The sequence below is a fragment of the Streptomyces sp. NPDC048479 genome, assembly GCF_040651435.1.
In the GTDB taxonomy this organism is placed as follows: Bacteria; Actinomycetota; Actinomycetes; order Streptomycetales; family Streptomycetaceae; genus Streptomyces.
In genome coordinates this window covers 562,236-607,694 of record NZ_JBEZKA010000001.1, presented here as the reverse complement: position 1 = coordinate 607,694, position 45,459 = coordinate 562,236, and the positions used below count along the sequence as shown (strand labels likewise).

Here is a 45,459-nt window from a genome sequence, read left to right as displayed (position 1 = left end):
CTACACCATGGGCCGGGCCGCCGAGATGCTCGGCACCACCCAGGGCTTCCTCCGCGCCATCGGCGAAGCCCGCCTCATCACCCCACTGCGCTCCGAGGGCGGCCACCGCCGCTACTCCCGCTACCAACTGCGCATCGCCGCCCGCGCCCGCGAGCTCGTCGACCAGGGCACCCCCATCGAGGCCGCCTGCCGCATCGTCATCCTCGAAGACCAGCTCGAAGAAGCCCAGCGCATCAACGCCCAATACCGCCGCGCCGACGAATCAGCGAACCCAACGGCCGCAGCCTGAGACGGCTCAGACCTGCAACTCCCCCAGGAGCTTCGCGGCCGCCCACGCATGCTGCCCGGGACGCAAAGCGTTCCGGGCAACTTCGTCTTCCACGGCCCTGGGGCCGAGAGCGACGCACGGAGAGCCACTCTCATAAATGGGATCGCCGGCATGACGCTGAGCGCCCTGACCGGCCAGGAAGCCCCCGCCGACCAGCGGTAAACCTGCCCGGCGGCCGGCCTGTCCGCATGGATGTCGACATCGGGTGGTGGGGGTCAGTAGCGGTCGCTAGGCCGCATCGCGCGCGCTGACCTGCGAAGTGGTCATCAGGCTCCACCCTCGGGTGAAGAGGGCGGAGCCCTTTTCACCGGTAGGGCACTCCGCTGCTCGCCTCTTCGGAACCCTCGGTCCTCTGGGCCGCAGCCTGCATTGATGTCCTCGGCAAGTCCCCATGGGGTTCGAGGAAGGGCGCGAGTGGACCCGTAGTGGACACGCAGTGGACAGAAGAATCAGGAAGGACCGGGAAGCCCACGGACCGGGCCGATGGCGTGTAGCCGTCTGACCTGTGAAAACGGGAAGATCGAGGCAGGATCGGGAAGATCGCGGACGATCATGAAAGGACTCATAATCCGTCGGCCGTGGGTTCGAGTCCCACCCGCCCCACCATGAACGGCTCTGACCTGCGGAAACGATCCCTTGCTGGTCAGGGTCGAGAACTTTGCCTCAACGGAGAAAATCCGCTGCTCGGGGTTGGTGCCAGGGGGCTGTAGTGACTCGTGAGGCCTGTGACCTGCGGCAAAGGCGCGGGCCCCGCTGATTCGGAAGCCCCTCGGCTTCCAGCTGCCTTGATGTGTGGACGCTGTGTGGACGCGAGGAATCGCTGGCCGTCCAAGATCGCCGTGAGCAGGAGCGGGCTCCCTTGCCTGGGATGGAGCCGGTCCCAGGAGCGGGCGGTCGCGGTCCCATAGAGGCGCGTGTCTGTGACGGTCTCGGTGTCCGGGGTACCCCAGGTGTCGGGCTGGCCGAAGACGAACTCGCCTCCGTGCCGGGGCGGGCGGCGTCCCGGTTGAACAGGTGCGCGGCCACCACCGCTCCGAAGCTGCCGCCGCCGACCACGATCACATCGAAGGGACGGGCACCGGGGTGTGCCGGGTTGGGCATCGCGACCGCAATGGGCGTGCTGAAGCGTCACGTAACGGCCCGAACTGAAAATAGCCCTGGGTGCTGGAGATGGCGCTGGAACGCACCGCTTGCCCGGAGCGGCACGAGGCTACCGAGGGCTGTCGGCTGACAAAGGCCGTGCCGGTCACCGGCACGGCCTTCGTCGGTTGCCCCGTGCCGAGGTTCACTGGCGGCTCTTCAGATGCTTGTTGAGGTGCTGGAGGTGGTGCCAGGCGGTGGGGCTGGTGCCGTTGCCGAGGGTGTAGTGGAGGGCTGGTCGTGTCGCGGGGCCGAGACGCGTGGGGAGCAGGTGCGGGGCAGATTCGGCGCGGGTGCGGCCGATGGTGCGTACAGCGTCGGGGCCGAGGGTGAAGGAGACCGGCACTGGTGGTGGCTCGTGGTGGGGCGGGGTGGTGAGGTCGGCGCGAGCGGGGCGCAGATGGGTCAGCATCGAGGTGAGGCCGTACCCGGTGGCGAGGGTCTCGGCCAACTCAGGAAGAGCGTCGAGGGGCGGGGGCTGGTCCGGGGTACGGCCGACTGCGAGGGTGATGTACTCCTCGACACCGGCCGGGGTGCGGATGATGCGGCAGGTGGCGATCGTCGGCCTGTCGGGGGCGCCGACGGCGACCAGCCAGGTGGGGGCGGATCGCCGGGCTCGGGTGCGGGCCAGTTCGGTGAGCTGTCTCGGGGACCAGGGCAGATTGACGGGTTCGGCGGTGGACCAGCCGGCGGGTGGGGTGCCGGTGAGGGTCTGCCAGGCGGCTTCCAGAGCGCCGCCGAGGACGAGGTCGCCGACGGCGGGGTGGGTGGTCCGGATGGAGAGGTGGAGTTGCTGTTCGTCTGGAGCGGCGGGCCGGGGGCGGAAGGCGTCGGCGATCGGGATGCCGCCCTCTGTTCCGGTGACCGGCGTGAAGCAGCCTTCTTGCCAGTGGAGTACGTCGCCGGTGAGACCGTCGTAGTAGCCGCAGTCGGGGTCGTGGACGACCCAGCGGGCCGGGACGTTGGTCAGCAGAGTGCGGACGGGAAAGGTCAGCCGGGTGCGGGGCGGGGTGACGATCTGCAGTTCGCGTCCCGACGGGATGGTGGTCTGTATCAGGTCGGTGAGCCAGGTGGTCGCGGCGACTACGGGTCGGTCCTGCATGATCACGGCGGCTTGGTGGGTGAGCACGTCGACGCCGAACGGTTCGATGCCGGTGCTGTCCCCCTCCGCGGAAGGGATAGCTACCACGCTGGTGTGCGCGGCGTCGGCCGGCCAAGTGGACCCGCTCAACAACGTAGTCAGCCGCCCGGCCACCGAGCCGGCCAGCCGTCCGGCCTCCGCGACCGCCGTGGTCGCCCGCACCTCGGTCCACCACACAGGCGCCTCGGGCGCCACCGCCGCGTCGCCGAGCAACCGGCGCACCTCGCCCGGCACTTGCACGAACAGCGGAACCTCGACCGTCACGACGTGCCGTCCGTCCTGCGCATGCAGATGGACGACAGCCCCCTCGGCGCTGCTGCTCACCCGCAGACCAGGCCCACTGGCGTACAGCCCGGCAAGCACACTGCGGGCATCCGGCATCTCCGAAGTCAGGGCGATGACGTCCTGTGTCACACAATTCCTTTGGCGTGGCGGGCGGCGATCAGAGGCGGGGGCGGGGCGGCTTCGGCCAACTGTCTAGGCGAGTAAGCATGGCCAGGAGATCAGGTTTCGAACTCGTTGAGCCAGTTCCCGCACCCGTGTAGTGCTGCACAATCCCGATGCCCTCGGTCCGGCTTGCCACGGCGTACATCGCCGAGCCCACCTGCATCGCCGTCACAACGGCCTCCCACGTCCGGAGGTCGGACGCATCGGGATTCACCGCCAGCCGCGCCTGGACGTGGAGCATTGTCGTGTCCAGTGCTCCATCGAACATCTCGGGCGCTTCCTCCAAGAACGAGATCGTCCTCAAGAGTCCCATGCCCAGGGACTGCGCATACGCCTGATCGTTAGACCCCGGCCCGCCGTGCCGAGCCACCCTCACCGTCACAGCAGATTCCCGTTCTCGTCGCGTAGACGTCAGCGCGTCATAGCGGTCGTCCTCGGACGCCTCGATCCCCTCGATGGCCTCCTGGGCGGCCGCGACGACCGGCTCCATGACCTCCGTCGCGTTGTCCGTACGGAAGTCATGGCGCGGAATGCGCGTTGCCATCAGCTCTCCTCAGCTGGGGACTTGAAATGCTCAAGCACTGCAGCACTGTCTGAAACGGGCTGTGTCGTGAGCGTCCGCGTGGCCACCGGCGCCGGGGATTGTGTTGTCGACCGTGTCGCCGCCCAGGAGATCATGGCCGCCGATGATGAACTGCCTGCTTACGTGGAGAATTCGCCGCACCAGTTGCCGCCCAGGAGGGTGGCGGGCAGGTACTCGGACTCGACCTCGATCGGAATGCCCGCCTCGCGTGCGAAGCAGGCCACGGCGAGGGGAGCAAGCGCGACCAGGCCCGAGACGCGGCTGCCCCGGCCTTCCTCGCTCCAGTACTCCTTGTGCCACTGGAGGGCGGCGGCGAGGGCACGGTTGAAGCCCGCGTGGTCGTCGCGGATGATCCGGTGGAACATCTCCATCGGCGGGTACAGCACCTTGGCCACTGCCTCCTGGTCGGTGCTCACGGCTGCCGGGTCGGTGCCGTCGACCGCGGCCACCAGCTTCCGGCCAAGGTCGGGGCCGCCGAGCCAGTAGGTCTGGAGGGTGTCGATCCAGGCGTACTCGAACTCGTCGAAGTGCGCACCGTTCTCGCGCAGTAGGGACAGCGGCACCCGGCACAGGGCCGTGATCCGGTCCCGCTCCCGGCACACCACGGCCAGGTAGAAGGCGGTGAGCCAGGTGCCCGGGGTCACGTACTGCTGCGGACCGGTGGCTTCGAGCGTGCGGTCCTTGTGCGCAATGCGGCACTGGACGTGGGCCTCGGTCGTGGTCGCGGCGGCGAACGCGGCGGAGCCGACCTGCATCGCGATCACCCAGGCATCCCACGTGGGGAAGATCGATCCCCTCGGGTCCATCAGGCAGTGCGCCTTGGCCAGCATGAGCGTGGTGTCCAGGGCTTCGCCCAGACCGGTGGAGTCGCCCTCCAGACCGTCAATCCACCCTTCCGCACTCTCCTGTAGAACGGCGAGGCCCGCTTCCGCGTTACCCGTGGGAACGGGGTGGCGGGGGATGATCGCGACCAACGCATTTCTCCTTAGAAGAGTTTGAAGTGCTTGAGGACGGAACCAGCATACGTACCGGTGTTCTCGGTGGCCTGGACGAGGACGTAGCGCAAGGTCTTGGCCTTGATGGCGTCCTCGATCTCCTTGATGTAGTTGGCCTCGCCCGGTGATTCGAAGACGCGGTCCTTCATATCGGCCACGATGGTGCGGACGTATTCGAGGCTCCCCTGCTTCACCATGACCTTGCCGCCGGGATGACCGTTGCTCTGGCGCCACTCCAGCACCCCGTTGGGGCTCTTGGCCTCGACGATGATGAGGTTGCCGTCCTTGTCACGCCAGAGCTGGTCGAACCTCTTCGAACCGTTGGCCGTCTCCGGCAGGTCGGCGATCTCGTGGGCCCCTTCGAACTCCTTCTGCAGGAGCATGTGCCGACGTGCGGCCTCCTCACCGAGGGCCTCACCGAGCTTAGTGTTGTTCGAGACACCCTCGCCAACCGTCAGGTCGTAGTGCTCCTGTGCGTGGGCCAGCTCGTACGCGTTGTCGAAGCTCGGATTCTCGTCGAAGGCCTTTTCCCGCTTGGTCAGGTCCATGCCTGCCATCCGCTTGGCCGCAACCTCGTCCAGGTGCGTGAGGTCATCGGGGGCAACCGTCTCCGGGCCCCTCTCCAGGGGGGTGAGGTGGAACCCGCCCGGGTCCGCGTACGGGATCGAGGATGCGGCTATCCAGCTGCCGTCCGGCTGCTCGATCAGCTTCGGCAGGAGCTGGCCGTCGACCAGTTCGTCGGCACTGTTGCGCTTGCCCGGCCCCCACTTGTCGTAGTGCTCCGCGCGCCAGAGGGGGTCGTTGTTGGCCAGCCATACATGCTCTCGGGTGGTGGCCGCCCGTTCCGCAGAGGTCCGCTCCTTGGGCGGAACCTCGCGGGAAGCCTCGTACTCCGCGCGGTGGGCCGCGCGGGTCGCCTCGTCGGGAGTGGCCGAGGCCGGGGGCTCGTGGTGGGCGTCGCCACCCGTGCCCGGAGTCTCCGGGTGGCCGGAGCTCGGGATGCCGTTGTCGGCCGTCGAGCCGCCCGGCATGTCGCGGCCGCCCGTGGACGGGGTGTCCGTGCGGCCCGCGCCGCTCGTGGGGGTGTTATCGCCGGCCCGACCCGCGCCGCCGACGCCGTTGTCCAGGTTGTTCGTCGGGAGGTTGTCGCCCGCGCGGCCCGTGAGCATGTTGTCGCCCAGGCCTCCGCCCGACGTGTTGTCCGCGGCGCCGCCGGGCACCTTGTTGGCCGCATTGGCGCCCGGCGCGTTGTCCGCCGCCCGGCCTACATCGCCCAAGTCGTCGCCGATGCTGCCGCCGACGCGGATGGCACCGCCCGCGTGGTCTCCGGCATGGGCCGCGCCTGCGCCGACCAGAGCCGGTTCGCGGACCGGGTTCGGCACGTGGGGGTTGTCCGCGCCCCAGGGTGTCCGGTCGGTGGCTGCCGGTTCGTGGGGGGCCGAGGTGGTGTCGGGGACGCCCTTGCTGCCGGGTATGAAGTGGCCGTCCTCCACGCGGAGCTGGGAGCCGTCGGGGAACTCGATGAAGCTGTGCGTGGCGTCCGCGGCCGCGGTGACGTCGGTTGCGGCGCGGACCCCCGCGGTGAGGTCGGCGACCCGGGGCAGGACGCGAGCGGCGACACCGACCGTCTTGGCCGCCGCGCCGATCGGGTCCAGGACCTCGCCGACCTTGGCCAGGACGCCAGCCACGCGGGCAGCCGCACCCGCCTTGCCGGCCGCCGAGCCAGCCTTCGAAACTGCGCCCAACGGCCCGGCGCCCAAAGTGAGGCCGTTGAAGATGACCGTGCCCATCGCCTTGCCCGGGTTGGTGGACCAGTCGTCCCACCCGACGAACGACTTGCCGAACTCCTTGGCATACGGCTTGCTGTCGCCCATGAACTTCTTCATGAACGGCGAGAGGTCCTTCCGGTCGCCGTGCGGGTCGAGGAGGTAGCCCTCAGCGCCGACAACCACTCGGAGCAGTCCCTCGCGGGCGGCGCCTCCCTCCTCGCCGGGACTGAAGAGATCGATCAGCCCCTCGACCGAGCCGGAAGCGTTGTCCCACACACTGATCCCCAGCTGCTCCAGGTGGTAGTCGATCCCGAACGGCAGTACCTCGTCATGCTCCGGGCTGCCCCACGGCAGAGAATCGGCCTGGGCCAGCTGCTCGGCGCTGAAACCGTACGGGTTCTCCTGCTTGGGGCTGCCGTCGTTGATGTGCCACCGAGTGCCGTCCACCAGCGCGGTGATCTTGTCAGCACAGGTCACCTCGGCCTGCTGGAACGCAGCGATCGCCGCGTTCACCCCGTCCCAGATCGCCTCGTGCTCGGCGACCTTGTCCTCGTCCTTCCGCCAGTTCTCAAGCGGGCCGTCGTGGTCCTTGACCGACTCCTCGAACACCGTGGCCTGCCAGCGCAGCATGTCCAGCTGCTTGATGATCTCGACGACCTCGACCGCGTACGTCTCGAGCGCCCCGGCCACCGTCTCCAAACGGTCGGCGAAGGTACCGGAGGTGTCCTGCACGGCTTGAGTCGTGGCGAACAACTGCCCTGCCTCGGGAGCCTTGTACGAGGCGCCCAGGTGCTGGAAGCGCGTGTGGACGTCGCCGCCGTGCTCTCGAATCGCCTTCGCCGCCTGCCGCAGCGCGATGATCTCCCGCCCCAGCTCGACCAGGTCTCCGCTGAAGACGGGTATCTTCTCCGGGCTGATCACCTCTCGCCCGCCCTGCTGCGGGCTGCCTCCAGAAACGCCGTCACGTCAGGCGCCAGCATCGCCTGCCGCTGCGCGTTCCACGCCTGCTCCAGATTCCCGGCGATGTACGCATTGGTCGCCTCGATAGCGCCGTTCGCCGAATTGCTTGCGCGCAGGGGAAGGAACGCCACGTCTGTCTCAGTCCCTTCGGCGAACTGCCCCAGCGCAACCGCCACCAGCCCGGCCGCCGGTCCGCCGCCTCCGGCGCTCTCGCCACCGAACGTCAGCGTGCCCGCCGACCCCATCGCCCCCTGAACACCTCCCCCGTACAGCTTGATCCCGGCGTTCAACCCAGCGGCGGCCTCTCTCACCTGAGAGATCACTGACTGCACCCCCGCGGGCGTGATGTCCCACCCCGTCACACCAACCCCCATGCATCCCCTGGTCGATACGTCCCGTCGACCGTGTCCAGCATTGCCTACGTCACTGACAATGAGATCTTCATCTTTATCAGCGAGTCGATTGCAATAGTGACGCGCTTCCAGCCAAAACGCCCACCGGCCTGTCTCATTGGGGAGCTGCGGGCTGTGTGGCCCCCTACCTTCGCCCCATGAGCCGGCGATCGGCCGGTGCGGCCGCATGTCCGGAACCCTCCCCGAGCAGAGGGTCCGTCAGTTCCCATACGCAGGAGTCGAGAAGGTCGGGGCCCTGCTCCTCCTCGGTGCCGACGTGTGTGGTCATCTGCTCCTCCGGCTGGGCGTACGAGCGCGGGGGAGCGTGCTGTCGAGGCGAAGGCGGGGGGCAGGTTGGGAACATGGTGAGGCTGTGGGCCAAAGCCGAACGCTGCCGGGCCGCCGCGGTGCACTCGTCAGGTTGCCGCCTCGCGGCTCGATGAGGCTTGAGACCCGCCGCGACGTCCGGGTTACGCGAGGCGGCTGACCTGTGAAGAGGCAGTGCGGCTCCACCCTCGCGCGATGAGGTCGGGGCCCTTTTCATCGGTAAGTCACTCCGTTGCGCGCAGGTGTGGCCATGCCCAACTGCTTGGGACGACCTGCCAACGGGGCGTGCGGACCGACCCAGGCCATTCCGGACCCGTCTTACCCTTCTGCGCCTCAACGGGCGGGAGGTCTGTGCCACAGGGAGTGGACCGCCTCTTGCACCCGGGCGATCGGGCCCTCCCGCTCGCCGTCGCCCTGGCCTCGCGCTTTCATGAAGCGGGATGTCCGACGGGTGGTCAGGAAAGCAGAAAGTGCCTCTGACCAGCAAAAATGAGGATTGTCGAGGTCCTTCCTGCCACTGTCGGAGGCACCCTCCAGGTGAACGAGCGTAGCGGGTCGTACCCGCGTGTCCGGGTCTCGGGTGGCGGTGCAAGCCCCGGGCAGTGCACGATCCCGGCAAGATCCTGCTGGATGTCGCGCTGGCCGTGGCCCTGGGCGGTGGCTGCCTCGCCGATGTAGCGACGCTGCGGCCGAACCGGCGGTGTTCGGGCCGGTCGCCTCCGGCCCGACCGTCTCCCGCCTCATCGACACGCTGGCCACAGCCGGTCCCCGCGCCCTCGCGGCCATCCCGGCGAGCCCGCGCTGATGTCCGCGATCGCGGTGGCAGCTGGCCGGACAGGCGGCACCGGACGCGGACGGGCAGGTGGTCGTGGACATCGACGGGGTGCTCGTCCTCGCGCACTCCGAAAAGGAAGCCGCCGCCGCGACCTGGAAGAAGACCTACGGACATCACTCGCTCATGGCGTTCGTCGACCACGGGGCAGCGGGGTCCGGGGAGCCGGTGGCGGGCCTGCTGCGGCCGGGGAACGCGGGCAGCAACACCGCCGCCGACCACGTCACCACTGCCCGCCTCGCGCTGGCCCAGCTGCCGAAGAAGTACCAGCGCGGACGGCGGACCCTCATCCGCACGGACTCCGGCGGCGGCACCCACGAGTTCGTCAACTGGCTCACCGTGCGCGGCCGCTGGCTGTCCTACTCGGTGGGAATGACCATCACCGACTCCGCCCACCAGGCCGTACTGCTGGTGCCGGCCGCGGCCTGGACCCCGGCGGTCGAGCCCGACGGCCAGATCCGCGACGGCGCCTGGGTCGCCGAACTCGTCGGCGACGTCCTGAAGGGATGGCCGAGGGGGATGCGGCTGATCGTGCGCAAGGAACGTCCCCACCCGGGTGCGCAGTTGCGGTTCACCGATGCCAACGGGATGCGGCTGACCTGCTTCGCCACCGACACCACCGGCACCCCAATCGCCCGGCTGGAGCTGCGGTACCGCCAGCGGGCCCGGGCCGAGGACCGGATCAGCGCTGCCAGGGCTACCGGCCTGCGCAACCTCCCCCTCCACGACGCCGCCCAGAACCGGGTCTGGCTGGAGATCGTCCAGTTCGCGCTCGACCTGCCGGCCTGGATGCCGATGCTCGCCCTGCCCGGCGACGCACGGCGGTGGGAACCCAGACGCCTGCGCCGGCTGCGACTGTTCTCCGCCGCCGCCCGGCTCGCCACCACCGGCCGCCGTCGCTACCTCCGCCTCGCCCGCCACTGGCCGTGGACCGACGTGATCACCACCGCGTTCGAGCGACTGCAAGCCCTGCCGAACCCCGGCTCACGAGCAACAACGCCATACCCCAACGACCAGCCCCGCCACTTTCGGAGCCGTGGAACCCGGCGCCCACCCGACGCGACAGCCGGGCTACCGGCCTGCCCACCACCAGCCCGACAAACCGAAACGGCCCGCCGGACAAACCGACGGACCGTCATGAAAGATCGAGGCTAGGGAGTGTCCTGTGTTGTGATCAGCGTTGGGTTCTGGGACCCGGTCGGCGCACGCTCCGTCCGGCGGCGTTCGCCTGCCACTCCCGGCCGATGGAGCGCATCAGCGCCGGGTACACCCCGATGTACCGGAAGGGCTTGATGGCGACCATGTAGAGGGTGCCGAACAGCCCGTTCGGCTTCACCAGGACGGCCATCTGGCCGCGGTAGCCGCCGGACCCGTCCGGGACCCAGCCGATGTGCATCACCGCGTGCACGGTCTTGTTGCCCATCTCGGCGGCCCACTCGTCGTCCCTCTGATAGAGGGAGGTGAACGAGGACGAACCAAGGTCGGGCCCCTGGGGACCCTCGCGAAGGTCCGCAGGCAACCGGTCGCGCAGGGAAGGCAGCCGGGTGCCGACGCCGCCACTGGACTTGTCCCAGCCGAGCAGTGCTCCGAGCTTCCAGCGGATGGCGAAGAGCGCGCGGCCGACGGGACCTTCTCCCGTCACCCCGCCCTTCATCCCTTCGGCGAACTGGCGCACCAGCCACACAAGGTCGTCGGGTCCGCCGGGGGTGGGCAGTGCCCACACGTCCTCGACCGTGAAGCCGTCGGCGATTTCGTGGATTCGCCAGGGGCGGTCGGTGTGGGCGGTTCGGGGAAGTCGCATGAGCAGGCCCCTGTCTATACGGTGGCGTACACATCGAGCGTAGACCCATCTATACGACCCCGTATACTCGGCAGGGACGTGAGGAGCCACACATCATGGGCGCGACCCGCACGCCACGCGGCAAGTGGATCGAGGAAGGCTTGCGGGCACTGGTCACAGGCGGCCCCGAAGCCGTCCGGATCGAGGTGCTGGCGCAGGCACTCGGTGTCAGCAAGGGTGGCTTCTACGGGTACTTCCGCAACCGGGGCGCGCTGCTCGCCGAAATGCTCGACACCTGGGAGTACGAGGTCACCGAGTGCGTGATCGAGCAGGTTGAAAGCGGTGGGGGAGATGCCAGGGCCAGACTGGAGCGGCTGTTCGCCATCGTCGCCGCCACCACCGACGGGCCGGTGCGGGGCACCACCGCCGATATAGCGATCCGCGACTGGGCCCGCCGGGACGCGGCCGTCGCCGAGCGCCTGCGCCGCGTCGACAACCGCCGTATGGACTACCTGCGTTCCCTGTTCTCCTCCTTCTGTCCCGACGAGGACGAGGTCGAGGTCCGCTGCCTGCTCGCCGTCTCGGTGCGCATCGGCAACCACTTCAATGCGGCCGACAACGGCAAGCGCAGCCGCGCGGAAGTGATGGAGATGATCAGGCAACGGCTGCTGGAGTAGCCGCCCCCGCCATCGTCACCCGCACGTGGCTCACCCACACCAGGCCTTCAAACTTGTGCTCGAGAAGGGTGAGGTGCGCGGCAGTGCCGCCCTGCCCTTCAAGCCCCGATCCCCCGGCCGAGCGGACCCGGTTATGGTCCGCGCGGCACCGACTGCACGTCAGCCTGCCGGAGTTCGGCCTTCGACCTCGAACTCCTGCAGGGCAATGGGCCTGACGGGGGTCGGAGACCGGCGCTCGGCCATGGCCGCGGCGGAGCACTCAGTAAGCGGGCGTTGGTGGCGCGACCTCGCCTGCTGACAGGTCTTCCGGTGACCAGGACAGGCGGCCTGAGCGTAGGTCTTCGATCACCGCGCAGAGCCAGCGGGCCTCTGCTTCGGTCACGGCGCGCAGGTATTCGATCTCAAGGAGGCCGACCCGGGCCAGACCCGCTGCGGCCTCGCCGCCCAGTGTCGCCTCCAGCCCGTCCAGCTTTTCGGTCGTGGCGCGGAGCCGCTCCTCAAGGATGGCGGGGATCTCGTCCGGGGTGAGCATGAGCAGGTGGGACAGTGCCGCGGGGAACTGCGGGAACTCCTGCCTCGGTACGGCGAGCATGTCGATCAGCCACTCGCGGGCGACCTCGCGTCCGGCGTCGGTGATCTCGTAGACGGTCCGCTCGGGGTAGGCCTGGTCCCGCTCGGTCTCCCGGATGCCGACCAGGCCCGCCTCCTGCAGTCGGTCGATCGTCCGGTACAGGCTCGCGCGCTGACTCACGTTGACGACCAGGTCTTTGCCCCACTCCTTGATCAGCCGCTGCAGACCGTACGGATGCAGCGGCTTGTAGTGGAGCAGAGCAAGGACTGTCAGGGCCAGCGGGGAGCTGCGGTGGGTGCTCATGCCACGATTCTAACCACGAACGAACTAGTTGACCTGTAACTAGTTTCACTGCAACTATTGGCTCCCGGATCCGCTCACTCTGACGAAGGCAGGAATCATGACCGCGCAGACCCGTACCGCCCTTGTCATCGGCGGCGGCATCGCCGGCCCGATCGCAGCCATGGCCCTGGAGAAGGCCGGGATCGAGGCCACCGTCTACGAGGCCCACCGCCCCACGGCCGACGGGGTTGGCGGCGGGATGAGCATCGCTCCCAATGGCTTGGACGCCCTGGACGTGATTGGTGTCGGCGACCTGGTGCGGCCTCAGGGCCTTCCGGTGACGAGCATCGTCATGCAGGACTGGGCCGGCAAGCGGCTCGGCGAGTTCGGCAATCCGCCGGGGGTGCCGCCGATGCAGTTCATCTGGCGGGCCGACCTCTACCGGGCGCTGCACGACGAGGCGGCCCGTCGTGGAATCCGCACCGAGCACGGTAAGCGGCTGGTCGGTGCGGAGGAGACCGCGGACGCTGTGATCGCGCACTTCGACGACGGAACGCAGGCGCGCGCCGACATCCTGATCGGGGCGGACGGCATCCGCTCCACCGTTCGCATGCTGATCGACCCGGCCGCGCCCGGCCCCGACTACGCCGGTCTGATCAGCTTCGGCGCCAGGGTGCGCGACCCTGGCGTGCCTTCCACCCGGGGCAAGATGAACATGAGTTTCGGCAAGTGCGCCTTCTTCGGCTATCAGGTCTTCGACGAGTCCTCCGCCGTATGGTTCGTGAACCTGCCGCACCGCGAGCCGATGACGGCAGCCGAGGCCCGGCTGACGACGGCCGCCGAGTGGCTGCCGCTCCTCCGGGAGAAGTTCGCGCACGACCGTACGCCGGCACGGGAGCTGATCGGGGCGACTGATCCGGCCGACCTGCTGATCGTCGGCCCGATGGAGAACATGCCGAAGTTGGCCGCCTGGAGCCGGGGCCGGCTGGTCCTGGTCGGCGACTCGGCGCACGCGCCCTCCTCCAGCTCAGGGCAGGGAGCCTCGTTGTCCATCGAGAGCGCCATCCAGCTGGCCCGGTGCCTACGCGACCTGCCCTACGACGAGGCGTTCGCCGCGTACGAAGAGCTGCGCCGCCCGCGCGTCGAGAAGATCATCGCCGCGACCACCCACAAGAACAGCAACAAGGCCGCCGGCCCGGTCGGCCGCGTCATCAACGGCATGCTGATGCGCGTGGTCGCCAAGCTGGTCAAGCCGGAGAAGATGGCCTGGATGTTCGAACACCGGATCGACTGGGAAACTCCGGTCGCCCCTGCCGCCCGCCCGGGGACCGCCCGCGTCTGAGCTTGATCTTTAACCTCGCGGTCACCCGACCTGCTGATCTTGGTTTGTTCCTGAGGCAACAGGAAGGCCGTTCTTCACGCTCCGAAGTGTCCAGCAACGTCGCGTGAAGTAACGGCCGCTGGTGAAGAGTCTCGCCCCTGAACAGTCTGCTGACGCCGCGCTGGGCATCCTGTCCCACTTTCGTGTCCAGTTCTACGACTGCCTCTACAGCCGGGCGGATGCGCTCTTCGAGCTCACCGACGCGGTGCTGTGTGCCGATGGTCCGGTCCTCGCGGGTGATTGCGTTGTGGCGGGCGGTGGTGATCTCGGAGGACCGCCCGGGGCGGGCGGCGGAGATCCAGACCAGCCGGCCGCGGGTGTCGGTGATGCCGAGGAACAGCAGGCCGTGGGATTTGTGTTTCCCGCTGTAGTTGCGCGGGGTGTCCGGCCCGGTGCGGCGGTGGGTGCGGACCAGGGTGCCGTCGAGCAGGACGACATACCCCCCTTTCGCATGATTCTCTTCAGGGCCCGGTCGAGGCGTTCGGCGCGGGTGGCCAGCAGACCGGTCGCCTCCAGCACCCAGCGGCGCATCGTGCTGGCGGAGATGTTGTTGCCGCCGGCCATGCCGCTAAGCCGCTGGTCGTGGCGGAGGACGGCCAGGACGATGACCGCGATCCGGCCGGCGGACAGCTTGCGCCACCGCGACCCGATCTTCTTGAGGTGGGCGCGGATCAGCCGGGTGACGGTGGAAATGGTGGCCGTGGACAGCGGCAGGCGGACTTGGTAGACAGGGGCCTCGGTACCCTCGGCGGAGTTCAGGTTCTTTCGCATACAACCCCAATTCCCGCCGGGGGCACTCCAGTTACGGCAGGAATGCCGGGTTTCGTATCCCGTGCTCACAGCACGGTGATGAACCGCCCGGTCGGTTCAGCCGGCTCCGCATTGCCTCACGGAACCGCGGCTCGGCACTGATCCCGAGCAGCCGGCACACGTCCTGGGCCATGGCCGGATCGTCGGCCGAGCGGACGACGTCGAAGACCCTCCAGTACTCCTCCGGCAGAGCCTTCTCGTCCATGCCTTTGTCCCGGTGCGGCACCAGCAGCACTGCCCGGTCCGCGACCTGCCCGGCAGTCGGCCCGGAAGTCTCGTCGGCCCCCGCCGCGGCCTGCGCGTTCAGCCGGATGAGCACCCGCTCCGCGCAAGCGAGTTCCTCCGGTTCTGCCCGGACCGCCTCCAGCTCCTTGGCCAGCCGTCCTACCGCCGCATCGAGTTCCGCCCGCCGTGCGGTGATCCGCTCCAGCACGTCATCCACGGCCGCCCCTCCTAGAAGATCCGGGCAGAGCGTATGAATCCGCCGCACACTCCGGCAGCCGAAGCACGGAAATCCATCCCGCCGACTGTCAGACGATCATCACGCTCGGCAACCGCCCACCACCTGCGCGAGCACAGGTAACCTCACTCACGCCAGCCCCACGACCAGCAACTTCAGGCTGAAATGGGCTCAGTGGGAAACGCTCACCGACGCCCTCGCCAACCCCAAAGACTCAGCTGGCCCGAAGTCGGGGCGTGGAGCAGGGAGTCATGGGTTCCACGTCGGCAGGCTCCGGGCCGTGTGCCACGGCCCGGAGCCTGCCGTGGCCGGTGGAGGAGAAGGGCGGATCGCATCCGGAGAGGATCGAGCCGGGTCCGGCAGCCGTCACTTGATCTGCGCCGCAGCCCATTCCGCCCATTCGCGGCGCATCGTGTTGAAGCGCAGGCCGTACTCCAGGGTGATGCGGCCGTACACCGCGAGATTGTCGTCACCCCACTCGATGGACTCCATGAGCTGCTGCAGGTCGTCGTGCTCCCGCTCGGACATGCCGGCGAGTTCGTCCAGGTAGGAGCGCGCCTGCTCCGGTGTGAGCACGCCGAGGAAGAAGACTCGCAGCAAGATGTCGCTGCGCAGGACTCGCTGAGGTCTGGTCTCCGTCATCCAGTGCCGCAGTTCGGCCAGCCCCTCGTCCGTGAGGGCGTACTCCTTGCGTCCACGGGGCCCTTCCGCCGCCACGGTGATCAGCCCGGCAGCGGCCAGCTTCGTCAGTTCCGTGTAGATCTGGCTCTGCGTGGCCGGCCAGTCGTTGGCCAGCGAGGTGTCGAAGAGCTTCAGCAGGTCGTATCCGCTGGCGGAGTGCTCCGAGAGCAGGCCGAGAAGTGCGTGTCTGAGGCTCATGTCCCTCACCGTACCCGTCACATTCCACTATTGACATGTCACTCCTGAACCTTCTATCTTCGACATGTCAAAACAGGGATAACGAATTGGGGAGATCATGTCCTACCTGCGCACCTTCCTGCCGTGGATCGTCTTCGCCGTGACTCCTTCGGGAGACTGGCAGTGGGCAGCACTGGCCGCGCTGGTGATCGCCGTGGCGGTCATCGCGGAGCAGGTGCGTTCCGGCGTCGCCTTCGATGCCCTCATCATCGAAGCCGGCTCCGCGGTCTTCTTCGCCGTTTTGGCCGTCATCGCCTTCGCCCACCACGACTCGGACGTGCACAACTACTCCGCGGCCCTCTCGGCGGGCACCCTCGCCGTCATCGCCGGAGTCTCCCTGGCCATTGGCAGGCCGTTCACCCTGGGCATCGCCAAGCGGACCACTCCGCGCGAGGTGTGGGGGCTCACGGCGTTCATCCGCGTCAACGTCGTCATCACCGCCGTCTGGACCGCCGCGTTCGTCCTGACCGCCGTTGTACTCGCCGTGCTGGAGCACGGAGGACACGCGCACTCCACCGCCGCGACGATCGTCCAGATCGCCGGCTTCGTCGTCCCGATGCTCTTCACCGTCCGCTACGTCGCCCACGTCCAGGCCAAGGCCGCCGCGCAGACGGTCTGATGATCGCCCTTCACCGGCCTGGACGACGACCCCGACAACCCAGTGATCATCACCGGCTTCAAGGCCGCCCGCACCAAGCCCCTCACCACGGCGAAGAAGCAGATCAACAAAATGATCGCCGCCGAACGCGCCGCCTGCGAGCACGCCTTCGCTCACCTGAAGAACTGGCGCATCCTGACCAAACTCCGCCTCCACGCCCGGCACGCCACCACCCTCCTGCGGGCCCTCCTCATCCTCACGAACCCTGAGATCGCCCGCTGACAGATGATCTACAGCCCGGACAGCCGACCACGACCAGCGCGAGCACCAGGAAGAGCCCTCACACCAGCCCCGCGACCAGCAACTTCAGGGTGAAACGGGCTCATTGCCTCAGCGGGCTTTCGAGGACGAGGTTGTCCCCGCGCGCCACAGTCTGCAGGAGCATGGCGCACACGGTCGCTTCGGCGGCGAGGCCGGCCGGGCTGCCCAGGATGGGGAAGACGGTGCGGACGCGGGCGGCCGTGGACGGCTGCAGCAGTGAGTAGGCGTAGAGCATCGCGGCGTCGAAGCCCCGCGGGGCCAGGCCTCATCCCTCCCAGCCCAGGATCCGCAGGGGTGCGGTGAGGTTCGCCCAGTGCAGGTCACCGTGGACGGTGGTCCAGCAGGCCACCGCAGGGTCCGGGATCCCGACAAACTCGGGGATGGCCCGGATCATGTACTGCTCGCGTTCTGCGGCGCGGTCGGTGCCAGTGGCCGACAGCTTCTCCAGCGTCCCGGCGAGCTCCTCCTACCAGGAGCCGAGGGGGTCCTGGTCCTGGCGCAAGATCGGGTCGTCGGAGAGAACCGGCTGATCGACGCGAGCCGACAACTCCGCCCGGTAGGCGGTGGCGTCGTCAACGGTCTCGTACATGCCCAGCAGTGCGGGCCGGTTGCCCGTCGAGGTCGCCGAAGGCGTGCTGTGCATCCATGGCGCCGTCCCACAGCTTCCCCGACGCCTTGTCCGCCGGTGCGGACACAGCAGCCTCAGCCACACCGGGGCGTCGGCGGCGGTGCGGGCCGGGGCACCTAAAGCGTGTTGCGAAAGTGGATGGTAGGGCACAAGAGGGCGTGGAATGCGGGGGAGGTCACGGGAGTTGATCACAGCATGACTCAAGGACCAGCGCCTCGCTCCCTGTCCAACGAAGCCCTCTCCGCCCTACTCGCCAGGCAGCAGTTCGGGACCCTCGCCACTGTCAAGCAAAGTGGGCATCCGCACCTGACCACCATGCTCTACAACTGGGACCCCGAGGCCCGCATCGTGCGGCTGTCCACCACGGCCGACCGCATCAAGGTCAAGCACCTGCAGCGCAACCCGCGCGCGGCGCTGCATGTGCAGGGTGGCGACGTTTGGTCGTTCGCCGTCGCCGAGGGTGCGGCGGAGGCTTCCGAGATCACGACGGTTCCCGGCGACGCAGTCGGGCGGGAACTGCTCGCGATGATCCCGACGGCCGCGAAGCCGGAGGACGAAGACGCGTTCCTCAAGCAGCTGGTTGCCGAGCGCAGAATCGTCATTCGGTTGAGGGTGGAGCGGCTCTACGGGACGGCCTTGGATATCAATGGCTAGGTACGACCGTGCTGGTCATAGCCACTCGTTGATGGCTGCAACCAGCACGGTCGCGTGGTAGCGGACGGCGAGCTTGTCCTACCTCGTCGCAACTGCGCGGTGGCGCTTCAGCGGGTTGATCCCGCACTCGACCGCGTGCCGCTCCCTGTAGTCGTCCTTTACGCGCCCCGGCGGCGTGCTGGTGCGCCCGCGCGATCGCGGAATCCACGCTGATGTCCCACGTGATCAGGCCCTTCGCATCGGCTTCGGCCTGCAACTGCTCGAAGATCCGCTTCCAGGTGCCATCACGGCCACCAGGCGTGGCTTTCGGCTACCCGGTTCCTGGAGCTGTCCCGGTGACCATGGGATTCCTCCGATCGAGGAGCCCGAAGGTCGGCGGAGTCTCCATGACCCAGTCAAGCCAGCAGGGTGTTGACGAGCTCTGGGAAATCGGAGAAGAGGAGCCGTTGATCTATGAAAGGCAGTGAGACTGTCCCGCTGTGCAGGGTGGATGAAGGCGTCCCCCTGCCGATGCGCGGATGAGCTGGATGAGCGGGGAGACGGCGACCCTGCTCGTCTCCATCGACAGGCTGGGTGAGTTTTCGCATAGGCAGCCGGATTCTGCCTTCCCTCGGCGCCCGCTGCCCCGTGGGCCACTCCGCCCCCGAGTGCAGGGGCGGAGCCTCTGCGCGTTGGAAGGCGAATCCGCTGCGCGCGGGTTCGATACGTTCTTCTGAGCTGTTGCGTTCGCTCTCGTGTCCCTCGAGCCGGTCCAACTGGGGTGCATTCGGGACGCGTTCAGTCGAACTCCTTGAAGCTCGCTCCGTGGTCCTTCATGGCGTCCTGCGTGATGAACAGGAACAGGCCCATGCCGACACCAAGTTTGACGGCCTTCCCCGCGAACTCCTTCAGGCACCGAGGCCGTTCGAGCAGCGGCAGACGGTCGCAGTTCGCGTACTGCGCCACCTTCCGCGCGATCTCCGCCAGCCGCTCCACGCGGCTCTGTTCCGCGGCCGTGGCCTGGGCGGCGGAGCCCATGCCGCCGGTGAACAGGATGGCCAGTGCGACGACGAACGTCGCGATTCTTGATTTGAGATTGTGGTGCATGCATCCCTTGACCGGTGCGCGTCGGTGTCCACCGACGCGCTGATCCTCTTTCCCCGTGACAGATTGACTGTCTTGTTACTGGCGCGTAGCCAATTGGTCGATGCGAACCATATCCACGCTGTGTCACCGGTTCGGTGTCCCCCCGCCGTTCACGGAGGGCCGGAAAAGGGCGGCGGGGGCCGCGAGTCGGGTGGTGTCCGTTCGCACAGGCTCTCAACGGCCAAGACCGCGGCCCGGCAACGGCGTTGCTACATCATCATGTCTGGGAGAAGCGGACGCTCGGCGCCATCAAGCTCGGTGAGCTGGATCGCCAGCCTGACGACCACGCATAAACTCGCGGCCAGCACCTCACGGACCGTCTTCAACACGGTCGACCCGGTCCTCCGCGCGGCGGTCCGCGACCGCATGGTCTCCCACAACTCCTGCACCCGACGCGACGCTACCGTCCGTGCTGCCCCTGGCCGAGGCGCGATGAAACCGTCCGCCTGGTTCCCCCGTGGCGGATGGCCTTTGTCGTGGTGTTCAGAGATCAAGATCGGCGGCGGCGACGGTAGCGTCCTGGGCCACTGGACGACACCGGCCGGGGCCGGCGGCGGGATTCGAACCCGCGTTGCTCTCTTGAGAGGAGAAGCAGCCGCAGCCTGCGCACCTTAGTAGGGTCGGGGACTGGAAACGCAGCAGCGGCCACCGCGCCAGCCCTCGACCCTACTAAGAACACATCATGACTGGTCTGGCGTTGGCCGATGGATTACGGCAGTTCTGCAACTGGAGGACGGCGAACTGGCCACGGTGCGGCCCTGGACGTTCCCGACATTCATCGCGGCAGTCGAGCAGCTGTGGGAAACCAAGGAGGGCGGGAGGTTCGAGACAGACCTGCCCGAGGGCGGTGTGGCCCGCCTCGTGGAGTTGGTCGTGTGTCGTACCGAGGACTCGAATCTGCGCAGAACCCTCGGCGCTCCAGCTTGTCTGGGTCTGAGCGAAACAGTGGCCGAAACGGCCAGGGGTCCAACTGACCTGCGGACTTTCTGTTCCCCTGTTTCGCGGCTCCTGCCCAGGACTCGAACCTGCGACCAAGCTGAGGCATCCCGGGCCCGCCGGTATCTCGCTGGGTTGCCCCGCCATGGGCAAGATCACGCCACTTGGCGCTCAACCGCGTTGCGTCTGCAACCCGTTGTTCGATAGACAAGAGGGCTACGCGACGGGACGTATGGGGTGCAGGTGCACACAGCACCGCGTCAAGCGCCGCTGCGCACACGATTATTCGGGGGTGGGTGCATGAAGTTCGACATGGGCAGTACGACACTGTCCGACCTTGGCAACAGCACGGTGGGGTCCACCACTGACCTGGGCACGCTGATCCGGTTGCTGATCGCGGCCGCCGATCCGCTGGAGGGGAAGTTCAACGGGGCCGGCAAGGCCGCGTTCGACTCCTTCAAGACGCGTGCGGATGAGATCACGAATGCGCTGAACGGCTCGCTGAACTCGATCCTGGGCGGGCAGTCCGGGATGGACACCGCGTTCGGCACCGGTGATCAGGAGCAGGAGTCCAACGCCCACCAGAGCATGGCCGGGGCCAACTTCGACGCGGCCCGGTTCTCCGGGCGATAGAGACGGGGAATCGCGATGGGGCAGAACCAGGACCGGCGCAGTTACGACACGGGTGCCTCGGTGGAGGTGCAGGGCGGACTGCAGGGGATCATCGGCCAGCTTGAGCGGGTGCTGGCCGACCGGGACCGTGCGGTGAAGGCCGCGATGACCGAGTTCACCGCCGACGGGGTCTCCGACGAGTACCACGGCAAGGAAATCCGCTGGAACAAGGCGGCGGCCGAAGTGCGCGAGATCATCCGGCTGGTGCGCAGCACGCTGGAGCAGAACGACGGGACCGCACAGTCCACGCTCGCCAGGGCCAAGGCAGCGGTCGACGCCATCGGCTAAGAGACGCGGTAGCGCAGCGGTGGCGGGTGCTCGGGGGAAAGCAGGGGGATGAGTATGCAGGGGTGGGACATCACTCCGTCCGGAGTCCAGTCGGTGACTTCGCTGGTCGGGGACGCGATGGACGACGTGGCCAAGAGCGTCAAGTCGTACGGGACGCATGTACAGAGCGCGGCGAGCTCGGCCGGGACGATCAGCGGGATGTACTGCGGTACGGCGCCGACCGGGCCGATCGGGGCGGCGCTGGCGCTGTTCGTAGAGAAGACCGCGACGGATGTGCTGTTCCTCGGGGCACGGGCCGCCAAGTCCGTGAACGGCGCGCGTGAGGCGACCGCGTACTACGTCGCTGGGGATCTCGACATAGCAGCGACCGTCGCGCACAACGCCCTTGCCGCGCCGGAAGTCAAGCTGCCGAAGCCGGACGGCTCGCAGGGTGGCAAAAGGTGAACATGATCGAACCGTCGGGCATTCCGCAGTTCGTCGGAAACCTCGACCAGTTGGAGAAGGACGTCTCCGGGCTGCGCAGTGACGCCATCGGCATCCGCAACGGCGGCAAGGACGTGCACTCCCGATTCCAGGCGCTTGGAGGCGTCTACCAGGCGCCCGAGGCCGAGCAACTGTTCGCGACCACCCGGCCGGTGATGGACAGGGCCGAGCTCTTCGCCCAGCATCTGGAGACGGTGGCGGATGCGCTGGACGCGTTCTCCATAGAGGCCCGCCCGCTCGCTAAGAAACTGGCCCAGCTCAAAGTCGACGCCCTCGCGTTCCTCGACAGCGTCGAGGGTGACGACGAGTGGACGTACGACGAAGACAAGATCGACCGTCACCAAGGGCTCCTCGACGGCGTGAGCGCCGCGCGGGCCGCCTTCCAGGAGGCCGAGAACAGAGCCGCCAGTAAGATCTCGGCGATCGTCGGCGGCCCGAAGTTCGTCTTCGACGACGGCAGCCACACCGTCAACGACAAGACGGTGATGTACGGCAACGATCTCGAGACCCTCAAGAGTGCCAAGGAACTGCCCTGGGGCGACCCCGTCTCCGAGTCCCACCACGCGTGGGAGGTCGGCTACTGGGCCAAGAGCTATGTGTGGGACGGGCTCATCGTCGACAACATCTGGGGTGGCATCAAGGGGCTGGGAACCCTGGTTGGCATCGGCGATGAGGACACCAGTGACGCCTGGAGCCATCTCGGGGACGTCGTCGGCGGCATCGGCCAGTACACCGCCACGCCTTACAACTGGCTCATGGACCAGGCCTTCGGCGAGGAGCCGAAAGACCCGGATGTAGAACGCCAGAAGCAGGCCACCCGGAACTTCGGCAAGGCCCTGGTCGGCTGGGACATGTGGGACGAGAACCCCGCACGCGCCGCCGCGACCGTCACCTTCACCGTTCTCACGCTCGGCAGCGGGGCCCTCGCCGCCGGCGCGAAGGCGGGCAGTGGCGGCGCGCTCGCCAAGACCGCCGGCACCGCGGCAAAGGTCGGCACCTGGATCGATCCGCTCTCGGCCGGCCTCAAGGTCACCGGCAAGGCCGTCGGCTCCCTGCCCAGGCTCTCCGAGGTAACAGCCCGGATCCGCCACACCTTCGACACCACGGCGACCTCGCAGCGCCTGCACAGCGTCATCGAACTCGGCGACGGCTCCAAGGTCCTCATCAAAGACGGCGAGTTCATTCCCGTCGACGCCAACGGGAAGATCAACACCACCACTCCGCACCAGGAGGCGCCTGCCGGTGCACACGCCACACCGGAGGAAGTCCCCGCACAACGGGATCTCGCCACGGTCGGCGCGCACCCCCGCGCCCCCGAAGCCAGCGCGCACACAGGCGAGAATCTCCCACCTCGGACCAACCACGAGCCCCCGGGCCGGGACGGTAGTAACGCCCTCCGAGGCCTGGGAGACACGCCCGGTGGATCTGGCACCGGTGCGCTTCCCGGCCGGGCCGGCATTTCGCCCAGCACCGCAGATCTGGACGGTCTTGGTCGGCAGGGCCACGACGCACACAGTGACGCGGCCAGGGGCGGCGAGGATGTGCCCGCCCAGCGTGCGGACGGCGGCAGCGGCGGCACTGGAGCGCACGGCGACTACAACGGCCCAAGCAGGTGGAACGGTGCCAGCCCACAGGACATCATGCGGCACCAGGTCTTCCGGGCGAACAATGAGGCCGGGTACTTCGAGCGGTACTACAAGTCCGGACGGTCCAGCGGCTACCGGAAGTTCAATGACATCCCGGATGAGAGTGGTCTCGTGCCGCCTCAGCTGATCCGGGACCCGCACAACCCAGGCAGCATGATATCCAAGGATGACGCCCCGCCGCCGATCCCGGAGAAGTACATCGACGGGGGTGATGTGACACGTACCCCGAAGACGGTGGGCAGTCCTGACGCCCTCCACACGCTCAACGACTCGGCTCAGACGCGTCACACCTCTGTCACCGCCGACAATCTGGCCCACGGCCCGCTCAATGATGCCAAGGACGCACTCAAAGCACACGAAACTCAGGCGAACATTGATGCTTTGAAGGCGGCGAAGGCCGAGCACGCACCACTGCACGAAAGGATGACGAAGGACACGGAGGCCTATGGCGAAGCCATCGCCAGGCATCACGTGATCCCCGAGCACTATCGGGGTGCCAAATGGGAAGACCTGGACGGCCCTGCGAACGGCAACGACCAGTTCGACCAAGTCTGGAAGCGAGAAGACGGCAGTTTCGTCGTAGTCGAAGCGAAGAGCAGCGTCAAAACAGACCTCGGTCAGCGAAATCTTCCGAATGGATTCAGTGCTCGCCAGGGGTCCCGAGAATATTTCGAGGACATCCTGCGCGAGATGAGAAAACGAGGGCGTACCAATATGAATGAGCGCAGGCTGTACAAGGAGCTGAGTGCTGCCTTGAAGCAGGGAAAAATCGAGTATATTCTGGTAAAGGGGAAACCCAACACGGGCACGTATGCTGGCTACAAAATGCGGCGCTTCGACATTGGGTGACGGGAGATATTGGTGACTTTCAAGGTGGCGCGGCACGGCAGCCCGGGGCCTGACGACGAAGAGTATGCGCAGGATCTGGGCGAGGGACTGGCGGACACGATCCGGAGCCTGGAACAGTCGCCGCGCAACTTCGGCCTCGCGATGGACGAGGCGCTCATGCATGTGCAGGCGCGCCTCGCCGTCAACCCGAACGGCTCCGGCATTGATACGTGGGAGGCCGTGGTCTCGGCCATGCAGGTGGGCTCCGCCCTCTTTATCTCGGCTAGCGCGGGCGAGGGGACCGTGGAATGCCGTATTGACCACGAAATGCGGACCATTCCTGCCGCCGGTCCCGAGTTCTACGCCAACGCGGGCAACTGGCTCACCGCGTTCTGGTTCGCCATCGTCTGCCGCGACCAGGCACGAATGACGCAGCTCTGCGAAATCCCCCTTGATCTGCTGCGCGCCTCCGGGGCGCAGGGAGACGAGTACGTCTACCACTGGGTGGAGTCCCTCCAGACGTACTGGCGTGAAACACCGGGCTTGGTCGAGAAGTTGACCACGACGATCAATGCCTCCTCCCCGGAGATCGCGACCATTGCCCCCCGCGATCTCCTCCAGAACATCCTTTACCAGCCCATCAACCTCTTCTACCGCTTTCTGCTCAAGGACCACGACGCCTTCAATCAGGCCCTGCTCGAAGCCGTGGAAGCACACAAGGCGTACTGGACCGCGGACGAGGACCGGGCAGGAAGCGTCGAGGGCTACCTCGCTCTCGGCCCCCTCGCCATCGCCTGCCTCGCCTATGACGCCGGTTTCCCCATCGAGGTCGAGTCCGACTACCTGCCCAAGCAACTTCTCGAGCGCGGCTGGCTGGGCGAGTTCCCGACGTGACGGGCGGACAGCGCAGAACGGATGGTTGCTAGCCGTGGCAGCGCAGGATTACGACAGTCAGTTGCTGGAGTCGGTGTCGGTGCGGCGTCGGCGGCTGCGGGATGCTCTGTTGTTCGGTGCGCAGCGGCAGCGGCGCTCTGTGGATGAACGTCTGGGTAAGGCGTTCGCTGGGATCGTGATTGCGGCTGTGTTGTGTGCGGGGTGTGTGGGCTGGTCGTTCATTTCTCACCGGCTCATCGGGAAGAGTCCGTATGGACCCTCGGTGCAGCAGTCTTCTCCACCCTCCGTAGCGCCTTCTTCTCGATGATAGGTTCGAACGCGTGATATCTGCGGGATCTTTGAGCCGTACGGCGTTGAGCCGGGTCACTCTGGTCGGCGAGCGGCGGCGTGTTGATCTCGTACTCCCTTCGCAGGAGCCGGTCGGGCTGCTGTTGCCCGAAGTGATGCGGCTGCTGGACGATCAGGTGTCGGCGCGGCCCATGCTGCGGCATCTCGTCACAGCCGACGGTTCGGCGCTCGCTCATGACAGCACACTGGAGTCAGCAGGTGTAGCGGACGGTGCAGTACTACGCCTGGTGCGCGTAGAGGACGCTCCGTCGGCGCCGGTGGTGCACGACGTCACCGACGAGGCCGCAGACGATCTGGACGTACGGGCATGGTGCTGGAAGCCAGCGGCTCGGCGGACGGTGGCGGGACTCGCTGCCGTCGGATGGGTGCTCGCAGCCGGAGCACTGGCCCGAACCGAGTTCGATCTTTCGGCGGTCGGCGGTGTGCTGCCGGCCTTTGCCATCGTGGCGGCGCTCACGGGTGTGTTGCTCGGAAGGACGGGCCGACGCGGCTTGGCCACCACGCTCATCGTCATGGGTGGGGCGCTTGGCGTGCTGGGGGCCTGGACCCTGGCGGATGCACACAACTGGTCCGGTGGGATGCGTCTCGTCGGTGTGGCCGCGGCCCTGGTCGTGGCGTTGCTCCTGCTGGGCTGGGTGTCGCCGCTGGGGCGGGGCGGGCTGGTCGGCGCCGGGGCGGTGGCCGGGTGCACGGCCTGCTGGGAGATCGCGGCGGCGTTGCAGTCGGGCGACGGGACGGTGGCGGCCCAGGTACGTACGGGCGTGCTGCTGGCGGTCGTGTCGGTGGTGGTCCTGGGGGTGCTGCCCCGGCTGGCGTTGATGTCGTCGGGACTTTCCGCACTCGACGACCGCCGCTCGGGCGGGGTGTCGGTGAGCCGTTACGAGGTGTCCACCGCGCTCGCAGCGACCCATCGCGGGCTGACGCTCGCCACTGTCGTCATGGCGGTCTCAGCAGCCGCCGCCGGAGTCCTGGTGCTGCAGGTGCCGACAGCGTGGACCGTACCGCTCGCCGTAGTCGTCGCCGTCGTACTGGCTCTGCGGGCGCGGGCGTTCCCCCTTGTCGCCGAGGTCGTGGCCTTGCTGGCGGCTGCCGCATTGGTGACCTTGCGGCTGTCCTGGGTGTGGCTGGAGCGTTCAAGCGCAGCGGGACCGCTGGCCCTCCTGTCGGTGCTGGCGGTGATTTCGCTCGTGGTGCTGTCGGTTCAGCCGGCCGAGCATGTACGAGTGCGGCTACGGCGGTTCGGTGACGCGCTGGAGTCGGTTGGCGTGATCGCTCTGGTCCCATTGATGCTTGGGGTCTTCGGTGTGTACGGGCGTCTGCTCGGCACATTCGCGTAGGGGTTCGGAAATGACTCAGGGGGATTGGCAGCACGATGTGCTGCGCGAGTTGAGGCAGGATGCCGCAGCCGGCGAGCCGCCCGCTCACGACCAGCCTGGGCTCAGCCCGTCGACGGCGCCCGCTGCCTCGACCGCAACGCCCATCGAGCCGCGTGGCGACCTCCCTGCCCGGTCGGCGGGCCCGTTCCCGCAGGCGGGGCAGGGTTCACAGCAGCCCGCCGTCCCGGCCGCGCACCATCCGCAGCTGCCGATCGTCACGCCGGAGTCGATGCGTACTATCGATCCGCGGCTGGCCCGGGCCATGGGACATCCGCTGCAGGGGGATTCGATGGCCCGACGCAGCGGGCGCTCGCTGCGTAAACTCACCGCTTCCGCCTCTCAGGAAGTTGCCGAGGAGACGCGCCTCGCGCGGTTGGTACAGCAACCGGTGACCACCGGGCGCGTGATCGCGGTGACCTCGATCCGGGGCGGCGTGGGCAAGACCACGACGTCTGCCCTGCTCGCCCGGACCTTCAACCACTACCGGCACGACCCTGTGCTCGCGCTGGAGGCAGACGCCGCCCTCGGCACCCTTCCAGTCCGGCTCGGCGCGGAGTCGGTTCGGTGGACGTGCCGGGAGCTCGCTCAAATCCTTACCCCTTCGATGCAGTTGACCGATGTCACCGGCTATCTCGTGCCGGTGGCGGACGGTGGCTGGCTGCTCCCTGCGAGCCAGGGCCGGGTCGGTGCGCCGCTCGGTACGCCGACGTACCGGACGGTGTCGCTGTCGCTGCGGCGGTACTTCGCCGTCACCGTGGTCGATTGCGAGACCCTGCCGGGCGAGGTGGCTCGTACCGCGATGGACACCGCGCACGCCCGGGTTGTGGTGGCCCCGATGACCGCGGAAGGCGTGGGCGGCACCCGCGTGGTGCTGGACTGGCTGGCGCGGTTGCCGCACTCTGCGCTCGCCACCACGGTGGTCGCGCTCACCGCGAACTCTCCCGACATGACACTGGATCTCAAGGCAGCTACCGCGCATCTGCGGGAGACGGGAGTCACGGTGGTGGCGCTCCCCTATGACCGTCATCTCGCTCAAGGAGGCCCCATCCACACCGCTCAGCTCGGTCAAGCCACCCGGCGGGCGGCGACTTCGCTGGCTGCCGAGGCGATGGAGCGGGCGGTGAGAGTGCGATGACGCTGCGGCTGGTCCACCGCCCTGCACGGTCCACCCGCCCGCTCGCCCCGGCACAGCCACGCACGATCGAGCCGCCGCCGAACCTGCCCGAGGGCAAAATGGGCAGCGCCGCGACCGCGCTGCTGCCGATGGCCGGCGTGATGGGCTCGGTCGTGATGATGACCGTGATTCGCTCCAGCCAGTTCGCGGGTCTGGGTGCGGTGGTGCTGGTGATCGCACTGGTGGGGGCCGTGGTGCTGCTTCTGTCCCAGCGGGGCAAGGCGCAGCGCACTCGGCGCACCCAGCGCGAGCGGTATCTGGAGTATCTGGAGGAGCTGCGCGAAGAGTTGGCTGTAGTGGAGCGGGAGCAGCGCCGGGCGGCCCGGCTGCTCTTTCCGCCGCCGCAGGCGTTGTACGACCTCGTGCAGGATCCGGCAAGGCTGTGGGAGCACCGCCGTACGGATCCGGACTTCCTGCGCGTACGCATCGGAACCGGGGACGTACCGACACAGCAGCTGTCGATCGGCCAGAACAGCGCCGGAGGTGTGCTGACTCCGCCCGACCCGTTCATGCTCAACGAGGCCCGCGCGCTGGTGACCCGGTTCGCCACGGCGACCGACTTTCCGCTTACGGTGCCGCTGGACCGGGCTGGGAACGTCAGCATCGTCGGGGACCGGGAGGGTGTGCTGCGGGTCGCGCGGGCCCTGTTGATTCAGGCCGCCGTCACGCACGCACCCGATGATCTGGCGATCGCTCTCGGTGTGCCCGGCCAGCAGCTGACGGAGTGGGAGTGGGCCAAGTGGCTTCCGCACGTGCTGGATGCGCAGGAGAGTGACGGACCAGTCGCGGCGCGACGGATCGCACCGAGCCTGCCGCAATTGGCCAGGATCATCGGCACCGATCTGCGGCAGCGGGCGTCCTACGCCGCCGAGGTGCGGCGTGGACTGTCCGACAGACACGCGCTGAAGCTCATCGACCGGCTCCTGGTGATCAGCGACGAGTACGGCGAGACCGCAGCCGAATTGCCGCGCCCCGACGCTGCTGTCGCCCTGGCCGACATGGGTGTCACCGTGCTGCACCTGCTTCAGCACCAGGTGCACGAGCCGGACCAGGTAACCGTGCGCATCACGGTCGACGGTGACCAGGTCATGATCGAGGACCTGCGGACGCCCGACACCCCGGCAGCCTCCGGCACCTCGGATGCCGTCACTGTCCCGGCAGCGGAGGGCCTCGCGCGCATGTTGGCCCCGCTGAGGCTGTCCGCCGAGTCGGTAGCAGAGGGCACCCCGGTGTCCGGGCCGGTCGACTTCCCTGCACTGCTGGAAATCGACGATCCCGCAGCCCTGGACATAGATCGACTGTGGTCGCCCCGCGGGGAGCGGGCGTTCCTGCGCGTCCCGATTGGTGTGAACGACCGCCACGAGCCGGTACTGCTGGACCTCAAGGAGTCCTCCGAGCTGGGGATGGGACCCCACGGGCTGTGTGTGGGAGCGACCGGTTCCGGCAAGAGCGAACTGCTGCGCACTCTCGTCCTCGCCCTGGTCGCTACCCACCCGCCCGAGGATCTGGCGATGGTCCTGGTCGATTACAAGGGCGGCGCGACCTTCGCACCGTTCGCCGAACTCCCGCATGTCGCCGGGGTGATCACGAATCTGGAGAATCAGGCCGGTCTGGTCGAACGCGTCCACACCAGCCTCACGGGTGAGGTCAAGCGCCGCCAGCAGGTACTGAAGGACGCGGGCAATGTGGCGGACATCGGCCACTACGCGGCGCAGCGCGCGGTGCGCCCGGAGCTCGAGCCGCTGCCGCATCTCTTCGTCGTCATCGACGAATTCGGTGAACTCCTCACCGCCAAGCCCGACTTCATCGACCTGTTCCTGTCCATCGGCCGGATCGGCCGGTCCATCGGTGTGCATCTGCTCCTGTCCAGCCAGCGCATCGAGGGCGGCAAGCTCAAGGGCCTGGACACCTATCTCTCCTACCGGCTGGGCCTGCGGACCTTCTCCGCCGACGAATCGCGCACGGTGCTGGACACCACCGACGCCTTTCATCTGCCGCCGCTCCCGGGCTTCGGGTATCTCAAGGTCGACACATCCACGTACGAACGGTTCAAGGCGGGGTACGTTTCCGGCGCCTATCGGGGTCCCGACCTGACCGAAGCGGCGGACGAAGGGCCGGTCGCCCTGCCTTACCCCGCGTTCAACTCCGCTTCCGAAGAAGGTTTTTCAGACACCGCAGCCGAGCCGACGATGCGGGAGCGGGAGACGGGACCGACTGTGCTGTCGACGATCGTCGACCAGCTGCGGACCGCGGCCGAGCCCGTACGCCGCGTGTGGCTGCCCCCGCTGCCCGGCGCCGTCACTCTCGACTCGGCTGCCGGTCCGCTCCAGGCCTCCGAGCGCGGTATGCACCTCGCCCACCGATCGGGCGCGATGCGGGTGCCGCTCGGACTGCTCGACGACCCCGCCCGGCAGTGGCAGGGACCGTGGACCCTCGATCTCACCGTGGCCGGCGGCCATGTGGCGGTCATCGGTGGCCCGCAATCCGGCAAGACCACCCTGCTGCGCACCCTCGCGCTCTCACTCGCCCTGACCCACACCCCAGCCGAAGTCGCCCTCTACGGTCTCGATCTCGTCGGTGGCGGCCTGGCCGTCCTGGCCGGACTGCCGCATGTGGGCGGCATCGCCGGACGGGTCGACCGCGAACGCGCGGCGCGCACCGTCGCCGAGGTCCGGGCCATGCTCGCCGCCCGCGAGGAAGCCTTCCGCGAGCACGGCATCGACTCCGTCGACCAGCTCCGCCGCCTGCGTGGCCAGGGCGGACTGCCCGAACTCGGCGCCACAGACATCGTGCTGCTCATCGACGGATTCGGTGCGCTGCGCGATGAGTTCGCCGACCTCGACGACACCGTCACGGACCTCCTCAAGCGCGGCAGCGGCTACGGCATCCACATCGTGGCGGGCATGCTGCGCTGGAACGACGTACGGATCGCCACCCAGTCGATGTTCGGCACCCAGCTCGAACTGCGCCTCAACGACCCCTCCGACTCCTCCATCGACCGCAAACTATCCGAGACCCTTGGACCCGATACTCCCGGCCGCGTCCTCACCGACGGCAAACTCTTCGCCCAGGGCGCCCTGCCCCGTATCGACTCCGTCCCCGCCACCGGCGATCTCGGACCCGCCCTGGAAGACGCCGCTCGGACGATACGCACCACCTGGCACGGCGAACTCGCCCCCCCTGTACGGGTATTGCCCGCCCGGCTGCCTGCACAGCGGCTGCCCTCTGCGGCCGTCGAGCCGAAGCGGATCCCGATCGGTGTCGACCAGGACTTCCTCGGCCCCGTGCTCCTCGATTTGTTCCAACACGACCAGCACCTGCTGATCCTCGGCGACAACGAATGCGGCAAGACCAACCTGCTGGGGCTCGTGGTCCAGCAGCTCATCGACCGCTACAGCGACGACGAACTGGTCTTCGCCGTGTTCGACCCGCGCCGGGGACTGCGCGGCGCCGTCCCCGAGCCCTACCGCGGCGGCTATGCCCACAACGCCAAGATCAGCGCGGGGCTCGCCGCCGGAATCGCCACCGAGCTGGAGAAACGCCTTCCCGACGAGAGCGTCGACCACGACACCCTCCCCGACGGCCCTGCCTTCAACGGCCCGCGTATCGTCATCCTTGTCGACGACTACGACATTCTCACCACCGCGGGGCAGCAGCCCCTCGCCCCCTTCCTGCCATATGTCTCATCGGCGCAGGACATCGGTCTGCACTTCGTCGTCGCCCGCCGCGTCGCCGGCTCCTCGCGCGCCCTGTACGAGCCGTTCCTGACCACCCTGCGTGAGACCGGCACCGCCGCGCTCGTCATGACGGGCGACCGCACCGAGGGCCAGCTCTTCCCCGGCCTGTACGCATCCGCGCATCCGCCCGGCCGGGGCACGCTGGTCCGCCGCGGCCGTTCCCACCAGCTCATCCAGACCGCCCTCGTGCCTGAGGCAACAGAAACAGAGCGCCCGTGACCAAGGACGTCATCGCCCTCACCCCGCAGATGCCCGACATCCGCACGATCCTCGCGGGCCTGTACGCCGGAGGTCCCGACGTGGGCATCAACACCACCGCCGACGGGGCCGTCGTCCAGCTCTGCACGCCGGGCGGACGTCCCCTGGTCTCCATCGAAGCCCCGATCCTCGTCCAAGTCCCGGGCGAAATCAGACGGCTCCTTGGCGCCGACACCGGCGACTGGGACAGCCCGCTCTGGTGGACCGAAGCCCGCGCCGTCTCAACCGCCCCCGAGGCCAAACCCCTCGCCCAGTCCTTCGCCGGCCGCCTCGTCTCCGTACTGAGCGGCACCACCTGGCCGGCCGGTCCGGTAACGACCGACGTCGTCCCCTTCACCACTGGCACAGCCGCCACCCCGCCCGCCGACAACGAACCCCTGGGCATCGACGTGCTCACCCACAAGGCTGCCGTTGTCATCCAGGACCGCCCCGTGGTGGCCATGACCAGCTCGCTCTCCGAAGCCCTGCGCATCGCCACCACCAGCGACCGTGCCCTCCAGATCGTCACACCCAAATCCTCCCGCCTCACCCTCCCCACCCGCATTGCGCTACGCGGCCACCCCAACCGCTGGGTCGTGCAAGACTCCGAAGGCGCCTACTACGACGGCCTGTCCGGCGCGGTACTGCAATGGCACGACGGAGCCTTCACCCCCGCCCGAACAGACTCGGGCGCCGCTGCCGTCGCACAGGCCTTCACCCAGACCTCCACCACCTGCGAGCGCCAGCTCATCGTTTCCCTCCGCACGCGGTACGCACCGGAAGCCGACCTCGTGCTGGGTTCTGCCCTCGAAACCGCCTGGCGGCACCTCACCGGTGCGCCCCCAGCCGGCTGGAGCACCGCGGAGCCCGTCAACCTTCCCTGGTCCGCCCGCCAGTTGACCGACCTCGCCCGCAACCGCGCTCCTCAACCCACATGGCTCATCGCCATCGGCCACCCCCAGCGCCCCGCCATCGCCACCGTCCAGATCACGCGCACCACAGCTGGTGTCGAGGAGGACATCACCCTCGCTCTGGGCTACGATCCCGGCGAGATACCGCCCCTCGACGCCATCGAAGGACTCGCCGAGACGCTGGCCGCCGAGTACCGCATGACGTCGATGCTCACCTCGCTCCGTCCCGCCACCTGCGACCTCACCGTTGCCCCAAGGTTCGAGGCGCCCCCAATACCTGTGGCCTTCACTCTCGGCATCGACACGGTCCACGACATCGGGCTGGGCCACGCCAGCCGCCCACCCCTGGCGTTGCAACCCATCCAGCTCGGCCGAGCACGCCCCGCCCTCCACTATGTCCTCGGCGACGGCACCAATGCCCAGGCAGGGACCATGCTCCAACAGCTGACCCAGCACCTGAAGAACGCGCAAAAGTCTTGATGACTGAGCCCACCGCAGCCCTGACGGCGGTTTCGAAGAAGGCGGCACTACTGGTCGACGGTCTCCTCATCCACTTCGATGTCCAGGGAGTCGGTCCGCTCCTGCAGATGGCCGAGGTTGTCCCTGCCGACCGCGACCGCGTTCACTGTGAGACATGAGAACACCGCCGGTGGCGCATCGTGCTCCCGATGCTGTCGAGACCTTCGGCGAGCCCTTTGCCCGCGACCAGGCGCATTGCGCCACCCTGCAGGTAGGCAGCTGACGTGCGAACGTGTCGTGTGGCTCCACCCACGGGCGAAGAAGGCATGTTCTCTCTCGTCGGTAAGGCTCTCCGCTGCGCAGAGATTTGTAATCCACTAAGGATCTGCACGGATCGAGGAGCACCGACAAAGGATGCCGGTGCACACCTGCTTGACCTGCAAGAACTCCACAGACTGAGCAAGATGTACAAGGACCGTCACGATCCCCAAAGGACTCATAATCCGTCGGCCGTGGGTTGGAGTCCCACCCGCCCCACCGAGTGCCGCAGGTGCAGAAACGTTCTCACCTGCGGCTTTGTCATGCTGTGCGATTGCGTCTGGTGGCCTTGCGGTGGTCTTCGGCGGCCCATGGTGTGCCAGGGGACAAGTCAGGGGACAAGGTCTGCCCGATATAGGGCCTGTTCGGCTCTGAGTGGCGAGGCCCGAATCTGAACAGCCCGGTACGTCGGTGCAGGGCGGCGTCCTCAAGGCTCGGGGTGCCGCACTGACCGGATTGGGTCGTGTGGCGCCCTGGCTTGAGCACCGAGGGCGGTCTGCGCACCGCTGGTTCCGTAGGTCGACGAGTCTCTGCTGACGGGGCATCCGGCCGCTACCGCTACCGCCGACGCGTGAGTGTCAGCGATGGCTGTGGGACAGCGCCCGGCGTCCAGATTGATGCGGGCATCAACTCCGTCGCCCGGTGTCGGCGGTGCAGAGTGGAGCCCCCTGCCCTTCTGCAACGTCGAGGACGGGCAGGGTCATCGGCGGTGGCGCGGGGCGGACAGTGCGGCGGTGAAATCGTCCAGGGCCACGAGGTTGTGGGCGCTGACGACGGCATCGCAGTAGGGCAGTGCTGCAGCCATGCCGGCCACGAGCGGACGGTAGCGCGGGCTTGCCGTGCGCGGGTTGACCCATACGACGCGGTAGGCGACCCGGGACAGCCGCGCCATGTGGGTGGCGAGGGCGGCGGGCGCGCCGGTGTCCCAGCCGTCGGAGATGATGACGACCACGGCGCCGTGCGCCATGCCCCGCCGGCCGAACCGCTCGTTGAACTCCGCAAGGCACTCCGCTATCCGGGTGCCCCCGGACCAGTCCGGGGCCGCCCGTCCGGCCCGTGCCAGGGCGTCGTCCGGCCCGGCCCGCCGGAGGGCGGGCGTGAGGCGTGTGAGCCGGGTGGCGAAGGTGAAGACCTCGGCGCGGGCGGCGCGGACGGCACAGTAGAGCAGTTGCAGCATCGCGCGGACATAGGGATCCATCGATCCGGAAATGTCGCAGAGCACGATGAGGTCGCGGGGGCGGGCGCGGGGCACGAAGCGGCGTAGCCGCAGCGGGTATCCGCCGGTGCGCCGGCTGACGGAGAGGGTGCGGCGCACGTCGATGCGCGCACCGTGGTGCGCAGTGCGGCGCCGGCGGGACGGCCGGGTCGGGGTGCGAAGCACAAGGGTGCATGCATCACCTCGGAGAGCCGCGCCAGTTCCTCGGCGGACAGGTCCGCGAAGTCGCGGTTGGCGAGACGGTCGAGCGGACTGGCGGCGAGGGGTACGGGAGCCTCCCGCGGCTGTGCGTCGGCCTCCCTATCGTGTCCGTCCGCGGTGGCCTTCCGGGTGCCGGGGACGCGGCCGGGAACAGGGGCCGGGAGCGACCGGGCCGGGTCGCCGGGCTGCCCGCGCTGTGCTCCGCGGTCGGCCGGGCCGCCGAAGACCTCGCGGAAGACCGCGTCGAACGGCTCGATCTGCTCGCGGTCGGACACCAGGGTGGCGAGCGCGCAGTGCCGCAGCTCGCGCGTCGTCGACGGTGCCAGCAGGGTGAGCGCCCGAGCGAAGCTCCGGGTACGGTCGGGGCCCACCGCGATCCCTGCGTCATGCAGGGCGCCGGTGAACGAGGCTGCCAGTTCTGGCAGGTCAGGCATCGGAGCCTGCCTCCGCGTCGACCAGCTCCGCCAGTCCGGCCCGGCGCACGGCCTCCAGGTCCTCGGCGTACTTGAGTACCGCCCCCAGAGTGCGGTCGGCGGCGTCGGCGTCGAGAACGGAGAGCCCCAGCGCGTGCAGCGCGCCCGCCCAGTCGATCGCCTCGGCGATGCCGGGCGGCTTGGTGAGCTCCTGCCGAGCACGCAGGCGCGCCACCCCGCGCGCCACGCGCGCGGCCAGCCACTCGGCCGACTCCGGCACCCGTCTGCGGATGATCGCGGCGACTCGTGCGGTGTCCGGGTAGTCGATCCAGTGGTAGAGGCAGCGGCGTTTGAGCGCGTCGTGCAGATCCCGGGTGCGGTTGGAGGTCAGTACGGCCACCGGCGGCACCGCAGCCGTCCGGGTGCCCAGTTCGGGAATGGTGACCGCGGCATCGGCGAGCAGCTCCAGCAGAAACGCCTCGAATTCGTCGTCGGCGCGGTCCACTTCGTCGATGAGCAGCACCGCCGGCCGCGGTCCCGGGTGGCAGATCGCGGCGAGCAGCGGCCGTGGCAGCAGGTAGACCTCGGAGAACAAGTCGGCGTCCCGCAGGGGCTCCCCGCGGGACTCGGCCAGCCGGATGGCCAGCAGTTGCCGTGGATAGTTCCACTCATAGAGGGCCTCGGCCGAGGACAGTCCCTCGTAGCACTGCAGCCGGATCAGCGGGGTGTCGAGCACGGCGGCGAGCGCGCGGGCCGCCTCGGTCTTGCCGACACCGGGCTCGCCCTCCATAGGATCGGCTGTGTCGGTCTGCTGTTCCTTGTCGTCGCGGATCACCGGCGCGTCCGGGTCGAGCGCCCGGCGGGCGTCCACGACCGGCGGCAGCGGTTCGTAATCCACGTCGATCAGTTCAAGGGCGTCCCGGGCGGCGTAACGGTCCTCGGCGACGACGAAGGCGACCTCCTGGCCCTGGAAGCGCACCTTGTCGGTGGCCAGCACCGCCTGAGTGTCGTGCGAGAGCGTGGGCATCCAGGCCAGCCCGAGACCGGCCAGGGTCTCCCCGGTGATCACGGCCTTGACCTTCGGGTGCGCCTCGGCGGCGCTGGTGTCGACGGACATGATCCGGGCGTGCGCCAGCGGGCTGCGCAGGACGGCGCCGTGCAGCATCCCGGGCAGCCTGACATCGTCGACGTACGTCCCGTGGCCGCGGACGAACCTCGCGTCCTCCTTGCGGGTCATCCGTCCGAAGCCGACCGGCCGTTCCCCGGTGGTCGTCATGCCCGCACCTCCTCGCGGCCGGGCGCCTGCTCGGCGCCCGTATCGGCGGTCCGCGCCCCGCCGTCGTGCTCGGCGGCCCAGCGGATGGAGCGCACGATGTTCTCGTAACCGGTGCAGCGGCACACTTGTCCGGAGATGGCCTTGCGGATGTCGTCCTCGGACGGATCCGCGTTGTGGTCGAGCAGCCAGCGGGCGGTCATCATCATCCCCGGCGTGCAGAAGCCGCACTGCAGCCCGTGGCAGGCGACGAATCCCTGCTGCACCGGGTCGAGTTCGGCCCCGTGCGCCAAGCCCTCGACGGTCCGCACCTCATGGCCGTCGGCCATCACCGCGAGCACGGTGCAGGACTTCACCGGCGTCCCGTCCAACCAGACGGCGCACACCCCGCAGTTGGAGGTGTCGCAGCCCCAGTGGGTGCCGGTGAGCCCGAGTTCGTCGCGCAGGAAGTGCACGAGCAGCAGCCTGGGCTCCACGTCCCTCGTGTGCTGCTCGCCGTTCACGGTCACGGTGATCCGCATGTCACGCCTCCTGCCCCTGGGCGCGGGCGGCGGCGGTACGCAGCGCCCGCGTGGTGAGCTCCCCGGCCAGATGCCGCTTGTAGTCGACCGGGCCGCGCTGGTCGGCTGTCGGCTTGCACTCCTGCGAGGCGATCCGGCCCGCCTCGGCGAAGCCCTCGTCGTCCGGCCGTCGGCCGCGCAGGAAGTCCTCGGTCCGCTCGGCCACGAACCGTGGGGCACCCACTGCGGTCAGCCCGCGCCTCGGTGATGACCCCGTCGGAGATCTCCAGCACCGCTCCTGCGGCGACGACCGCCCAGTCGCCGACCCGGCGCTCGACCTTGCGGTAGGCGCTGGCGTGCGAACGGATGGGCACTCGGATCTCCACCAGAAGCTCCGCTTCGTCCAGCGCGGTCTCGTACGGCCCGAGGAAGAACTCCCTGATCCCGATGGTGCGCCTGCCGCCGGGGCCTTGGGCGACAAGGGTCGCCCGCAGTGCCGAGAACGCCGCGGACAGGTCCTCCGACGGATCGGCCTGGCACAGCGAGCCGCCCACGGTGCCGCGGTTGCGTACAAGCGGATCGGCGATGACCCGTTCCGCGTCCCGCAGGATGGGGAAGTGCTCGCCGACGACCGGCGAGGCGAGCAGCTCCGCGTGGCGGACCATCGCTCCGACGGACAGTTCGTGCCCGTCCACCCGGATCAACGCCAGCTCGCCGAGGCCGTTGATATCGATCAGGGCTTCGGGCTGGGCCAGCCGCAGCTTCATCATCGGCAGCAGGCTGTGTCCGCCCGCCACCACCCGGGCCTCGGGGCCGTACCGCGTGAGCAGCTCGATCGCCTGCTCGAGGCTGGTGGCCGTCTCGTACTGGAAGGCAGCTGGAACCTGCATCGGGCCCTCCTGGAATGCTGTGCCCGTGGTGCAGTGATGCTGCGCTCTTCCTCATAGGCCATGCAATGGGTCGATAAGCATTCACTTATCCCTGTAAACGCGGGAAAATCGGATCGTGACCGTCACACAGCTCAGCACCTTCGTGCTGGTTGCCCGGCTCGGTTCGGTGGGCGCCGCCGCGCGGACTCTGGACGTGAGCGAGTCTGCGGTGTCGCAGGCACTCACCGCGCTGCGTACCCACTTCGGCGATCCGCTCATCCGGCGCACCGGCGGCGGTGGGATGCGTCTGACGCCCGCGGGGGCGCGGCTGCTGCCGATTGCGTCGCGGATGGTCGCGTTGAGCGCGGATGCCGAGGCGGCAGTGCGGGCGGCGCGGGGTGCGCCCGACGAGCTGCGGGTCGTCGCCACGAGCACGCTGGCCGAGTTCGTGCTCCCGTCGCTCGTGGAGGCCTTCGACGGCCGCTCGGGGCGCAGGACCGAGACCTCGTTCCGCAGGGGCGAACTGGTCAGCGAGCCGCTGTTCCGCACCCAGCTGGTCGTGGTGACCGGCGCCAGGTCGCCGCGGCCGCCCGGTCCGCCGCCGCAGTGGTCGTGGCTGGTCGATTCCTCCGGAACGGATCCGGACGCGGATTCCGGGCGGCTGCTGCGTCGGTTCGGTGTGGCCGAGGGGCACGTGTGGGTGTTCCCCAACCAGGCCGCGACCTGGGCGGTCGCCGCCGAGGGCGCGGGGGTGGCACCAGCGTTGGCCCATCTGGTATCGCCCCGCATCCGGCGTGACGAGCAGCGCATACTGGAGACCCCAGCCACGCCGTCGGACGCCACGTGGCACGCCACCGTCCTGCAGCCCGAGCACCGTTCCCCGGCCACCGACGCGTTCCTGCACTTCCCGCACACCCCCGCAGCGACCCGCATCATGCGCGCGCCCGGCGCGGGCGTCCCGCCCTCCCGGTTCCGGCCGCCGGTGTACGTCACGCTCTGGGGCCGGTGAGAGAGCAGGCTTTTCCCAGTAGCGGAGGGGCCCGGCTTGTGTTTTCGAGGGCCGGACCGGCGAGCTGACCACGGTGGAACGCGAGGAGCTCCAGCGGCTGCGCAGGCAGAACGCCGAGCAGGCCCGGACGATTGAGGTGCTGCGAAAAGCCGCGGTCTTCCTTCCGGAGGAGAGCGATCGATGAGCGGTGTACGCGTTCATCGAGGCGGAGAAGACCACCCATGGTGTCGCTTCAGGGAGTGGCGCGGCCGGTGTCGGCCAACGCCGTGAGCGGGCCGCAGCCGCGCCTGACGTACCGGCACCTGCCGGGTCTCGGGTCTCCTGGTGCACTGGCTCCCTGGGCCAAGATCGCCATGGCCGTCCAGTCCCTCATCTCCCTGCTCATCCTGGGGACTCGTGATCGCCCGAGCCGTGAACGTCCTCGCCTGAGAACCAGCCCCGCAAACCACCGGGGGCCCTCTCGTATCCAGGAAAGCTGCATGTCACCGAACGCGAGCTTTCGCGGCGCCAGGCACCGGTCGGCTGTGCTGCGCCACGTGGACAAGGTGAGCGGTCGCGGGCCGAGAACACACCTGGTCGGTGCGGTCCCACATCACTGAGAGGCGTCTGTGAACTTGTCAGCCCGACGTGGTCCGTGCAGGCGCGGCCGAGGGCGCCCCGTGCCGCGATGAGTTCCGGCCGGGTCGCGAGTCTGTTCTGGTGACCGTCATAGGACGTCGTACGACGCTGCCCGGCACGAGACACCACGGAGGACACCATGACGACCACGCCCGGCAACGCGAGCAGCAACCTCCCCGGCAAGCCGCCAGTCGTCGACCCGGCCACCTGGCAGGCGGCGCGCGAGGAGCTGCTGGTCCGCGAGAAGGCGCACACCCGTGAGGGCGACGCGATCGCCGCGGCCCGGCGGCGGCTGCCGATGGTCGAGCTCGACGGCGCGGTCGAGGTCACCGGCGTTGACGGGCCGGTCCCGTTCCTCGACCTGTTCCAGGGTCGCGACGAGCTCGTGGTCTACCAGCACATGTGGTACGACGGCGCGCCGCACCAGGGGCAGTGCGAGGGCTGCACCACCACGGCCTGGCACGTGAAGGACGCCGTCTACCTCAATGCCCGGGGCGTCTCGTTCGCCGTCCTGACCTCGGGCCCGTGGGACGAGGTGGCTCCCTACGTCGAGTTCATGGGTTACAGCCAGCCCTGGTACTCGGTGCGGGGCGTGGAGGCGCCGGTCGGCGGAGAAATGGGGCACATCGTCTGTTTCCTGCGCGACGGCGACCGCGTGTTCCTCACCTACTCCACGACGGGCCGTGGCAACGAGCCGGTCAACGGGTCCCTCGGCCTGCTCGACATGACGCCCTACGGCCGCGGCGAGGCGTGGGAGGACAGCCCCGAGGGCTGGCCCGTGATCGGCGATGTCCGCGAGGGGCACCCGTCCGAGGGCCGCCAGGCCTGCTGGTACTGGCGCTCGGACGCCGACGGCGTCGCCACCTGGGGCCCGACCAGCCGGCCCGTGCCGCAGTGGACCCGCCCCGGCGCGACCCCCGTGGAGACCCTCGGCCGGCACGGCCACCACCACTGACGCGCCTTCGTCGAGGGCGTCGGCAAAAGGTGTTGGGTGCTGGGCGGAACCTCCGGACGATGCGAACGGCCCCCGCGCGCTCGATCGGTGGGCGGTTCGCCCGGAAGGTGAAGGACTCCTGGTACTCAACGTCTCGGTCAGCGTCTGGAGTCGGCTCAACCTCGCCACGACCAGGTGGCGGGCGCGGACCTGAGCTGACCGGCACCGGGCAGTACGTACCGAATGCTTTGGTCGACGCAAACAACACGGGGTGGCAGCGCCGTCCCGGGCCGTCTCCCCGACGCGCATTGCTCAATCGCGTGCGTCGAGCGCGTCGGCGAGGTGGGGGTCGATGTGTCTGAGCGCCGCCACGGCGAACTGGGTCGTGAACTCGGCGGCCGATGCCGGATCCAGCGAGTCGGCGACCAGCGTGTACCGCGCGCCCTCGACGACCGTGCCGACGACGAAGGCGGCGCAGAGCTCCGCACTCGTCCCCCAGGTGCCACGGCCGTGGCGCTTGGTGAAGTACCGGATCCGTCGCGTGATCTCCCGGCTGGCGGCCGACATCAGCCGTTCTCTGGCCTCGGCCGCCGCCCCTGTCGCGTGGGCGCCGAAGAGCAGCCGGAATCTCGACGGATGGACGTCCGCGTAGTCGAAGAACGAGGCCACGCCCGCTCGAACCTGCTGTTCGAGCGGGAGATCGGCCGCTGCTGCGTAGGCCTCGAAGAGCGCGCTTTTCAAGGTGTCGGCTGCGAGGTCGGCGCATTTGCCGAACAGGTCCTCCTTGCTGCCGAAGTGTGCGTACAGCGTGGGTTTCGTGGATCTCGCACGCGCGGCGACGATGTCCATTGTCGCCGCGTGGAATCCGGCCTCGCTGAAGACCGCGGAGGCCGCGTCCAACATGTCGTCGTCGGTCGGGCGTGCCGCAGGGGGGCGGCGACGGCCCGCTGGACGCTGTGGCGCGGGGCCGGTCTCGGGCAGGTGATCAGCCATGTTCACCACTTTACTTCCGGGTAAACCCGGATTACGGTTTTACTCCAGAGTAAATGCGGTTGTGATCGACTCCCTGGCTGGAGAACCGGCCAGGGCCTTGTGGAGGCTTTCATGCACCACACTCACCTCGTACAGCCCGCCGCGACCGTCGCAACGCGCCCCGTCCCTGCCCCGCCCCTGGGCTTCGCCCCCGACCGGGAGCTGACCGTCGCCGGCCCCTGGCGGCTTCCGCGGGCTCCGGACACCTGTGGTCAGGCCCGCAGAGCGGTGTGCAGCACCCTGGCCGACTGGGGCCTGGACCATCTTGCGGACACGGCCGAACTCCTGGTCAGCGAACTGGTCGGCAATGCGCTGCTGCACGCGTACGGTCCCGTCCGCCTCACCGTGGTACGCCGCGAGGTCATCTGTTGCCAGGTCCGCGACGGCAGCCGGCAACTGCCGCAGCTCCGTTCGGCGCAGACGACGGACGAATTCGGCCGCGGCCTGCATTTGGTTGACCTGATGGCGAGCAAATGGGGCGCCGACCCCACACCTTGGGGCAAGGAAGTCTGGTTCGAACTTCCGGAAGCGCCGGATTCCCTCGGTGGAAGGTGGCATTGAGTGAGGAGCCCTCGCGCGTATCGAGCGGCTTCGTCACGCCACCGATTTCCCGTAGGGGTTCGTCACGCCACCGATTTCCCGTAAGGGAACGACACCGCTCGATTCCGCCGGCGGGCCGTCGGTGTTGCGGTCAGGATTCTGGCGCATCACACTAGGATCTTGGCATGTCCACATCCTTGCTCATGCTGGCCAGCGGGATCCCCTCCGGTTCGCCGATCCTGGATTTCGACATTGTCGTCGTCGGCGGACGCCCGCTCCTTGTCTGCACCGACTTCGGCGGTGAGGTCTTCAGTTGGGATCCGCTGCGGGACGAGTGGGCCGGGCACCGGTTGGACATGCCGTGGCGGCCGGAGGACGAGTACGAGTTCAGCGACATCCTCACGATAGGTGCCGCGGTCGTCGACGGGCGGGTCGTGGTGGGCGGGGGCGGGGAGCACCAGCCCTTCGCGCAGTGGGATCTGGAGAGCGGTGCGATACGGACGTACGCCCGCTACGTGCACGGCGGGGTGGCCTCGACGGCCACGATGGAGCTCGACGGCCGGACGCTGTTCGTCAGCGGCTGCACTGGCCCGGCCGTACATCTGTGGGACGCCTCGAAGCGCGATCCCGATCCTGCTGCCGACGAGGTGCAGCTGGCCGGGCACGGCGACGGCGTCGGCGGTGTCACCGCGGGCAGGCTGTGGGACCGGCCGGTTGTGGTGTCCGGCGCCTATGACGGCAGCGTTCTTGTGTGGGACATCAACGCTGAAGAGCCACTTACTCAATTCGACGATCTCGACTTCGTGGTTCGCGGGGTCGGTCTTGTGACTGTGGACGGGCACGCGCGCGTGGTCGCCGCCGGGGGCCGGGCGCTTGTCATGGGCGATCCCGACACTGGTGCATGGGAAGCACCGCTCGCCGTGCCGGGGGACGACATCAAGTGCATGGACGTCGGTGTCGTCGATGGGCTGCCGGTGGCGGTGACCGGCGGTGAGGACGGCACGGTGTGCGTGTGGGATCTGGTGGGCCGGAGGCTGCTCGGGGTGCCGCTCACCGAGCATGAGAAGGAGGTCTTCGCCGTCCGTGTCACCGACTTCGACGGCCGTCCCGTTGCCGTCACCGCGGGCCGGGACCGCCGTATGCGGCTGTGGGACCTCGGGGCGTTGCTCGGTCGGTGAGCCGGCGAGATGTCGAAGACAACGGCCGCGGCGGAGCCTGCGTGCGAGCCGGCGGTGGACTTGCGGGGCTACGCCGCCGCCTCGCGGTCTTCGCCGGCACCCTGGAGATCACCAGCCCGGCGGGCGGTCCGACGCAGCACGCTTGTAGCCCGACCGTGTGACATGCCCGGCCTAGTACGTCTGCGTGGCGCGCCGGTCTGCCCCACCCGCCGCGCAGGGTGCTTTGGTCGGGGCGCCGGGCATGCGGCGGCTCCTGTGTCTGTCCTGGCGGCCGGGCCGGCGCCCGGCCTTCCTTGTGCGCGTCACCCGTTCTCGGCGTGCGTGCTGTCCAGAACGCCGAAGGAGAGATCGTGGTGGCGGGAAGCGCCGACGAGAACCGCGGGACGATGTCCGCGCAGCTCCTCAGGGGCCAGAAGGCTCTAGTCACCGGTGCCAACTCGGGTATCGGTATGGCGACCGCCATTGCCTTGGGCCGGGCCGGCGCGGACGTCGTGGTGAACTACGTCGTCGGTGAGGACGAGGCCGAGAAGGTCGTGGGGCAGATCAAGGACTTCGGGGTCCGCGCCTACGCCCACGAGGCCGACGTGTCCGACGAGGGCCAGGTGGTCGCCATGGTGGCGCGGATGGTCGAGGAGTTCGGCACCATCGACATCATGGTGGCCAACGCGGGCCTTCAGCGGGACGCGGCCGTGCTGGACATGACGCTCGCCCAGTGGCAGAAGGTCATCGACGTCAACCTGACCGGCCAGTTCCTCTGCGCGCGCGAGGCCGCCAAGGAGTTCGTGCGGCGCGGTGTGGTGGCGGAGGTGTCCCGGTCGGCCGGGAAGATCATCTGCATGAGCTCGGTCCACCAGATCGTCCCGTGGGCGGGGCACGTGAACTACGCCTCCTCCAAGGGCGGTGTGGGCATGCTGATGCAGACCCTCGCCCAGGAGTTGGCCCCCCAGCGGATCAGGGTCAACGCGATCGCACCCGGCGCCATCCGCACACCGATCAACCGCGACGCCTGGTCCACCCCCGAGGCCGAGGCCGACCTGCTGCGCCTCGTCCCGTACCGCCGCGTGGGCGACCCGGACGACATCGCCAACGCCGTCGTGGCCATGGCGTCCGACCTGCTCGATTACGTCGTCGGCAGCACGCTCTACGTCGACGGCGGAATGACGCTCTTTCCCGGCTTCGCCACCGGAGGCTGAACTCCGATGCAGGATCACGTCACGCCCCGCCGGGTGGTGATCCTCGGCGGCGGGTTCGCCGGGCTGTTCGCCGCCCGCGCCCTACGTAAGTCACCGGTCGCCGTGACCGTGGTCGACCGCCGTGTCCACCACCTCTTCCAACCACTGCTCTACCAGTGCGCCTCCGGAATCCTGTCCGAGGGCCAGATCGCGCAACCGCTCCGCGCCGTCCTGCGACGCCACCACAACGTGAGCTGCCTGCTCGCTGAAGCCACCGACGTGGATGTCGAAGCCCGGCTGGTCCACGCCCGGCGACCGGACGGCGGAGCTCTCGAGCTGCCCTACGACGATCTGATCGTCGGAGTCGGCATGCGTCAGTCCTACTTCGGGCACGACGAGTTCGCCGCTCACGCCCCCGGCATGAAGACCCTGAACGACGCGCTGGACATCCGCCGACGGATCTACCAGGCGTTCGAGATGGCCGAGACGGCCGCAGACGCCCGGGAACGGCAGCAGTGGCTCACCTTCGCGCTCGTCGGCGGCGGGCCGACCGGCGTCGAACTCGCCGGACAGATCCGGGAGATCGCCGGCCACACGCTCGACCGGGAGTTCCAGACGATCGACTCCGCCCAGGCCCGGGTGCTGCTTTTCGAGGGGTCCGACGAGGTGCTGGGCGCGTTCGGCCGCCCACTGGCCGATCGCGCAGCCCGAACCCTGCAGAGCCTCGGCGTGGAGCTCCACCTGGGCACGAAGGTCACCGACGTCGACGCGCACGGCCTGACGGTACAAGACCAGGACGGTGCGACCACCCGGTTCGAGGCACACACCGTGCTGTGGACGGCCGGGGTCGAGGCACCGCCCTTCGCCGCCGCGCTGGCCCGGGCAACCGGCGCCACCCAGGACCGGGCCGGACGCATCGTCGTCGAACCCGACCTCACCGTCCCCGGCCATCCGGAGATCCGCGTCACGGGCGACGTGATGAGCCTGAACAAGCTGCCGGGCCTGGCCGAGGTCGCCATGCAGTCGGGCGCATACGCCGGCCGGGTCGTGCGCCACTCGGTCGAGGGCAGGACCAAGG

At 68.6% G+C, this 45,459-nt stretch carries 42 protein-coding genes, 1 tRNA gene and 3 pseudogenes (1 of these 46 cut by a window edge); 24 read left to right on the top strand and 22 right to left on the bottom strand.

The features are described 5' to 3' along the window. Positions 1-289: MerR family transcriptional regulator (locus AB0D12_RS02785; protein ID WP_362676334.1), on the top strand; the 289-nt coding region annotated here is incomplete at its 5' end. Between the two features lie 1,324 nt (positions 290-1,613). On the opposite strand, the gene AB0D12_RS02780 is transcribed toward AB0D12_RS02785, so the two are convergent. From AB0D12_RS02780 to AB0D12_RS02755, 6 genes are all read right to left on the bottom strand, one after another. Beyond that, on the bottom strand, positions 1,614-3,023 hold the full coding sequence (locus AB0D12_RS02780) for a DUF6177 family protein (RefSeq protein WP_362676332.1): 1,410 nt from the start codon (positions 3,021-3,023) through the stop codon (positions 1,614-1,616). A gap of 28 nt (positions 3,024-3,051) precedes the next feature. Then, positions 3,052-3,600, bottom strand: coding sequence for a hypothetical protein (locus AB0D12_RS02775; protein ID WP_362676330.1), 549 nt, complete (start codon positions 3,598-3,600; stop codon positions 3,052-3,054). Positions 3,601-3,758: 158 nt separating this feature from the next. After that, the gene (locus AB0D12_RS02770; RefSeq protein ID WP_362676328.1) at positions 3,759-4,613 is read right to left on the bottom strand and encodes an immunity 49 family protein; all 855 of its coding nucleotides are present in this window, start codon (positions 4,611-4,613) and stop codon (positions 3,759-3,761) included. Positions 4,614-4,624: 11 nt separating this feature from the next. After that, the gene (locus tag AB0D12_RS02765; RefSeq protein WP_362676326.1) at positions 4,625-7,324 is read right to left on the bottom strand and encodes a hypothetical protein; all 2,700 of its coding nucleotides are present in this window, start codon (positions 7,322-7,324) and stop codon (positions 4,625-4,627) included. Beyond that, on the bottom strand, positions 7,321-7,737 hold the full coding sequence (locus AB0D12_RS02760) for a DUF6507 family protein (RefSeq protein ID WP_362676324.1): 417 nt from the start codon (positions 7,735-7,737) through the stop codon (positions 7,321-7,323). Before AB0D12_RS02760 ends, AB0D12_RS02765 begins: the two co-directional genes overlap by 4 nt. A 163-nt stretch (positions 7,738-7,900) precedes the next feature. Continuing rightward, the gene (locus AB0D12_RS02755; RefSeq protein ID WP_362676322.1) at positions 7,901-8,044 is read right to left on the bottom strand and encodes a hypothetical protein; all 144 of its coding nucleotides are present in this window, start codon (positions 8,042-8,044) and stop codon (positions 7,901-7,903) included. A gap of 619 nt (positions 8,045-8,663) precedes the next feature. Here AB0D12_RS02755 and AB0D12_RS02750 point away from each other — a divergent pair. Beyond that, positions 8,664-9,898, top strand: a pseudogene (locus tag AB0D12_RS02750) (IS1380 family transposase); the annotation flags it as partial. Between the two features lie 190 nt (positions 9,899-10,088). Here AB0D12_RS02750 and AB0D12_RS02745 read toward each other — a convergent pair. Further along, complete coding sequence (locus AB0D12_RS02745; RefSeq protein WP_362676320.1) at positions 10,089-10,715, bottom strand: DUF2867 domain-containing protein; 627 nt, start codon at positions 10,713-10,715, stop codon at positions 10,089-10,091. 95 nt (positions 10,716-10,810) lie between these two features. On the opposite strand from AB0D12_RS02745, the gene AB0D12_RS02740 reads away from it, so the two are divergent. Next, positions 10,811-11,371 carry a TetR/AcrR family transcriptional regulator gene (locus tag AB0D12_RS02740; protein ID WP_362676318.1) on the top strand — a complete coding sequence of 187 codons (561 nt, stop codon included), beginning with the start codon at positions 10,811-10,813 and terminating at the stop codon, positions 11,369-11,371. Positions 11,372-11,630: 259 nt separating this feature from the next. On the opposite strand, the gene AB0D12_RS02735 is transcribed toward AB0D12_RS02740, so the two are convergent. Further along, on the bottom strand, positions 11,631-12,245 hold the full coding sequence (locus AB0D12_RS02735; protein WP_362676316.1) for a PadR family transcriptional regulator: 615 nt from the start codon (positions 12,243-12,245) through the stop codon (positions 11,631-11,633). Positions 12,246-12,342: 97 nt separating this feature from the next. On the opposite strand from AB0D12_RS02735, the gene AB0D12_RS02730 reads away from it, so the two are divergent. Both AB0D12_RS02730 and AB0D12_RS02725 read left to right on the top strand, forming a co-directional pair. Further along, a complete protein-coding gene (locus tag AB0D12_RS02730) occupies positions 12,343-13,566 on the top strand; it encodes an FAD-dependent monooxygenase (protein ID WP_362676314.1) in 1,224 nt (407 codons plus the stop codon). Between the two features lie 121 nt (positions 13,567-13,687). Further along, a complete protein-coding gene (locus AB0D12_RS02725; protein WP_362676389.1) occupies positions 13,688-14,332 on the top strand; it encodes a hypothetical protein in 645 nt (214 codons plus the stop codon). 75 nt (positions 14,333-14,407) lie between these two features. Here AB0D12_RS02725 and AB0D12_RS02720 read toward each other — a convergent pair whose 3' ends face one another. Further along, complete coding sequence (locus tag AB0D12_RS02720; protein WP_362676312.1) at positions 14,408-14,857, bottom strand: hypothetical protein; 450 nt, start codon at positions 14,855-14,857, stop codon at positions 14,408-14,410. Positions 14,858-15,241: 384 nt separating this feature from the next. Continuing rightward, positions 15,242-15,754: a PadR family transcriptional regulator gene (locus tag AB0D12_RS02715; protein WP_362676310.1), complete on the bottom strand. Its 513-nt coding sequence runs from the start codon at positions 15,752-15,754 to the stop codon at positions 15,242-15,244. A gap of 97 nt (positions 15,755-15,851) precedes the next feature. Between AB0D12_RS02715 and AB0D12_RS02710 the strand changes: the two genes are divergently transcribed. Beyond that, complete coding sequence (locus AB0D12_RS02710; RefSeq protein ID WP_362676308.1) at positions 15,852-16,412, top strand: hypothetical protein; 561 nt, start codon at positions 15,852-15,854, stop codon at positions 16,410-16,412. Positions 16,413-16,454: 42 nt separating this feature from the next. Continuing rightward, positions 16,455-16,673, top strand: coding sequence for a transposase family protein (locus AB0D12_RS02705; protein WP_362676306.1), 219 nt, complete (start codon positions 16,455-16,457; stop codon positions 16,671-16,673). Between the two features lie 100 nt (positions 16,674-16,773). Here the strand turns inward: AB0D12_RS02705 and AB0D12_RS02700 are convergent, their stop codons facing one another. From AB0D12_RS02700 to AB0D12_RS02690, 3 genes are all read right to left on the bottom strand, one after another. Continuing rightward, positions 16,774-16,947, bottom strand: coding sequence for a hypothetical protein (locus tag AB0D12_RS02700; RefSeq protein WP_362676304.1), 174 nt, complete (start codon positions 16,945-16,947; stop codon positions 16,774-16,776). A 30-nt stretch (positions 16,948-16,977) separates the two neighbouring features. Next, positions 16,978-17,106 carry a hypothetical protein gene (locus AB0D12_RS02695; RefSeq protein ID WP_362676302.1) on the bottom strand — a complete coding sequence of 43 codons (129 nt, stop codon included), beginning with the start codon at positions 17,104-17,106 and terminating at the stop codon, positions 16,978-16,980. A 72-nt stretch (positions 17,107-17,178) separates the two neighbouring features. Beyond that, positions 17,179-17,355: a hypothetical protein gene (locus AB0D12_RS02690; protein ID WP_362676300.1), complete on the bottom strand. Its 177-nt coding sequence runs from the start codon at positions 17,353-17,355 to the stop codon at positions 17,179-17,181. Between the two features lie 180 nt (positions 17,356-17,535). On the opposite strand from AB0D12_RS02690, the gene AB0D12_RS02685 reads away from it, so the two are divergent. Further along, a complete protein-coding gene (locus AB0D12_RS02685) occupies positions 17,536-17,994 on the top strand; it encodes a TIGR03618 family F420-dependent PPOX class oxidoreductase (protein ID WP_362676298.1) in 459 nt (152 codons plus the stop codon). Between the two features lie 157 nt (positions 17,995-18,151). Here the strand turns inward: AB0D12_RS02685 and AB0D12_RS02680 are convergent. From AB0D12_RS02680 to AB0D12_RS02670, 3 genes and pseudogenes are all read right to left on the bottom strand, one after another. Beyond that, positions 18,152-18,285: pseudogene (locus tag AB0D12_RS02680) on the bottom strand (IS5/IS1182 family transposase); the annotation flags it as partial. A 486-nt stretch (positions 18,286-18,771) separates the two neighbouring features. Then, positions 18,772-19,080: a hypothetical protein gene (locus AB0D12_RS02675; protein ID WP_362676296.1), complete on the bottom strand. Its 309-nt coding sequence runs from the start codon at positions 19,078-19,080 to the stop codon at positions 18,772-18,774. A gap of 584 nt (positions 19,081-19,664) precedes the next feature. Beyond that, a tRNA-Glu gene (locus AB0D12_RS02670) sits at positions 19,665-19,777 on the bottom strand. 578 nt (positions 19,778-20,355) lie between these two features. Between AB0D12_RS02670 and AB0D12_RS02665 the strand changes: the two genes are divergently transcribed. Genes AB0D12_RS02665 through AB0D12_RS02620 form a run of 10 tightly spaced genes read left to right on the top strand, consistent with a single transcriptional unit; the run spans position 20,356 to position 33,129 of the window. Next, positions 20,356-20,688 carry a hypothetical protein gene (locus AB0D12_RS02665; RefSeq protein ID WP_362676294.1) on the top strand — a complete coding sequence of 111 codons (333 nt, stop codon included), beginning with the start codon at positions 20,356-20,358 and terminating at the stop codon, positions 20,686-20,688. A gap of 15 nt (positions 20,689-20,703) precedes the next feature. Then, positions 20,704-21,015, top strand: a complete 312-nt coding sequence (locus AB0D12_RS02660; protein ID WP_175299843.1) for a pore-forming ESAT-6 family protein — start codon at positions 20,704-20,706, stop codon at positions 21,013-21,015. Between the two features lie 48 nt (positions 21,016-21,063). After that, positions 21,064-21,459, top strand: coding sequence for a DUF6507 family protein (locus AB0D12_RS02655; protein ID WP_362676292.1), 396 nt, complete (start codon positions 21,064-21,066; stop codon positions 21,457-21,459). Between the two features lie 2 nt (positions 21,460-21,461). Beyond that, positions 21,462-23,993: a hypothetical protein gene (locus AB0D12_RS02650; protein WP_362676290.1), complete on the top strand. Its 2,532-nt coding sequence runs from the start codon at positions 21,462-21,464 to the stop codon at positions 23,991-23,993. 12 nt (positions 23,994-24,005) lie between these two features. After that, positions 24,006-24,866 carry an immunity 49 family protein gene (locus AB0D12_RS02645; RefSeq protein WP_362676288.1) on the top strand — a complete coding sequence of 287 codons (861 nt, stop codon included), beginning with the start codon at positions 24,006-24,008 and terminating at the stop codon, positions 24,864-24,866. A gap of 34 nt (positions 24,867-24,900) precedes the next feature. After that, positions 24,901-25,173, top strand: a complete 273-nt coding sequence (locus tag AB0D12_RS02640; protein WP_362676287.1) for a hypothetical protein — start codon at positions 24,901-24,903, stop codon at positions 25,171-25,173. A gap of 13 nt (positions 25,174-25,186) precedes the next feature. Continuing rightward, positions 25,187-26,551 (top strand): type VII secretion integral membrane protein EccD, encoded by a 1,365-nt coding sequence (gene eccD, locus AB0D12_RS02635; protein WP_362676285.1) that lies wholly within the window; start codon positions 25,187-25,189, stop codon positions 26,549-26,551. A gap of 10 nt (positions 26,552-26,561) precedes the next feature. Beyond that, entirely contained in the window at positions 26,562-27,725 is a 1,164-nt protein-coding gene (locus AB0D12_RS02630) for a type VII secretion protein (protein WP_362676283.1), read from the top strand. Next, positions 27,722-31,720 carry a type VII secretion protein EccCa gene (gene eccCa, locus AB0D12_RS02625; protein WP_362676281.1) on the top strand — a complete coding sequence of 1,333 codons (3,999 nt, stop codon included), beginning with the start codon at positions 27,722-27,724 and terminating at the stop codon, positions 31,718-31,720. Before AB0D12_RS02630 ends, eccCa begins: the two co-directional genes overlap by 4 nt. Further along, positions 31,717-33,129, top strand: coding sequence for a DUF6177 family protein (locus AB0D12_RS02620; protein WP_362676279.1), 1,413 nt, complete (start codon positions 31,717-31,719; stop codon positions 33,127-33,129). The genes eccCa and AB0D12_RS02620 overlap by 4 nt, the downstream gene beginning before the upstream one ends. A 997-nt stretch (positions 33,130-34,126) precedes the next feature. Here the strand turns inward: AB0D12_RS02620 and AB0D12_RS02615 are convergent. From AB0D12_RS02615 to AB0D12_RS02595, 5 genes and pseudogenes are all read right to left on the bottom strand, one after another. After that, positions 34,127-34,807 (bottom strand): VWA domain-containing protein, encoded by a 681-nt coding sequence (locus tag AB0D12_RS02615; RefSeq protein ID WP_362676277.1) that lies wholly within the window; start codon positions 34,805-34,807, stop codon positions 34,127-34,129. A 462-nt stretch (positions 34,808-35,269) separates the two neighbouring features. Next, the gene (locus AB0D12_RS02610) at positions 35,270-36,532 is read right to left on the bottom strand and encodes an AAA family ATPase (RefSeq protein ID WP_362676275.1); all 1,263 of its coding nucleotides are present in this window, start codon (positions 36,530-36,532) and stop codon (positions 35,270-35,272) included. Continuing rightward, positions 36,529-37,050 (bottom strand): (2Fe-2S)-binding protein, encoded by a 522-nt coding sequence (locus AB0D12_RS02605; protein ID WP_362676273.1) that lies wholly within the window; start codon positions 37,048-37,050, stop codon positions 36,529-36,531. The genes AB0D12_RS02610 and AB0D12_RS02605 overlap by 4 nt, the downstream gene beginning before the upstream one ends. 1 nt (position 37,051) lies before the next feature. After that, positions 37,052-37,255, bottom strand: coding sequence for a hypothetical protein (locus AB0D12_RS02600; RefSeq protein WP_362676387.1), 204 nt, complete (start codon positions 37,253-37,255; stop codon positions 37,052-37,054). Between the two features lie 202 nt (positions 37,256-37,457). Then, positions 37,458-37,919 (bottom strand): annotated as a pseudogene (locus tag AB0D12_RS02595) (FAD binding domain-containing protein); the annotation flags it as partial. Between the two features lie 115 nt (positions 37,920-38,034). Here AB0D12_RS02595 and AB0D12_RS02590 point away from each other — a divergent pair. Both AB0D12_RS02590 and AB0D12_RS02585 read left to right on the top strand, forming a co-directional pair. Further along, positions 38,035-38,907: a LysR family transcriptional regulator gene (locus tag AB0D12_RS02590; protein ID WP_362676271.1), complete on the top strand. Its 873-nt coding sequence runs from the start codon at positions 38,035-38,037 to the stop codon at positions 38,905-38,907. Positions 38,908-39,664: 757 nt separating this feature from the next. Continuing rightward, positions 39,665-40,480 carry a DUF899 domain-containing protein gene (locus tag AB0D12_RS02585; protein WP_362676269.1) on the top strand — a complete coding sequence of 272 codons (816 nt, stop codon included), beginning with the start codon at positions 39,665-39,667 and terminating at the stop codon, positions 40,478-40,480. Between the two features lie 291 nt (positions 40,481-40,771). Here AB0D12_RS02585 and AB0D12_RS02580 read toward each other — a convergent pair whose 3' ends face one another. Beyond that, positions 40,772-41,452: a TetR/AcrR family transcriptional regulator gene (locus AB0D12_RS02580; protein WP_362676267.1), complete on the bottom strand. Its 681-nt coding sequence runs from the start codon at positions 41,450-41,452 to the stop codon at positions 40,772-40,774. Positions 41,453-41,563: 111 nt separating this feature from the next. Here AB0D12_RS02580 and AB0D12_RS02575 point away from each other — a divergent pair, with 111 nt between their 5' ends. From AB0D12_RS02575 to AB0D12_RS02560, 4 genes are all read left to right on the top strand, one after another. Continuing rightward, positions 41,564-42,052 carry an ATP-binding protein gene (locus AB0D12_RS02575; protein ID WP_362676265.1) on the top strand — a complete coding sequence of 163 codons (489 nt, stop codon included), beginning with the start codon at positions 41,564-41,566 and terminating at the stop codon, positions 42,050-42,052. Between the two features lie 164 nt (positions 42,053-42,216). After that, positions 42,217-43,209 (top strand): hypothetical protein, encoded by a 993-nt coding sequence (locus tag AB0D12_RS02570; protein WP_362676263.1) that lies wholly within the window; start codon positions 42,217-42,219, stop codon positions 43,207-43,209. A 386-nt stretch (positions 43,210-43,595) separates the two neighbouring features. Continuing rightward, a complete protein-coding gene (locus AB0D12_RS02565) occupies positions 43,596-44,402 on the top strand; it encodes an SDR family oxidoreductase (protein ID WP_362676385.1) in 807 nt (268 codons plus the stop codon). A 6-nt stretch (positions 44,403-44,408) separates the two neighbouring features. Further along, positions 44,409-45,459, top strand: partial view of an NAD(P)/FAD-dependent oxidoreductase gene (locus AB0D12_RS02560; RefSeq protein ID WP_362676261.1) — the 5' portion only. The gene runs 314 nt beyond the window's last position; 1,051 of the gene's 1,365 nt are visible here — the first part of the coding sequence; its start codon is at positions 44,409-44,411; the stop codon falls past the right edge of the window.

Bases quoted from the DNA above. Each gene is read 5' to 3' on its own strand.
- AB0D12_RS02745 (WP_362676320.1), bottom strand. From the start codon at position 10,715: ATGCGACTTCCCCGAACCGCCCACACCGACCGCCCCTGGCGAATCCAC.
- AB0D12_RS02585 (WP_362676269.1), top strand. From the start codon at position 39,665: ATGACGACCACGCCCGGCAACGCGAGCAGCAACCTCCCCGGCAAGCCG.
- AB0D12_RS02760 (WP_362676324.1), bottom strand. From the start codon at position 7,737: ATGGGGGTTGGTGTGACGGGGTGGGACATCACGCCCGCGGGGGTGCAG.
- AB0D12_RS02665 (WP_362676294.1), top strand. From the start codon at position 20,356: ATGAAGTTCGACATGGGCAGTACGACACTGTCCGACCTTGGCAACAGC.
- AB0D12_RS02610 (WP_362676275.1), bottom strand. From the start codon at position 36,532: ATGACGACCACCGGGGAACGGCCGGTCGGCTTCGGACGGATGACCCGC.
- AB0D12_RS02695 (WP_362676302.1), bottom strand. From the start codon at position 17,106: ATGATCCGGGCCATCCCCGAGTTTGTCGGGATCCCGGACCCTGCGGTG.
- AB0D12_RS02655 (WP_362676292.1), top strand. From the start codon at position 21,064: ATGAGTATGCAGGGGTGGGACATCACTCCGTCCGGAGTCCAGTCGGTG.
- AB0D12_RS02685 (WP_362676298.1), top strand. From the start codon at position 17,536: ATGACTCAAGGACCAGCGCCTCGCTCCCTGTCCAACGAAGCCCTCTCC.
- AB0D12_RS02575 (WP_362676265.1), top strand. From the start codon at position 41,564: ATGCACCACACTCACCTCGTACAGCCCGCCGCGACCGTCGCAACGCGC.
- AB0D12_RS02605 (WP_362676273.1), bottom strand. From the start codon at position 37,050: ATGCGGATCACCGTGACCGTGAACGGCGAGCAGCACACGAGGGACGTG.
- AB0D12_RS02690 (WP_362676300.1), bottom strand. From the start codon at position 17,355: ATGCACAGCACGCCTTCGGCGACCTCGACGGGCAACCGGCCCGCACTG.
- AB0D12_RS02775 (WP_362676330.1), bottom strand. From the start codon at position 3,600: ATGGCAACGCGCATTCCGCGCCATGACTTCCGTACGGACAACGCGACG.
- eccCa (WP_362676281.1), top strand. From the start codon at position 27,722: ATGACGCTGCGGCTGGTCCACCGCCCTGCACGGTCCACCCGCCCGCTC.
- AB0D12_RS02700 (WP_362676304.1), bottom strand. From the start codon at position 16,947: ATGCTCTACGCCTACTCACTGCTGCAGCCGTCCACGGCCGCCCGCGTC.
- AB0D12_RS02735 (WP_362676316.1), bottom strand. From the start codon at position 12,245: ATGAGCACCCACCGCAGCTCCCCGCTGGCCCTGACAGTCCTTGCTCTG.
- AB0D12_RS02570 (WP_362676263.1), top strand. From the start codon at position 42,217: ATGTCCACATCCTTGCTCATGCTGGCCAGCGGGATCCCCTCCGGTTCG.
- AB0D12_RS02630 (WP_362676283.1), top strand. From the start codon at position 26,562: ATGACTCAGGGGGATTGGCAGCACGATGTGCTGCGCGAGTTGAGGCAG.
- AB0D12_RS02740 (WP_362676318.1), top strand. From the start codon at position 10,811: ATGGGCGCGACCCGCACGCCACGCGGCAAGTGGATCGAGGAAGGCTTG.
- AB0D12_RS02715 (WP_362676310.1), bottom strand. From the start codon at position 15,754: ATGAGCCTCAGACACGCACTTCTCGGCCTGCTCTCGGAGCACTCCGCC.
- AB0D12_RS02710 (WP_362676308.1), top strand. From the start codon at position 15,852: ATGTCCTACCTGCGCACCTTCCTGCCGTGGATCGTCTTCGCCGTGACT.
- AB0D12_RS02650 (WP_362676290.1), top strand. From the start codon at position 21,462: ATGATCGAACCGTCGGGCATTCCGCAGTTCGTCGGAAACCTCGACCAG.
- AB0D12_RS02580 (WP_362676267.1), bottom strand. From the start codon at position 41,452: ATGGCTGATCACCTGCCCGAGACCGGCCCCGCGCCACAGCGTCCAGCG.
- AB0D12_RS02660 (WP_175299843.1), top strand. From the start codon at position 20,704: ATGGGGCAGAACCAGGACCGGCGCAGTTACGACACGGGTGCCTCGGTG.
- AB0D12_RS02565 (WP_362676385.1), top strand. From the start codon at position 43,596: ATGTCCGCGCAGCTCCTCAGGGGCCAGAAGGCTCTAGTCACCGGTGCC.
- AB0D12_RS02675 (WP_362676296.1), bottom strand. From the start codon at position 19,080: ATGCACCACAATCTCAAATCAAGAATCGCGACGTTCGTCGTCGCACTG.
- AB0D12_RS02755 (WP_362676322.1), bottom strand. From the start codon at position 8,044: ATGACCACACACGTCGGCACCGAGGAGGAGCAGGGCCCCGACCTTCTC.
- AB0D12_RS02730 (WP_362676314.1), top strand. From the start codon at position 12,343: ATGACCGCGCAGACCCGTACCGCCCTTGTCATCGGCGGCGGCATCGCC.